Source organism: Paucibacter sp. B51 (genome assembly GCF_027863535.1).
Classification (GTDB): Bacteria; Pseudomonadota; Gammaproteobacteria; order Burkholderiales; family Burkholderiaceae_C; genus Paucibacter_A; species Paucibacter_A aquatilis.
Map to the genome: position 1 here is coordinate 1,532,672 of NZ_JAPIVN010000001.1, position 57,671 is coordinate 1,590,342.

The window sequence follows — 57,671 nt, forward strand, 5'->3', positions numbered from 1 at the left end:
GCGCCAGATCGACCTGCGCGCCGCCCTGCGGCGCGGGCCAAAGGAGGCGGTGCGCGTGTCCACCCTTGCGCGGGCGCCCGATGGCACGGTCTGGGTGGGCGTGGATTCGCAGCTGCTGCGCGTGGATGGCCAGGGCCGCGCGCTGCAAAGCCTGGGCGTGGGTCAGGGGCGCATGCGCCGCACCGTGTTCGGCCGTGAGGGCGAGCTGTGGATCGGCACTCAGGACGGGCTGTTTCAACTGACGCCGGGGCAGAACGCCGCGCGCCGCATCAGCCTGGCCGGGGGCGTGGCGCTCAAGGGAGAGGTCAACGCCATCGCCGAAGGGGCCGACGGCACGCTCTGGGTCGGCGGTGAAGCCGGCCTGTTCCTGCGCCCTGCGGGTTCGAGTGAGCTTCAGGCCGTGCCGATGGCTCCGGGCCAGGGCTTGCGCAACAGCATCATCACCGGCCTCTTGATCGACCGCCGCCAGCGCCTCTGGGTGGACACCGCCACCGGCCTGCACCAGATGAGCGGCTGGGACGGGCGCCAGGCCAGCTTCGATGCCATCAGCGATCGCAAGGGCATTGGCGGCCGCAGCTTCGGCGCCAATCTGCTGGACGACGAGCGCGGCCGCATCTGGAGCCAGAACTATGTCTACGACCCCAACCGCGACCATCTCTACGAGCTGACCCCGGCCGATGGCGCCGATGCCGGCACCAGCTGGTTCCGCTCTTACACCCGCTTGCGCGACGGCCGTTTTCTGTTCGGGGCCGGCCGCGGCCTGCTGGTGGTGGACCCGGAGAAGTTCGAGGGCTGGGCCTATCAGCCGCCCGTGGTGGCCACCGAGCTGCGCATCGACGGTCAGCGCATGCCCGCCGGTGCGCTCGGCTCCGGCCTGCGGCTCAATCCGCAGCAGCGCAGCTTCAGCCTGGAGTTCTCGGCCCTGGATTTCAGCGACCCCGGGCGCCTGCGCTATGCCTACCAGTTGGAAGGGTATGACCGTGGCTGGGTCAACACCAGCTCGGCCCAGCGCATTGCCAGCTACAGCAACCTCAGCCCGGGCCGCTATCTGCTCAAGGTCAAGGCCAGCAACCGCAGCGGCTTGTGGAGCCCGCAGGAGTTGACGATCCCGATCTGGGTGCAGCCGGCCTGGTGGCAAACCTGGTGGCTGCGCCTGGCTCTGGCCCTGCTGGCCAGCGGCTTGCTCTACGCCCTGGTGCGCTGGCGCACCGGCTATCTGGAGCGCCGCCAGTTTGTGCTGGAAGAGCGGGTGCGTGAGCGCACGGCCGAGCTCGAGGCCTTGTCCGCCGCGCTGCAGGAGAAGTCGCGCGCGCTGGAAGAAAAATCGCTGGCGCTGGAGGACCTGAGCCTGTCCGACCCCCTGACCGGCCTGCGCAACCGCCGCTTCCTGGCCCAGCATATCGAGGCCGATGTCGCCATGACCTTGCGCCGCCACGAGGCCCAGGCCCGGCAAGGCGGTGTCCTGCCCGAGGACGCCGATCTGGTCTTTTTCCTGATCGACATCGACCATTTCAAGGACATCAACGACCGCTTCGGCCATGCCGCCGGCGACCGCCTGCTGCGCCAGATGCGCGACCGCCTGCGCCAGGTCTTCCGCGACACCGACTATCTGGTGCGCTGGGGCGGCGAGGAGTTTCTGATCGTCGCCCGCGGCAGCCCGCGCAGCCATGGGCCCGAGCTGGCCGAGCGCATGCGCGCCCTGGTGGCCGAGAAGCCTTTTGTGCTCGATGCCGATGGCCTGGTGCTGCATAAGACCTGCTCGATCGGTTTTGCCTGCTTCCCGCTGTCGCCACAGCATCCGCGTGCGCTGGATTGGAACCGCACGGTCGATGTGGCCGATGCCATGCTCTACGCTGTCAAGCGCGGCGGCCGCGATGGCTGGATGGGCGTGCTGCAGGCCAGCAGTGGTTCGGCCCAGCAACTGCGCGAGCGAGCCGCCGCCGATTGGTTGCAGGCCGAGGGCGTGATGCGGCTCAGCTCGCCCGGCCTGGGCGCGGCGCTCAAATCGGGTTGAACAAGCCTGCGGCCACGGCGCGATCGCGCCCCTGGGCCTTGGCCTGGTAGAGCGCCAGATCGGCCTGAGCCAGCCACTGCGAGGCCGTGCCGCCACGCAGCGGCACCGCACTGATGACGCCGAGGCTGAGCGTCAGCAGCGGCCCCTGCGGCGAGACCGCATGCTCTATGGCGGCCTGGCGGATGCTGGCCCGGCAGCGCTCGGCCACCGCCATGGCACCGGTGGCATCGGTCTGGGCCAGCAGCAGCACGAATTCCTCGCCGCCATAACGCGCCACCACATCGGTGGGTCGGCCTACGCTGGCGCGCAAGGCCTCAGCCACTCGCACCAGGCAGCTGTCGCCAGCCTGATGGCCGTAGTGGTCGTTGTAGAGCTTGAAATGGTCCACATCGACCAGCAGCAGGCTCAGCGGTGTGCCCAGGCGCAGGCCGCGGCGCCATTCCTCCTCGAGCTTTTGCATCAGCAGGCGGCGGTTGGCCAGCTCGGTCAGCGCGTCGGTGGTGGACAGGCGCAGCAGCTGCTCGTTGGCGTGCTGCAGCTCGATCTCGAACTGCTTGCGCTCGGTCAGGTCGGTGATCACGCCCACATACTGCTTGCCCTGCGGGCCGCGGATCTCGGACACCGAGACCTGCACGGTCAGCGACCGGCCGCTCTTGTGCAGGGCATTGAACTCTCGCGTGCGGCCCAGCAGGGGCAGCTCGCGCTCGCCATCGCTGCCCTCGCGGCGGCGCAGGTAATGGTCGTGGGCGCCGCGGTCGGGTTCGTCCATCAGCAGGGACACGTTCTGGCCCAGCATCTCCCCGGCCCGGTGGCCGAACAGACGTTCCACGGCCGGGTTGCAGCTGAGCATGTGCCCTGCAGCGTCGATGGTGACGATGGCCACGCCTGCCGTCATGATGATGGCCTGCAGCTGTGCCTGGCTCGCTTGCAGCTCGCGCTCCTTGAGCACGAGATCGCTGATGTCCTGACGCACAGCGACCAGGAAGCCTTCGGGCGTGCGTGTCTCGGAAACGCGCAGCCACAGTCCGCTGCTGAGCTGCTGGAGATGGGCTTGTTCGCTGCGGCCGCGGCGTGCCAGGCGCTCTGCCATCCAGGCCTCCTCCATGCCATGTGCTTCCACCGGCAGGGCGCCGGCGGCGCGGGTCTGCTCCAGCATGAAGGCGAAGGTCTTGCCCAGCATCTGCGCATAGTCCAGGTGGGGCATCCAGCTGACCACGCGGCGGTTGGCCAGCAGCAGGCGATCTTGCTCGTCGTAGATCTCGATGCCGGCCGGCATGGCGTCCACCGCGCGCTCCAGCAGCTGACGCTCGGCCTGCGCGGCCGCCTGCGCCCGGGCCAGGGCGTGTTGGGTCTCCACCAGCTCGGTGACATCGAGGCGGATGCAGACCAGCTGGCCCGAGGCCGTGCGTTGCTCGTAGAGATGCAGCCAGCGATCACCGAACTGCTGCAGGCGGGGGCGCAGGCGCTGGCCGCGCTCGGCCAAGCGCTCGGCCAGCCAGTCGGCCTCGCGTCCGCGAGCCTCGGTCACCAGGCCGGCGGCCAGGGATTGGCGCAGCACATCCTTGAAGCGCAGGCCAGGCACCAGGTATTCGGTCACCTGCGGGTAGTCCTCGCGGATGCGCTGGTTGCACAGCAGCAAGCGGTCCTCGGCGTCCCAGAGCTCGAAGCCGGCGGGCAGGGCCTCGATTGCATCAAGCAACTGGCGTTCGCGCTCATCGGCTGCGCTGGCGGCGCTGGCCTTGGCCTGCTCCGTGCGGGCAAGCGATCGAAGCAAGGGCAGCAGGGCCAGCAATGCGGCCCCCAAGGGCAGCGCTGCCAGTTCGCGCGGAGACGGGGTGAAGAGCAGCAGCAGGGCCAGCAGCAGGCTGGCGGCACTGATGCGCAGCAGCATCAGCGTGCGGCGGCGGGCGTCCGGCGCCGGAGGCAGGGGGGTGGTCATTCTTGGTGTCCCGGCCGTGGTGTTCGCCCGATTCTGAATCAGGCCCGGTGCACGGGCATGCGGGCTAATCCGCATGTGCCCGCAAGCAGGGGGGCGTGGTCAGCCGGCGGCGGCTGCGTTCAGCTGGGCCAGGCGCTCGGGGGTGCCGACATCGGTCCAGGGGCCGCGGTACTCGCTGGCGGCCAGGGCGCGGCGGCCGATGGCGTCTTCCAGGCTGTGGCGCAGGCGCACCGCCTGGCCGAGCGGCAGGTCCTGGAACAGCCGGGCCTTGAACAGGCCCAGGCAGGCCCAGGTCAGGCGCGGCAGATCGGCGGGTGCGCCGTGGCGCTCGCTCAGGGCCAGGCCGTCGGGGCTGATGGCGAAATCGCCGCCTGGGTGGTGGGGGCTGTTGGCCACCATCCAGAGCCGGCCGTCGAGGGCGTCGTCGGCCGCGAAGCGCTCGGCGGCATCGGCCTCGAAGCGGAAGCCCGGCACAAAGACATCGGCGGAAGCGACCCAGAAGCTGCGCTCGCCGCCGGCCGTCAGCAAGGGCAGGGCCTTGCGGATGCCCCCGGCGGTTTCCAGCGCGCCGACCGGCTCGCGAGATTCGTCGCTGTAGTGCAGTCGCAGCCCCCAGCGGCTGCCGTCACCCAGGACCGCCGGGAACTGCTCGGCCAGCCAGGCGATGTTGATGACGATGTCGCGCACGCCGGCCGCGGCCAGGGCTTCGATATGCCAGACGATCAGGGGCTTGCCCTGGACGGAAAGCAGGGGTTTGGGGCAGGTGTCGGTCAGCGGCCGCATGCGCTCGCCGCGCCCGGCCGCGAGGATGATGGCTCGCATGGGGCGAATCTTAGGCCCTCGCTCGGGCTCGCCCTTGCCTCGTGCCCAGCGGCTGTTCAGGCCGTTGTTGTGTCGGTGCCTGGCCCTTGCACGGGAATCCAGACCTTGAAGCAGCTGCCCACGCCGGGCTCGGATTCAACCTCGATGCGGCCGCCATGCTTTTTGACGATGGAGAAGGACAGCGACAGGCCCAGGCCCGTGCCCTGGCCCACCGGCTTGGTGGTGAAGAAGGGGTCGAAGATGCGGCGCATCACCTCGGGCGGCATGCCCTGGCCGTTGTCCCGCACGCTGATGCAGACCCAGTCGCCCTGCGCCTCGGTGCGCAGCTGCAGCAGGCCCTGGCCCGGCATGGCGTGGGCGGCATTGACGATCAGGTTCATGAAGACCTGGTTCAGCTGGGCCGCTAGGCAGCGCACCGGCGGCAACGGGCCGTAGTCGCGCCGCACCTCGACCTTGTACTTGATCTCGTGCCGCACCACATTGAGGGTGGATTCCAGGCCCTGGTTGAGATCGGCATCCTGCCAATCGGCCTGGTCGACGCGCGAGAAGTCCTTGAGGTCCTGGACGATCTTCTTGACCCGGCCGAGGCCGTCATCGCTTTCGCGCAGCAGCTGGGGCAGGTCTTCCTGGATGAACTCGAAATCCGCTTCCTGTCGCAGGCACTCGATCTGCTTGCGAAGTTCGTCGGGCAAGGTGGCGTGATTGATGGTTTCGTACAAACCATTGAGCTGCAGCATGGATTCGATGTAGCGACGCAGGGTGCCCAGATTGGAGGCGACAAAGCCGACCGGGTTGTTGATCTCATGCGCCACGCCGGCCGCCAGCTGGCCGATGGAGGCCATTTTTTCCGACTGCAGCAACTGGTTCTGCGCGTCCTCCAGCCGGGCATTGGCTTGTTGGATCTGGCGATAGTTGTTGACCAGTTCGCGTTGTGCGCGCATCACTTCGCTGCGGTCCTGCAGCAGCCACCAGACGGCGGTATCGGGGTCGCCGGGGTTGGCCGGATAGGCGATCAGCTGTACCCAAATCAGCTGATTGCTCGCAGTTCGCAGTTCCATCTCGTGCATCACGGATTGGCCCGCTTGCAGCGTCGGTCGGGCCATATTGCGCATGGCCTTGTAGGCCGCTGCATCAGGGAAGTAGTTGAAGGCCGCCATCTCGGCATTGCTGAGGCCCTCCATTTCGAACATCTGTGCAAACTTCTTGTTGCTGCGCAGGATCTGGCGCTTGCTGGTGCAGAGGATGCCGACCGACGCGTTCTCAAGAAACGCGTCGAGGTCCTGGTGGCTGCGCAGCAGCTCGGCGCTGCGTTCGGCGACCAGGGTTTCAAGCTCTTGCTGGTGGCGCTTGAGCTCTTCTTCGGCCGCATGGCGGCGGCTCACGTCCATCAGGGTTTCGATGGCGCCGATCAGGCGCCCCTGTGTGTCGTAGAGCGGCGCGGCGGTGCAGAACACCCAGCGACCGTTCTGGCCGAACTGAGGAAAGTAGTCTTCGGTTTCGTAGGCGCCGGGCAGGCTGGGCGAAGCGCGCAAATTGGCGCCCGCCAGCCTTTGCAGCTCGCTCTCATCGATCACCTTGCCATCCACGATCAGATCCACCATCAAGGGGCGGGGCTCGCTGAAGAACGGTCGCCAGGTCTGATCGCTGCCCACCATCTCGCTGGCCGACAGGCCGGTCAGTTGCACGCAGGCTGCGTTCCAGTGGGTGATGCGGTGCTCGGTGTCGATCACAAAGGTGGCGACCGGGTTGTTTTCGAGGATCTGGTACATCACCCGGCCGACATTGAGCAGGCTGTCCTGCACATGGCGCATGTCACTGAGGTCGGTGCAGGTGAGCAGGGCCAGGGGGCCCTGCGGTCCGGCGATGCGGCTGGCGCTGATTTCCAAGTGGCGCACCGAGCCGTTGGCCGTGAGCGCCTCGCACTCCAGGGTGGGCAGGTCGTCCTGCGTTTGCAGGCAGCGCTCACCATAGGCCTTGACCGGCTCGATGCTGGCTTCGCTGGCCCAGGCGTAGTGCGGCACCAGGCAGAGCTCGGCCAGGCTGTAGCCGAGCAGGCGTTGCAGGGCCGCGTTGGCGAACACGATGCGCTCGCCGTCATGAACCATCAAGGGCGCGCTGACGGCGCTGAGTGCATGCACGCAGACCGGGTCGAGCACTTCGGGGGCCGGCGGCAGCACGGAGGCGCCGCCGGTGGCGGCCCAGAGTGCCTTGGCCAGGCCGCTGGCCTCGCGCGGTGCCGTATCGAACTCAAGCATGTTGCACCTGACGTGGTGACTTGCGTGCGTCCTGTGGCTTCTTGATGAAGAAGCTCACGGTCAAGCGTTCGCGCTGGTCCATCAGCTGCACCTGGCGGATCAGGGCGCTGCTGAAGACATGGCCGGCCGGCAGCAGCAAGCTGCCATGCGGGCTCAGCAGGTCGCGCGCCAGCACCATGCCCGGGCGCAGTTCCGCGACCGTGATCTCCTGATCGGCTGCGTTCTCGAGGGCCAGGGCGGCTTGCACGGCGTCAAAGGCGGCCAAGACCTCGGGGTCGTAGTGCTGCCCACCGTTCTCGTGGATGGCTTTGCAAGCATCCTCGGTGGAGTAGACCTTCTCGGCCAGTCGGCCGGCGATCAGGGATTCGAAGGTGCTGGCGATGTTGATGATTTGCGAGCCCAGAGGCACTTCGATGCCGGTCAGGCCGTCCGGGAAGCCCTTGCCATCGACCCGCTCATGTTGCGAGCGGATGAGCAGGGCGCTTTGGTGCAGTCGTGCCAGCGGCATGAGCGCGGCCTGGGCTTGCAGCGGGTGGCGTTTGTAGAGTTCGAACTCCTGGCCGCTCATCAGGGACACGGTTTTGCGCAGCAGCTCGTCCGGCAGGCCGATCTTGCCCACCTCGTGCAGCAGGCCGGCGTTGTGGATGTCCAGCACTTCGGCCGGGCCCAGCTTCAGCTCCTCGGCAATGCGGCCGGCCAGGGTGGCGACGCGCCGACCATGGCCGCTGACGCTGCCGTCGCGCAGCTCCAGCAGACCGGCGAACACGCTGATGGACAGGGCGAAGTTCTCCTCCAGCTGGATGTGGGCTTGCTGCAACTGTTCATGGGCTTGGGCCATGGCGGCGTGCGAGCGACTCAGTTCCTCATTCGCCTGTTGCAGCTCCTGGGTGCGTTCTTGCACGCGTCGTTCCAGCTCGTCGTTGACACTGGCCAGCTGCTGATTGCTGCTGTCGAGTTGCTCGTTGCTGGTTTTGAGCTCGGCATTGACGGCAGCCAGTTGACCGTTGGCGTCTTGCAATTGCGTGTTGACGCTTTGCAGCTGGGTGTTGCTGTCTTGCAGTTGCAGATTCATGTCCTGCAACTGTTCGTTCTGCACGGCGGTCAGCTGTGCCAGTCGTTTGTTCTCTTGTTCGAGCTGATGGCGTGTCAGGCCGTCACCGATGGACAGAACGATGTCCTGGTCGTCCCATGGCTTGGAGATGTAGCGATGGATGGCGCCCCGGTTGATGGCGGCGATGGTGGAGCTGATGTCGGCATAGCCGGTCAGCAGGATGCGCACGGTGCTGGGCCAGCGCTCGCGCACCTGTTCGAGGAACTGCACGCCATCCATCTCCGGCATGCGCATGTCGGAGACGACCAGATCGACGGCTTCCATCTCCATCAGCGCCAGGCCGGCCGCACCGCCTTCGGCCATCAGGACCTTGTGGCCCTGGGGCCGTAGCAGGCGCCGCAGGGCGCTCAGGATGGAAGGTTCGTCATCGACCAGCAGGATGGTCGCCGGGCTGCGTGCGTCCTCAATCATGGTGGCACCTTTTTCGCCAAGCCCCGATCCAACAATATGTCGGCATGCGGGCCTAGAGCTCTCGGGTCTTCAGCTTGCGCTTGAAGGCCGCTGCGCGCACATTTCAAATTGATAAAAATGTGAAATACGAGCGAATTGCCGCTGCTGCCGTGGCCACGCTTGCAGCTGACCACGGCAGCGTCTGCTTCAGGGCTTGCAAGCAGAGCCGCAGCGAGCCCGCGCTTGCTCAGCGCTTCACGACCTTGACGCTGGAATTGGCCTTGCCGGCCTCCACATAGCCAATGGCGCCTGGTGTCGAGGCCACGAACTTCAGCACTTCGTCGTCGCCACCCAGTTCCTTCGGTGGTTTGGCGCCGCCGGTGAAGATCTGGCGCGCCCACAAGGCCTTGAGCTGGGACTGGTTCTTCTTGAGCACCTTGTTGCCGAAGTCTTCGCGGGCGGCTCCGTCCTTCTGGTCCACCGGGATGGCCTCGCCGCCGCCGGCAAAGGTCTTGGTCTGGCCGAGGAAGATCTTGCTGATCTGCTCGTCATCCAATGCCGTCGCATTGCTGGGGTGGACGATGACCACGGTGTCGGCCTGCGCGGCCGAGGCCAGCAGGCTGAGGCAGAGGCTGGCTGCGGCGAGTGCGGCCGTGTGGCGGCGCGTGCTGTGCGTTTGGTGTTGCGTCATGATGGCTGCCCCTCGCTCAGAAGACAAAGTCATAGGACAGGGTCACGAGCTTGCGGCGCACATCGTTGCCGTCCAGCAAGTCCCAGCGGCTGCGGTCGTACTGCGCCTTGATCGAGCTGGTGTCACTGAGGTCGTAGCGCAGACTGAAGCTGGTCATCGCGTCTTTCTCGACCAGGGTCGTGAAGGCCGCGTTGTAGGCCTTCAGCTGACTGACGGTGACCATGGGCGTGAACTTGTCGAAGCGGTAGCCGGCGCCGATCATGCGACCGCGGTAGCTCCCGCGGGCCGGTGAGCGGTTGATGTAGGAGATCTCGCTGCGCAACAGCCAGTTGTCCTTGTCGATGACGAAGGACAGGGCGGCGAAGGTTTGCGGCGAGTGCGTGCCGGTGGCCGGATCGGGCGAGGTTTGCACGCCCTCACGGAATTGCTGCTGCTTGGACTTGTTCAGCGCCAGGCGGGCGGTGAACCAGTCGCGGTTGATTTCGAGGTCGATGCCCCACATCTGATCCCAGTTGATGTCCGAGGGCGCGGCGGTCTCGAGCTTGGCGATCGGGTTTTTCTTGGTGTGTTCGCTGCCGACGTAGGCATTCGATTTCACCGCCCAGCCAGCCACATCGCCGCGGTAGGTCAGGTTGGCGCCGTTGTAGTTGACGACGGCCCAGCCGTAGACATCAGGCGGCACGCGCACCCAGCTGTAGGCGTAGCTGACGTCCTGGTAGTCGGAGTAGAAGAACAGCGGCAAGCGCTTGCGGCCCAGCTGTACGGTCAGCTGCGGGGTCAGGTTGTAGGACAGGTAGGCCCATTCCAGATCGGCCTTGGCCTTCTGCGCCGCATGGCGTGCCACACCCTGTGCGGTGAAGGACAGATCGGGGGTGAAGGTCCAGTTGCCCTGCAGACCGATGCGCGACTCGGGTTTGAGCGACCACTTCTGCTCGTAGACCGAGCCGTGCGAGAAGTCCGCTATCAGGCAAGGGCAGTTCCACTGCGTGCCGTCGGGATAGCCGATGTCGATGCCTCCAGCGCTGACCACCTTGCCGAGGGTGACGTTGCCGAAGCCGGAGTAGCTGAAGTCCACAGCCTGGCTGAGGCCGCTGGCGCCGAGCAGGCCGATCGCCAGACTCAAGGGCTTGAGCAGCGAGCGCGTGCGTGGAGAGGCGGGGGGCGTGAGAAGAGGGAGCTTTCGCATCTTGGGTCCTTCCAATGGATCAACAGCACCATCGCAGCGAGATGCCTGTCTCCGTTTATCGCCCGATGCCCGCTCAGGTCTGAGTCAGAACAGGGTGTTGTTTATCGCCCATTTGTGCGTTGTTCGCGCGAGACGATCGACCTACAAGGCCGGCCCGAAACCCAGCGGCGCTGGCAAGGCGCGCAGCACCGTCTGCACCAGAGCCTGGTAGGGCGCATCCACCGCGTGGCCGGCCAGCGGGTCTCGGTTGCCGGCAAAGGCCTCGTCGAGCTCGGCCCAGTCTTGCGCACTCAGATGCTGCAAGGCCAGGGGCAGGACCTGTGTTTCCTCCACCTGCATGTGCTGAAGATAGCCGTGGACATAGCGCTCGCAGAGCTGCTCGAAGGCCTCACGCCGGCTCTCGCCCATGATCTCGAAGGCCAGCAGCGCATGCTCCAGATCGCGGATGGCACGTTCGCCGCGCAGATGGTCTTCGTCCAGCCGATCCAGCACGCTGCGGATCTCGGGCGCCCGGGCGCGCAGCTTGGGGAAGAGCAGGCTGCTTTCCTTGGGGTGGTGCAAGCGCTCGGGAAACTCGTCCAGATAGAACAGCATGGCGCGCAGGGCGGCGAAGTCAGGCTGCGCCTGGCGCCGGCGCAACTCGGCCAACAGCAAGGGCAGGGATCTCAGCATGGCAGCCAGGGCGCGATGTTCGTCGCAGATCACCTGCAGGGCCAGCGGGCGGGTCGTGGGCATGGAACCTCCGGGGCGGCGCGGCGAGAGAAGGAGGGAAGGCGCACGCAGCTGCAAGACTGGCAGATTCCGGCGGCACGAATTTGCGCTGCATCAAGGGTCGGCGGCCCATTTCGGCAAGGCTGGCGCGCGGGTCGGGCGCCAGGCCCACGCCGGCCAAGTAAAATCCGGGATTACCCCGCAACTCTCCCTTCCGCACGCACATGGCAACTACCGCTGCTCGCAACCCCACCCTGATGGCCAACGCCATTCGCGCACTGGCCATGGACGCCGTGCAGCAAGCCAACTCGGGCCACCCGGGCGCGCCCATGGGCATGGCCGACATCGCCGTGGCCCTGTGGAGCCGCCATCTGCGTCACAACCCGGCCAACCCGCAATGGGCCAACCGTGACCGCTTCGTGCTGTCCAACGGCCACGGTTCGATGCTGATTTACGCCCTGCTGCATCTGTCGGGCTATGAGCTGCCGATCGAAGAGCTCAAGGCCTTCCGCCAGCTGCACAGCAAGACCCCGGGCCACCCGGAAGTGGGCATCACCCCGGGCGTGGAAACGACCACCGGCCCGCTGGGTCAGGGCATCACCAATGCCGTGGGTCTGGCCTTGGCCGAGAAAATGCTGGCCAAGGAATTCAACATCGACGAGCACCAGGTCGTCGACCACCACACCTATGTGTTCCTGGGTGACGGCTGCCTGATGGAAGGTATCAGCCACGAAGCCGCCTCGCTGGCCGGCGCCTGGAAGCTGAACAAGCTGATCGCCATTTACGACGACAACGGCATCTCCATCGACGGCCAGGTCGCCCCCTGGTTCGCCGACAACACCGCCCAGCGTTTCGAAGCCTATGGCTGGAACGTGGTCGGCCCGGTGGACGGCCATGATGTCGACGCCGTCGACGCCGCCATTGCCGAAGCCAAGAAGAGCAGCGTCAAGCCGACCCTGGTGATCGCCAAGACCCATATCGGCAAGGGCTCGCCGAACCGCGCCAACACTGCCAAGGCCCACGGCGAGCCGCTGGGTAACGAGGAAATCAAGCTGACTCGCGAGCAGCTGGGCTGGGCGCACGAGCCCTTCGTGATCCCGCAAGAGGTGTATGCCGACTGGGATGCCAAGGCCGCGGGTGCTGCTCTGGAGTCCGCCTGGGACGAGCGTTTCGACGCCTACGCCACCGCTCACCCCGAGCTGGCCGCCGAGTTCGCCCGCCGCATGGCCGGCGTGCTGCCTGCCAACTTCGCCCAGACCGCCGTCGACGCCGTCGTCGCGGCCCACGGCAAGGCCGAGACCGTGGCCAGCCGCAAGGCCAGCCAGATCGCCCTGGAAGCCTTCACCGCCGCCGTGCCTGAACTGCTGGGCGGCTCGGCCGACCTGACCGGCTCCAACTTGACCAACACCAAGTCGACCCCGGCCTTCCGCGTCGAGGCCGATGGCAGCAGCAACGGCGGCCGCCACATCAACTACGGCGTGCGCGAGTTCGGCATGGCCGCCATCATGAACGGCGTGGCCCTGCACGGCGGCTACATCCCCTACGGCGGCACCTTCCTGACCTTCAGCGACTACAGCCGCAATGCCATCCGCATGGCCGCGCTGATGAAGCAGCGCGTCATCCATGTGTTCACCCACGATTCCATCGGCCTGGGCGAAGACGGCCCGACCCACCAGTCGATCGAGCATGTCGCCTCGCTGCGCCTGATCCCGGGCCTGGATGTCTGGCGCCCGGCCGACACCACCGAAACCGTGGTCGCCTGGACCATGGCCATCGGCAACGCCCAGCGCCCCAGCGTGCTGGCCCTGTCGCGCCAGAACCTGCCCTACGCACCCAAGACCGCCGTCGATGACATCGCCAAGGGCGCTTACGTGCTGAGCGAGCCCAGCGATGCCGGCCTGAAGAAGAAGGCCCGTGGCGTCATCATCGCCACCGGCTCCGAAGTGCAGCTGGCTCTGGCGGCGCAAGCCACCCTGGCCCAGCAAGGCATCCCGGTGCGCGTGGTCTCCATGCCCTCGACCACCGTGTTCGACCGCCAGGACCTGACCTACAAGAAGGCCGTGCTGCCGGAAGGCCTGCCGCGCGTCGCAGTGGAAATGGGCGTCAGCGATGGCTGGTGGAAGTACGGCGTCGCCGCCGTCGTCGGCATCGACAGCTACGGCGAATCCGCCCCCGCCCCGGTGCTGTTCAAGCACTTCGGCTTCACCGCCGAGAACGTGGTCGACACGGTCAAGGTGGCCCTGGGTGTGGCCAAGTTGAAGGGCGGCAAGAAGCGCTGAGATTCAGCTAAGCTCGCGACCTTTCACCCTGGCCGATAAAGACAAGGAGGAGCGCTTGAACCACCTATCGAAGAACACGGGGTTTGAGCGCATGCTGGTGGTGCTGGGTCTGCTGAGCGGATTCGGTGTTGCTGCGCATGCACAAACCGCATCGGATGTGACGCCGCCTTCACTGGCACAGTCGCTCAGCTGCTTGGTTCGCAAGGAGAAGCCGCCGGTGTATCCGAACGAGCTCGAGAGAAGCCGTGCGGGCGGCTTCATGCGCGTCCAGCTGCACTTCCATCAAGCCGATGCGGCGCCCCTTGTTGACGTGCTGACGAACACGGCAGCGCCCGAGATGCAGGAGCAGGTGTTTCGCTTCCTCGAGGGCTATCGCTTGCCCTGCCTCACAAGCACGGAGGGGCCGGTCAAGGCGGTGCAGGAGTTCAACTTCACGAACACGCAGCGAGAGCCTTTGCCGCTGGCGCGACAGAACAAGGACGAGTTCTGTGTCGTCATGCCTCGAGAGCCGATCGAGGCGCCGACGCCATGGCCGGGTGATCGTGACGTGGAGCATGTCGTTGTCGTGCTGGGATTCCACGGCGATGGGAAGCAGCCGCCGGATGTGAAGCTCATTCATTCCACGGCCTCGAAGCGCTTTGAGGACGTGGTTCGTGAGCGTGTGGCGAAGTACCGCATGCCTTGCCGTACGGGGGCTGAACAGCCCCGGTTCGTTGAGCAGCGATTCAGCTACAACCCACCGGGCGTGCGTCGTTATGCCTTGAAGCGGGACGTTTTGGGATTGGGTGAGTTCCTCGGAATGACCGCAGGAATCCGAGGCGTGAATGCCGACTTTGACTTCAGCACCATGAATTGCCCTTTCAAGGTGGATTACTCCATTCTTGGGCCACACCTGCCGAACGAAGTCAGGGCTGGCAAGCCAGACCCCAACCGCGCCGCCTTTCTCAAGTGGCTGTCTGAGCGGCAACTGGCCTTTGCCAGCGACAAGCAGGCCAACGAATTGTTCGGCGAAGTGCTCCAGATCCAAGTGCCCTGCGGCACCCTGAAGCTCGAAGCCGAGGCGCAAAGCTGATGCAATGCGACGCCGCCCGCACCCGACTCATCCGTTCAGGCGCCCCGGTGCTTGCCGGGTTTGAACCGAGTTCCCTTTTCTCAATTCATTCAATCTCCAACCTGAACAGGAGTCTTTCCTCATGACGATCAAGATCGGTATCAACGGCTTCGGCCGCATCGGCCGCATGGTGTTCCGCGCTGCCATCGCCAACTTCAAGGAAATCGAAGTGGTCGGCATCAACGACCTGCTCGAGCCTGACTATCTGGCCTACATGCTCAAGTACGACAGCGTGCACGGCAAGTTCGACGGCGAAGTCTCGGTGGACGGCAACACCCTGGTTGTCAATGGCAAGGCCATCCGCCTGACCCAGGAGCGTGATCCCGCCAACCTGAAGTGGAACGAAGTCGGCGCCGACATCGTCGTCGAAGCCACCGGCCTGTTCCTGGACAAGGCTTCGGGCGAAAAGCACCTGGCCGCTGGCGCCAAGAAGGTTGTGTTCTCGGCACCGTCGAAGGACGACACCCCGATGTTCGTGTTCGGTGTGAACCACAACACCTACGCCGGCCAGGCCATCATCTCCAACGCCTCGTGCACCACCAACTGCCTGGCCCCCCTGGCCAAGGTGCTGAACGACAAGTGGGGCATCAAGCGCGGCCTGATGACCACTGTGCACGCCGCCACCGCCACGCAAAAGACCGTGGACGGCCCGAGCAACAAGGACTGGCGCGGCGGCCGCGGCATCCTGGAAAACATCATCCCCTCGAGCACCGGCGCAGCCAAGGCCGTGGGCGTGGTGATCCCCGAGCTGAACAAGAAGCTGACCGGCATGAGCTTCCGCGTGCCGACCTCCGACGTCTCGGTGGTGGACCTGACCGTCGAGCTGAACAATGAAGCCTCGTACAAGGACATCTGCGCCGAGTTCAAGGCCCAGTCTGAAGGCGCACTGAAGGGCGTGCTGGGGTACACCGAAGAGAAGGTCGTGGCGACCGACTTCCGCGGCGACGCCCGCACCTCCATCTTCGACGCCGACGCCGGCATCGCCCTGGACGGCACCTTCGTCAAGCTGGTGGCCTGGTACGACAACGAGTGGGGCTACTCGAACAAGGTGCTCGAGATGGTGCGCGTCATCGCCAAGTGATGCCGCAGCCCGCGCGCCACGCGGCGCGCTGAGCACACCGGGGCCTTGCCATGGCGGCAAGGCCCTTTTTTTGCGCCTGCGCGGTGCGCATGGCGAGCCTTTTCTCTGTGTCAACAAGCGGGGGCAAAGGAATCTTTTCTTTACGCCGAGGCATTTCAGGCCGCTCTAAACTGGCGCGACAGCGCTCGGGCAGCCCTGCTCGACGGCCTCGCCATTGCTCGCCTATATTCATTCCGGCCCAGGAGCTCGCCCCATGAAAACCACCCCCCTCGGCCTGAGCCTTTGCCTTTCACTGCTGGCCTTCGCCTGGGCCCCCACGGTGCCTGCGCAGACCGCGCCGCTGGTGGCTGCTGCGGCTGCCGAAGCGCAAGCCCGCGTCATCGTGCGCTTCAAGCCGGCGGCGGCCAGCGTGCGGGCCAAGGCCATGTCGGTGTCCATGAGCCGCAGCGCGGCCATGGATGTGGCGCAGACCCGCGCCACCGGCCTGGGCCTGCGCAGCGGCCTCAATGCCCGCACGCGCCAGGGCCTGCGCGCGCTGCGCAGCCTGGATGAGCGCACCCATGTCATCGTTGCCAGCGGCATCAGCTCAGCCGCCCTGGCCCAGCAGCTGGCGCTCGATTCGGAAGTGGAAATGGCCGTGGTCGATCAGCGCCGCCGTCACACTCGCGTGCCCAACGACCCCTTCTACAGCACCGCCCTGCCCAGCGGTCCCAGCGTCGGCCAGTGGTACTTGAAGCCCCCGAGCAACGTGCCGGGCGAGGCTGTGTCCAGCATCAATGCACCGGCCGCTTGGGACATCAACACCGGCCACAGCAGCATCGTCGTGGCCGTGCTGGACACCGGCATCCGCAAAGACCATCCGGAGCTGGCGGCCCAGATCGTGGGTGGCTACGACATGGTGGGCCTCAACTCCTCCAGCGCCCAGGCTACGGCCACCGCCAACGATGGCGATGGCGCCGATGCCGACGCCTCCGACCCCGGCGACTGGGTCAGCCAGGCCGACATCAATGCCGGCACCCTGGGCAGCAGTTGCGACGCCAGCGACATCGGCAACAGCTCCTGGCATGGCACGCGCGTGGCCGGACTGATCGCAGCCGCCTCCAACAACGGCGTCGGCATGGCCGGCGTGGCCTGGGGCGTGAAGATCCTGCCGGTGCGCGTGCTCGGCAAATGCGGCGGCTACGACTCCGACATCATTGCCGGCATGCAATGGGCGGCCGGCGTGGCCGTGCCCGGCCTGCCCAGCAACCCCAACCCCGCCAAGGTGCTGAACATGAGCCTGGGCGGCAGCGGTGCCTGCGGCACCACGGGCACCGGCCAGCTGTACCGCAATGCCATCAGCGCCGTCACCGCGCGCGGCGCCAGCATCGTCGTCGCCGCCGGCAACAGCGAGGGCCTGGCGGTCGGCCTGCCGGGCAACTGCCCCGGCGTGATCACCGTCACCGGCCTGCGCCATGTCGGCAGCAAGGTCGGCTTCTCCAGCATCGGCCCCGAGGTCAGCATCGCAGCCCCGGGCGGCAACTGCGTGAACCTCAGCGGTGCCTGCCTCTACCCCATGTTCAGCACCACCAACAGCGGCACGACCACGCCGGTGGTGGGGGATGCGGCCTACACCAACAACGGCGCTTCGGTGGGCACCAGCTTTTCCACCCCGGTGGTGGCCGGCACCGTGGCCCTGATGCTCTCGGTGCGCCCGAGCATGACGCCGGCCGAGGTGCTGAGCACCTTGCGCAGCACCGCACGCCCCTTTGTCACCAGCGGCGGCACGGCCGGCATCCCGCAATGCACGGCGCCGACCTCGGCCACCCAGGACGAGTGCTACTGCACCACCAGCACCTGCGGTTCCGGCATGCTGGACGCCGGCGCAGCTGTGGCCGCGGCGCGGGCCGCCAATGGCGCGGTGATCCAGATCGTCAGCACCCCGAGCACGCCCCTAGCCGGCAATCCGCTGAGCCTGAGCGCCAGCAGCAGCACCCTGGGCACCGGCCGGAGCATCGCCAGCGCCGCCTGGACGCTGAGCTCGGGCGGCGGCATCGTCAGTGGTTTCAGCGCCGGCGCCAACACGCAAACCGTCACGCTCACGCCCAGCGGCGGCGGCAGCTTCAGCGTCAGCTTGCAGCTGACGGATGACCTGGGCACGGTTCACAACAGCACCCGGACGATCACGGTCTCGGCCGTCGGCAGTACGGCTCAGACGATTGCCTTCACGGCGCCCAGCGGTCTGGTGTTCGGCCAGGCGCCCAGCAGCCTGGTGGCCACCGCCAGCTCGGGCTTGCCGGTCAGTTTCAGCAGCAGCACGTCTGCGGTCTGCACGGTCAGCGGCAGCAGCCTGACCCTGGTGGCGGGCGGCAGCTGCACCGTGGTGGCCAGCCAGGCCGGCAGCTCCGTGTTTGCCGCGGCCCCCTCGGTCAGCCGCAGCTTCACGGTCTCGCCCGCAAGCCAGAGCATCAGCTTCCCAGCCGTGGCCGATCAAGTCCTGGGCGCAGCGGCCCCGGCCCTGGCTGCCACGGCCAGCTCGGGCCTGAGTGTCAGCTTTGAAAGCAGCACGCCGGGCGTGTGTACGGTCAGCGGCACGTCTTTGAGTCTGCTCAGTTCCGGCGTTTGCACGGTGCTGGCCAAGCAGGCCGGCAACAGCAGCTACCAGGCGGCGGCGGACGTGGCGCGCAGCTTCAATGTGGCTGGCACGCCGCAGACCATCACCTTTTCAGCCATCGCCAACCAGACCCTGGGTACGGCCATGCCGGCCCTGACGGCCACGGCCAGCTCGGGCCTGGCGGTCAGCTACAGCTCCAGCACGACGGCGGTCTGCACGGTCAGCGGCACTGCGGTGTCGCTGCTGACGGCGGGCACTTGTACGCTGACGGCCAGCCAGGCCGGCAACAGCAGCTTCGCGGCGGCGGCGCCGGTCAGCCAGAGTTTTGCGGTGGCCGCGGCGCCGGTGGTGACGCCCACGCCCAGCCCCAGCACCAGTTCAGGGGGCGGTGGCGGCGGTGGCGCCTTCAGCGGCCTGTGGCTGGCCCTGCTGGCGCTGGCGGCCTGGGCCCTGCGCCCGGGTACCGCGGAGCGCGGTGAAATGAGCCGCCGCTCAGCGGCCGCCGCTGGTCGGGCTTGATGCGCTGGCTGCCAGGCTCGCCGCGGCGCCCGTGCAGCTCTTGAAGCCGGGCGCCAGAGCGGGGCTCTTGAGGCTCTTCAGCTGGGCGCGGCGGGCACCGTCGGCCTGCACGAACACCAAGGTGTGGCGGTTGATCGGTGCCTGCAGTTGCAGCACCTGCAGGCCTTTGACTGCGCGCTGGCCCAGGCGATCGATTTGCAGCTGGGCTGCCTTCTCGCTGGCATGGCGGCTCAGCAGCAGGGCTGGCATCTCGGCCGGCACGCCGCTCAGAGGCTCGTAGCTGATCTTGAGCTTCTTCAGCACCTCTTCCTTGCGGCCTTGCAGGTCTTTGTTGGGGAAGCGGGTGGTGGCCACGGCCCAGACGCCGGCTTGCTCGTTGCGCAGGGCCTGCCATTCGCTGGCGGGCACGCCGGCGTTGGCCAGCACGGTCTGTGCCGCCTGCAGGGCAGCGTCACCCTCCAGCGGCCCCAGCTCCACGCAGGCGCGCTGCTGCAGGGCCTTGGCGGCCGAGGGGCTCAGCAGCTCGATGCGCTCGGGGTTCTGCTGGCGAGCCAGTCGCTCGGGCTCGCGATCGCCGCTGGCCTTGATGCCGACGAGGCCATCCAGCCAGCCCTGGGTCCAGCTGAAAAACAGTCCGTTGAGAATCAGCAGCAGGGCGAGCAGGGCACGAAGCATGGTGGTCGTGGGGGCTGGGGCTTCAGCGGCCGGTGGCCGGGGCGGCGGGCGGCGTGCTCAGGCGCAGGCTGACTTCACCGGCGCTGACGCTTTGCAGGCCCTGGGCCGTGTCGATCTGCAGCGAGCCATCGGCGGCCACGCCGCGGGCGATGCCTTCCAGGGCGCCGGCGCTGACGGGCTGGCCCAGGGTCAGGTCACGCCGGGCATAGGCCTCGGTCCAGGCGGCAAAGCCGCCCTGCGGGAAGTCGCGCAGGCAGCGCGCCATGGCCGGGGCGATGCGGGCCAGCACGGTGGGGCCATCCAGCGTGGCATCGAACTCGCTCAGCGAGGCAAAGCCGGTGTTGAAGGTGGCGCCGGGCTGGGTGTCGGGCTCGCCGGCCAGGGCCTGGATGTTCAGGCCCACGCCGATGATGACCATGCGCTGCTCACCGGCGGGCACGGTCTCGATCAGGATGCCGCCCAGCTTGCGGCCATCCAGCCACAAATCATTGGGCCACTTCAGTTCCAGGCGCGGCCGCTGGCCGGCGGCCAGCTTGCTGCTGGGTTCCAGGGCCTCGGCAATCGCGCAGCCGATGGCCAGGGACAGGCCGCCCCAGTCGGCCAGATCCAGCGGCAGACCCAAGGAGAAGGTCAGCGAGGCGCCGGGGGTGGACAGCCAGGCGCGGCCCTGGCGGCCGCGGCCGTGGGTCTGGTGCTCGGCCACCAGCAGGCAGGGCTGCATGTCGTGGGCGCGGCGGCCGTAGCGGCTTTCCGTGCCTTGCTGGGCCTGGCTGCGCACCCGCTCCAGCAGGGCGGTGTTGGTGGAGGCGGTGCGGGCCAGCACTTCGATGCTGATGCCGGGCAGCAAGGGGGTCAGGTCTTGCCAGAGGGCTTCGGCTTTCCAGTCGAGATGGCTGCGTTCGGAGAGGCTCATGGGTGGCGGAACATCGCTCAGCGTTTGGGCGCCAGCATGGTGCCACGGCAGAAGGGGCTGCCGCAGTAGCAGGCGAACTCTTTCTTCAGCTTCGGGGTGTAGCGCTCGTCGATGGTGAGGCCGTAGTCATAAAACAACTCTTCACCGGGGGACAGGTCTTGCAGGGCCTTGATGAAGACGCGGCCCTTGATTTCGTCGGTCTCGCAGTTGGGTTCGCAGGAGTGGTTGATCCAGCGCGAGCTGTTGCCGCCGTAGAGAGCATCGATGACGCGGCCGTCCTCGATGTGGAAGTAGAAGGTGTGGTTGGGCTGCTTGGGATCGTGGGGGTGGCGCTCCATGGCCTCGTCCCAACTGATGAGCTCACCCGTGTATTCGATGATGACTTCGCCCGCCTTGATCGGCGCCAGCGCATAGACTCCGCGCCCATGTACACCGGAATTGCGGACCTGGATGCGCCGACCCCTGCCCGCTGCGGCCTTGGCAGGCTGGGCGGGCTTGGCAGCCGGGGCCGAGGCCGGGGCAGACTTTTTGCGAGCGGCTTGCGTCATCGGAAGTTGTGGTTACATTGAATTCATGGGTGTGCGCGCGTGCAGGTACGTATGTGCATGGGCGCGCGCGAGGCCGGATTGTAGGCAGGCCGGAGTCAGCGACTTCGGCCGGCAGCGAATAGACGAGTAGAAAACTTCATCATCATCATGAGCAAGACCCTGATCATTGCCGAGAAGCCGTCCGTGGCGCAGGACATCGTCCGCGCCTTGACCCCCAAGGCGGGGAAGTTCGACAAGCACGATGAATACTTCGAGAGCGAGGACTACGTCGTCAGCTCGGCCGTCGGCCACCTGGTGGAGATCAAGGCGCCCGAGGAGTTCGACGTCAAGCGCGGCAAGTGGAGCTTTGCCAACCTGCCGGTGATCCCGCCGCACTTCGACCTCAACCCCATCGACAAGAGCAAGGGCCGCCTCAATGCCCTGGTCAAGCTGATCCGCCGCAAGGACGTCACCCAGCTGATCAACGCCTGTGACGCGGGCCGCGAAGGGGAGCTGATCTTCCGCTTGATCGTGCAGTACGCTGGCACGGCCAAGGCCGCCATCAACAAGCCGGTGCAGCGCCTGTGGCTGCAGTCCATGACGCCGCAAGCCATACGCGACGGTTTCGACAAGCTCAAGAGCGATGCCCAGATGCTGCCTCTGGCCGATGCCGCGCGCTGCCGCTCCGAGGCCGACTGGCTGGTCGGCATCAATGGCACACGCGCCATGACCGCCTTCAACTCGCGCGACGGCGGCTTCTTCCTGACCACGGTCGGCCGGGTGCAGACGCCGACGCTGTCCATCGTCGTCGAGCGCGAAGAAAAGATCCGCAAGCATGTGGCGCGCGACTACTGGGAAGTGCGCGGCGTCTTCGACGCCCAGGCCGGCCAGTACGAAGGCAAGTGGTTCGACCCGAGCTGGAAGAAGGGCGAGGACGCCGAATCGCGCGCCGACCGCATCTGGAACCGCGCCGAGGCCGATGCCATCGCCGCCGCCGCCCTGGGCCAGCCGGCCAGCGTGCGCGAAGAAAGCAAGCCCACCACCAGCAGCTGTGGCGGCCTCTACGACCTGACCACCCTGCAGCGCGAGGCCAACTCGCGCTTCGGCTTCTCGGCCAAGACCACGCTGAGCCTGGCTCAGGCTTTGTATGAAAAGCACAAGGTGCTGACCTACCCCCGGACCGACTCGCGCTTCCTGCCCGAGGACTATCTGGCCGTGGCCAAGCAGACCGCCGAGATGATCGCCGGCGAGGACCTGCCCGGCCCTCTGCGCGAGCTGGCCGGCCACGCCCGCAAGGCGCTCAACGAGGGCTATATCAAGCCGACCAAAAAGGTCTTCGACAACAGCAAGGTCTCGGATCACTTTGCCATCATCCCGACCCTGCAGGCGCCCAAGAGCCTGACCGACATCGAGGCCAAGCTCTACGACCTGGTGGTCAAGCGCTTCCTGGCCGTGTTCTTCCCGCCGGCCGAGTTCCTGGTCACCACCCGCATCAGCACCGTCAAGGCCGCGGGCAAGGAGCTGAACTTCCAGACCAATGGCAAGGTGCTGGTCAAGCCGGGTTGGCTGGCCGTCTACGGCAAGGAAGTGCAGGAAGACGATGCCAATCTGGTGGCTGTGGCCCCGGGCGAGGTGGTGCGCACCGAGTCGGTCGATGTGAAGAGTCTGGCCACCAAGCCGCCCGCCCGCTACACCGAAGCGACCCTGCTCTCGGCCATGGAAGGCGCCGGCAAGCTGATCGACGATGAAGAGCTGCGCGCAGCCATGACCGAGAAGGGCCTGGGCACGCCAGCGACCCGCGCCGCCACCATCGAAGGCCTGCTGACCGAAAAATACATGCTGCGTGATGGCCGCGAGCTGATCCCCACGGCCAAGGCCTTCCAGCTGATGACCTTGCTGCGCGGCCTGGACATCAAGGACCTGACCAAGCCCGAGCTGACCGGCGACTGGGAGTTCCAGCTCTCCGAGATGGAAAAGGGTCGCCTGAACCGCGACGAGTTCATGGCCAAGATCGCCGCCATGACCGAGCGCGTGGTGCAAAAAGCCAAGGAATACGACCGCGACACCATCCCCGGCGACTACGCCACGCTGAAGACGCCCTGCCCGAAGTGCAGCGGCGTGGTCAAGGAGAACTACCGTCGCTTCACCTGCACCGGCAAGGATGGCGCTTCGGAGGGCTGCGGCTTCTCGATCGGCAAGATCCCCGGCGGCCGCAGCTTTGAGTTGCACGAGGTGGAGCAGTTCCTGGCCGACAAGAAGATCGGCCCGCTGGAAGGCTTCCGCTCCAAGGCCGGCTGGCCCTTCACGGCCGAGCTGGCCCTGGTCTTCGACGAAGAGATCCAGAACTGGAAGCTCGAGTTCGACTTCGGCGACGACGGCAAGAACGGCGAGGGCGATGGTGAGGCGGTGGACTTCAGCGCCCAGACCTCGCTGGGCGCCTGCCCCAAGTGCCAGGGCCGGGTCTTCGAGCACGGCAGCAACTACGTCTGCGAGCATGCCGTGGGCGCCGCCATCACCTGCGATTTCAAGAGCGGCAAGATCATCTTGCAGCAGCCCATCGAGATCAGCCAGATGCAAAAGCTGCTCAGCGAGGGCAAGACCGCGCTGCTGGAGAACTTCGTCTCCAACAAGACCCGGCGCAAGTTCAAGGCCTTCCTGGCTTACGACAAGAAGGCCGGCAAGGTGAACTTCGAGTTCGAGCCGCGCGCGGCCAAGCCGGGCGTGCCGCTGCGCGGTGCCGCGGCCAAGACGGCGGCTGCCGATGTGGTGAGCGAGGCGCCGGCGGCCAAGAAGGTTGCGGCCAAGAAGGTGGCCGCAAAGAAGGCGCCAGCCAAGAAGGCGGCGGCCAAGAAGGCCGCCTGAAGCCCGGGCGCTGCATGACGCCCACCCCCACTTGCGAGGGGAACTGGGGCTGCTCCTCATCGGCATGGCGCACAAAGGCGCTATGCTGATGCGCAGAGCAGTTGCGTTAGACCCGGGCCGCCCGCGAGCCGCCTCGGTCTGGTCTTGGTCCGGCCCAGGTCAGGAGTGAGTGCATGGCCCCAGTGCGAGTGAGCTTCGGCATCCAGTCCCGCTTGATTCTGGGCATGGCGCTGGCGGCCGGTTTGCTGGCTTTGGCACTGGGTTGGTCCTGGACCTCGCGCGAGGAGCAGGAGCTCAACCTCGCCCTCGACCACCGCCAGACCCGCATGGCCAGCCTGGTCGCCCTGGGCTTTGCCGGGCCGATCTGGAACCTCGACAACATCGCCATCAAGAACCTGCTGGACGCCGTGATGGCGGACCCCGAGGTTCACTCTATCGAGCTGCGCCCGGTCGGCGTCAATGCCGAGCCCCTGCGCCGCCAGCGCAGCGAGCCGGCCGTGGAGCCGCTGAGCCGCCAGTTCGACATCAGCTACCAGGCCGCCCCGGACCTGGCCCCCACGGTGGTGGCCCAGGCCACCCTGGTGCTCAGCCGCGAGGGCGTGTACCGCCAGGTGGCGCAGATGCGCCGCTTTGTGGCCAGCTTGCTGGGCGCCATGCTGGCGGCCGTGGTGGCGGCCAGCCTGCTGCTGGTCAATCGCCTGGTGCAGCGCCCGGTGCAGCGCCTGGGCCAGATGGCGCGCCAGGTCTCCGAGGGCCGCTTGGGCGCCACCACCGAGGTCGAGCGCGACGACGAGATCGGTGCCCTGACCGAGCAGTTCAATCTGATGAGCGCCCGTCTGCTGGCCTCATCCGAGGGCCTGCAGCTCAGCGAGGAGCGCTTTCGCAGCCTGTTCGAGAACGCCACCGAGGGCATCTTCCAGTGCGATGCGCGCGGCCGCCTGCTCAGTCTCAACCGCGCCCTGGCCCTGATGCTGGGCTTCCACAGCCCGGCCCAGGCCATGGCTTCGGGCCGGCGACTGCGCAGCCTGGTGCAGATCGAGGCGCAGGAGTTCAAGCGCATCGCCCTGGCCCTGCAGCGCCACCGCCTGCTGCAGCAGGTGCCGCTCTTGATCGCCACCAACGAGGGGCGCCAGCTCTGGGTGGAGTTGAGCGTCCATGTCGTGCCGGGCGGCGGCGGCCAGGGCCTGCGCATCGAAGGCATGGTCAGCGACATCAGCCTGCGTCGCCAGGCCGAGCAGGAGCTCACGCATTACCGCGACCATCTCGAAGAGGTGGTCACCGAACGCACCCGCGAGCTCAGCGAGGCCAAGGCCCGGGCCGAAAGCGCCAGCCAGAGCAAGAGCCGTTTCCTGGCCACCATGAGCCATGAGTTCCGCACGCCGCTGAACGCCATCCTCGGCTTCGGCCAGCTGCTGCAGATGGATGCCAGCCTGAGCCCGGCCCAGCAGGCCAAGGTGGGCCAGATCCGCGATGCCGGCGAGCATCTGCTGAGCCTGATCTCCGATGTGCTGGACATGGCCAGCATCGAGGCCGGCAAGGTGCGCCTGCAGCCCAGCTCGGTGGACCTGCGCGCCCTGCTCGATATGGTGGCCGACAGTGTGCGCCTGCGTGCCGAGCAGAAGAACCTGGATTTCCAGGTCGAGATCGACCCGCAGCTGCCGACCCGCGTGCTGGTCGATGGCCAGCGCCTGCGCCAGGTGCTGATGAATCTGCTGTCCAACGCGGTCAAGTTCACCGACCAGGGCCGCTTCGGTCTGCAGGTCAGCCTGGTCGCGCAGCAGGACAGCCGCGCCCGCATTGCCTTTGTTGTGCACGACACCGGCATCGGCATCGCCCGGCGCATGATGGATCGCCTGTTCAAGCCCTTCGAGCAGGTGGCCGAGGACGCACGCTGCCTGGGCGGCACCGGCCTGGGCCTGTCGATCAGCCAGCAGCTGCTGCGCGAGATGGGCGGCGAGATCCGCGTGCGCAGCGAGCTGGGCGAGGGCAGCGTGTTCGAGTTCGAGCTGAGCTTGCCGACCACGCACTGAGCCGGGCGGCTCTCCCGCCGGTTCTCCAGGCCGCTGGCCCGGGCGCGGCATACTGGGCCGCATGAGCTGGATTGTTTTTCACAAGCTGTTGGCCATTCTGATTGCGGTGGCCATCGGCTGGTTTGTCGGCCGCATGCGCTGGCTGGGTGGGGCGGATGCCGGCGGCAGCGGCGGTGACCCGGCGCGGGTGCTGTCGAATGTGGCCTTCTACATCTTCGTGCCCGCCCTGCTGTTTCGCACCACGGCCCGGGTCGAGTTCGCCAGCCTGCCCTGGCTGACGCTGACGGCATTTTTCGCCCCCGTGCTGGGCCTGCTGGTGGCCTTGTATGCCTTGCAGCGCTGGCGCGGTGCGGCGGCCGCCGGTGCGGCCGTGCCCAGCGTGCAGGCCATTACTGCCACCTTTGGCAACACCTTGCAGGTCGGCGTGCCGCTGGCGGCCGGTGTGTTTGGCGAGGCGGGCCTGGCCATCCACATCACCGTGGTCAGCCTGCATGCGCTGAGCATCCTGACCGTGCTGACGGCCCTGGTGGAGCTGGACCTGGCACGTGAGCGCAGCCAGGGCCAGCCCACCGGCCTGGGCAGCCTGCTGGCCAACACCGTGCGCAACACGGTGATCCACCCGGTGGTGCTGCCAGTGGTGGCGGGCCTGTGCTGGAACGCCCTGGGCCTGGGCCTGCCGGCGGTACTCGACGAGGTGCTGCAGATGCTGGGCACGGCCGTGGTGCCGCTGTGCCTGACCCTGATCGGCATGTCCCTGGCCTACCTGGGCTGGCCGCAGCGCTGGACCTCGGTGTTGGGCCTGGTGGCGGCCAAGCTGCTCGTGCTGCCGGCCCTGGTGCTGGGCCTGGGCTATGCGCTCGGTTTGCGCGGCATGCCGCTGGGGGTGGTGCTGATGATGGCGGCCTTGCCCACCGGCTCCAACGCCCTGATCTTTGCCCAGCGCTACCGCTGTCAGGAGGGCGAGACCACCGCCGCCGTGGTGGTGTCCACCCTGGGCTTTGTGCTGACGGCGCCGCTGTGGCTGGCGCTGCTGCAGCGCATTCCGGCTTGAGGCGCTGCCAGCCTTAGGGCAGCGAAGGGGCGGCCGGCGGGCGCGGCGGGCTGGGCGGCTTGAGGCGCGAGATGGCAGCAGCCGGTGCGGCGGAGGCCGCGGGCGCGGCCTGGGCGGGTGTGGCCGGCGCCGCCGGCGCTGCCATGGCCAGGCGATCCATCACCGGGTCCAGTGCGGCCTCCACCTTGCCGCGCTCATGTTCGCTCAGGCCGCGGGCTGCCTGGCGATAACGGGCCAGCAGCTCGGCATCGGCCGGCAGGTGGGCCGCCAGGGCGCTGAGCAACTCGGCCCGCTCGAAATCGGAGTCGATGCTGCGTGCGGCATCGAGCACACCCAGCAGCGCGGCCTTCTGGTGCACGCCTGCGTCGAGCAGGGCGCTCAGGGCCATACGACGCTCAAAGTCGCTGTCGATGCGGCGGGCCGATTCGCTGTAGGCCCGCAGGGCCGCCTCGGCCTGCGTATCGAGTGCCGCCTGGCGCGGCAGCTTTTGGGCCACGGCCTCCAGGGCGCTGCGGTGCTCGAAATCGGAGCTCAGGCCCAGGCTGGCCTGCAGGGCGGCGGCCAAGGTGGGCAGGCCGCTTGTGGGCGACTGCCGATCGACGATGTCGACGATGGCGCTGCGCTTTTCAAAGTCGGAGTCCATGCCGTCCACCGCCTGCAGCCAGGCTTGCAGCGTGGCCGGCTCGCTGCTGAGCGTGGCGGACAGGGCCTCCAGCACCTGGCGGCGTTCGAAGTCCGAGCTCATGTGCTGCAGGCTTTGCAGCAGCTGGGCCTGCAGGGCCGGGCTGAGGGTCTGCTTTTCGATCATGCTCTGCAGCAGCTGGCGGCGTTCGAAATCCGAGTCCATGCCCTCGTGGACACGGATCAGGGCTTGCAAGGTGCTCTCGCTTTGCGGGCCTTGCTGGAGCAGGGCCTGGGCGCGGCCGCGGCGGCGGTGATCCTCGATGTTAGGCGCCTGGATGTCGGCCAGCACGCGCGCCACCCCGCCTTGGGCCAGCAGGCTGCGCACGCGTTTCTCGCTGCCCTCGATCGTCTCGCCGGCCAGGGCCACGCGATCGCACAGCCAGGCCTGGCCCTCGGCGTCCGGGGTCTGCTCCTTGCCGTCGAGGCTGTAAACCAGGCGCGGTGCCTGGCCGGCTTCGCCCGGAAGGAACTCGGCACGCCGGTGCCAGCCCTCGCGCCGCTCATCGATCAGCAGGCGGCCCTGGCTGAGGCTTTCGAGCGCGGTCTGGTCCTCGTTGAAGCGCATCTGGCCGCTGAGGCGGATGTCCAGGTTGTGCGAGGGGCTGTTTTTGACGATGCGGGTGCCCATGGCCGAGCCCACACCGAAGCGCGCCTCGAAGCTGTGGCCCAGGTCGCGCAGGCGGCTCAGGTCCAGCGGCTGGCTGTGGCCCACGCCCAGCAAGGGCAGGGCCAGGGCGCACAGGGTCAGGCCGCCGACCAGCACGCGCTTGCGCCAGAGCTCGCGTGCAGGCAGGGCGGTGTAGGGTTCGGGCTTGGGGTTCATGGTCGGGTCTCCGTGCGGGTTGGGGGCAGGGTTCATCAGTGCGTCGATGCGGGCCAGCAGGGGCGAGCGGCCGCTGGCGGCCATGCGGCTCAGCAGCTGCAGGCGCCGCACCGGGTGGGCTGCCTGCTGCAGCTCTTGGGCGCAGCGGTACAGGCTCTCCGCCAGGGCGCGGCGGGCCTGCTCGCGGGCGGCATCGCTGGGTCGGGCGGTGGCCCAGGCGTCGCAGGCCTGTTCGGCCAGGGCGTCGAGCCGGCGCAGAGCCAGGCGGTTCAGGGGTTGCAGCCAGGCCAGCTGGTTCAGCAGCTGGGCGGCCAGGCGCCAGGCCGGATCGCGCCGGCGCAGATGCGCCAGCTCATGGGCCAGCACCGCCTCGCGCTGCGCGGGCGGCAGCTGCAGGGCCCAGGCGGGCAGGCAGATGGCGCCGCCCGGGGCGATCAGGGGGCTGGGCCACTCGGCGCGGCCGAGGCGCAGGGGCGGGGTCGGCAGGCCGGCGGATCGGGCCAGGGTTTGCAGGCAGCCGTGCAGATCGGCATCGTCGTCCAAGCGGGGCAGGCGGCGCGCCTGCACGCGCAGGCGCCACCAGGCCAGGCCGGTGGCCAGCAGGCCCAGACCGGCCAACAGCGCCCAGGCCGCCGCCAGCGCGGCCACGGCGGCACTGGCTTCGGGGGGCAGTTGCAGCCAGGCGCGTGGTGCGGCCGGCGCTTGGCGAGTGGGGCGCTCTGCGCCAGTCATCGGCGCGGGTTCGCGCATCGGTGGGGTCGCTGTGGCGGTCGGCGCGTCGCTTGGCTCCGGGAGGGCGGGGCGCTCGATCGCTGTGCTGGTGGCGGTGGGCGATGCGAGCGGCCCGGCCGTCGGTGCCGGGCTCCAGCTCAGCAGCGTAGCCAGGCCGGCCGTCAGCACCGGGCCGAAAAAGGCCAGGCGCCACAGGGCCTCGCGATGCGAGGCCTGGCGCGGCCGCAGGCGGGCGCTGCGCTCGATCAGCCAGGCGCCACCGAGCAGCAGGCTGCTGTGCAGCAGGTAGTTGAGCAGGCCGCTGCTCAGGCCAGCCAGCAGCAGGGGCGCGTTGATGCTGAGGGGCTCAGTCATGGCTGCCGTCCTTGGGGTTCTTGCTCGTGCCGCCCTTGGCCAGCAGGCGGCGCATCTGCGCCATGTCCTCGTCGGCGATGTCGCCGGCTTTCAGCAGGTGGCTGAGCAGGGCGCTGGCCTTGCCGGCGAACAGGCTGGCCAGCAGGCCGCTGACCATGGACTTCTGCACCTCGGGCTCGGACACGCAGGGGCGGTAGACCAAGGCGCGGGCCTCGCGATCGCAGGCCAGCAGGCCGCGCTTTTCCAGGCGCTGCAGCAAGGTCGCCACGGTGGTGTGAGCCAGGGGTCGGCCTTCGGCGCGCAAGGCCTCGGCCACCTCGGCCGTGCTGGCCTGGCCGCGCTGCCAGAGCACGCGCATCAGGCTCAGCTGCAGCTCGCTCAGGCTCAGTTCGCTTTTGTCTTCGGACATGGACTTGCCCTCTACTACAGGTGTCGTACTACAAATGTAGTTGAGCGCCGTGCGCAGCGCAAGCGGGAAGGTGCGCAGTGCGCGTCGGCGGACCGATGGCCTGGCACAGAATGACGCCCACAGCCCGCATGCCGCGGCGCTTGATGCCGGGGAGGGTGCATGGATCTGGGATTGAAAGGCCTGAGGGCAGTGGTGACTGGCGGCTCGGCCGGCATCGGTGCGGCCATCGTGCAGGCGCTGGCGGCCGAAGGCTGCGAGGTGGCGTTCTGCGCGCGTGGGCCCGAGCGCATCGCCGCCCGCCTGGCCGAGTTGCAGGCGCTGCAGCTGCCGGGGCGGGTGCAGGCGCGCGCGCTCGATGTGGCCGAGCCGGGCGCCTTCGAGGCCTGGTTGCAGGAGCTCGGGCCGCAGGACATTTTTGTGGCCAATGTCAGCGCGCTCTCGGCCGATTGGTCGCAGGCCTTGGCGCTCGATGTTGCTGCCACCGTGCGCTGCTGTGAGGCCATGCTGCCCTGGCTGCAAGACTCGCCCCAGGCCGCCATCACCTGCATTGGTTCGCGCGCCAGCTCTCAAGCCTGCCCGAATTCCGAAGCCTACGGCGCGGCCAAAGCGGCCGTGGCGCATTACGCGAAGTCGTTGTCGGCCCGTGTGCTGCCGCGGGTGCGGGTCAATCTGGTGTCGCCCGGCGACACCTGGGTCGAGGGCGGATTCTGGGGCCGTATCGCCGAACAGCAGCCCGAGGCCTACCAGCGCGCGCTGCAACGCAACCCGCTGAAGCGTCTGGCTCGCGTGGAGGAGATCGCTCGCGTGGTGGCCTTCATTTCCAGCCCGGCCGCCAGCTTTGTGGCCGGTGCCAACTGGTATGTCGACGGCGGCTCCACCAGACATGTGCAGCTGTGAGCGCGCCGCCGGTGGAAGCGCTGTTGCTCAGCGATTGGGCAGGAGGTTCAGGTGGAAGGCCAGGGTCTTTTCCTGATCGCTCTTGCAGCCGGCTTGGCGCAGCGCTGACTGCAAACGTGCCCGCACTTCGATGGGCGTGTTTTCCTGGCGAACCTGGCTGATGCTGTCGCCCTTGACGGTGAACTCGACGCGCGCCAGCGATGCCTCCATCAGCTTGCGGGTGTCACGTTCCAGGGCCTGCTGCAGCTTCTGATCGATCTGCGGGCAGGCTTGGCGAACGGGGCCTAGTTCGTCCTGGCCGGGTACGGCCGCTTGAGCGCCGAAGGCTGCGAGAGCGAGTGCGGACAGAGCGATGCGTGCGGTGGCGGTGACAGTCTTCATGGTGTGGCCTCTTTGCGTTAGGTGCCGACGCCGGCACGGGGTGGTGAGTCGATGGCTTCAATGTAGGAAAGCAAGCGACCGGGCGACAGCGGCCTGCGATGAAGTCCAATATTTGGGCGACGATCTGCAAGCCAGCCCGCATGAACTGCTGCCGGTACAAGATGAAATTTGGTGGTCGTTGCAATTCGGGTAGACCCGGGTGCGAGAGGCGCGCGCGCCGGCTGTGAGGAATGGCATGGGTGTCGATGGAACCTACCTGAAACTGCCGCGTCCGGCACATCGCGGAGAATGGCGCCATGAGCTCGACCCTGCCTTCTCCCGATCTGGCCGCCCAGGATTTGCCCCGCTACATGAGGGCGGTGGGCCAGGCTGCCCGCCAGGCTTCGCGCCGCATGGCTGCCGCCTCCACCGCCGCCAAGAACCAGGCCTTGCTGAGCCTGGCCCGCCGCCTGCGCGAAGCCGGCCCGGCCCTGGCTGCTGCCAACGCCCGCGACCTGAAAGCCGCTGCCGCCGCCGGCCTGGACGGGCCCATGCTGGACCGCCTGAAGCTGAGCCCCGAGGTGATCGAGACCGTGGCCCAGGGCTGCGAGCAGATCGCCGCCATGCCCGACCCGGTCGGTGAGATCAGCGGCCTCAAGCGCCGCCCCAGCGGCATCAGCGTGGGCCAGATGCGCGTGCCCCTGGGCGTGTTCGGCATGATTTACGAGAGCCGCCCCAACGTCACCATCGAGGCGGCCTCCCTGGCCATCAAGAGCGGCAATGCCTGCATCCTGCGCGGCGGCTCCGAGGCGATCCATTCCAACCTCGCCCTGGCCGAGCTGGTGGCGGCCGCCCTGCGCGAGGCCGGCCTGCCGCCCGAGGGCGTGCAGCTGATCGCCAGCACCGACCGCACCGCCGTGGGCCTGCTGATTACGGCGCCCGAGCATGTGGATGTGATCATCCCGCGTGGCGGCAAGGGCTTGATCGAGCGCATCAGCGCCGAGTCCAAGGTGCCGGTCATCAAGCATCTCGATGGCAACTGCCACTGCTATGTCGACGCCGAGGTCGATTTCGACCTGGCCCTGACCGTGGTCATGAACGCCAAGACGCAGAAGTACAGCCCCTGCAATGCCACCGAGTCTCTGCTGGTCCATGCCGAGAGCGCTTCGGATTTCCTGCCCCATATCGGCGCCCTGCTGGCCGAGAAGGGGGTGGAGATGCGCGGCTGCTCGCGCAGCCTGGCCTTGCTGGGCCCCATCCCGGGCGCCGTGATCAAGCCGGCGACCGAAGCCGACTGGAGCGAGGAGTACCTGGCGCCCATCCTCAGCATCAAGGTGGTGGACAGCCTCGATGAGGCCATCGAACACATCAACCGCTACGGCTCGCACCACACCGACGCCATCCTCACCAGCAACCATGGCCATGCCATGCGTTTCCTGCGCGAGGTCGATTCAGCCAGCGTCATGGTCAATGCCAGCACGCGCTTTGCCGATGGCTTTGAATACGGCCTGGGCGCCGAGATCGGCATCTCCACCGACAAGCTCCATGCCCGTGGCCCGGTGGGACTGGAAGGCCTGAGCTCGCTCAAATGGGTGGTGCTGGGCCAGGGCGAAGTGCGCCGCTGAGCATGGGCGACAGCGCCCGCCACACCGAACTGAACCAGCTGCTGCGCCAGGCGCAAGGCCTGGCCGAGGCTGAGCGCGGCCCCTGGTTGGCGGCGCTGGCCGCGCGCGATGCCGCCCTGGCCGCCGAGCTCGCGCAGCGCTTGATCCAGCAGGCCGAGACCCAGTTTCCTGCAGCCGCTGGGCCCGTGCCCCTCAGCGCCATGCCGGTGCTGGACGAGAGGCAGCAAGCGCCTTCACTGAGTGGCCAGCGTATGGGGGCTTGGCAGCTGCTGCGCAAGATCGGCGAGGGCGGCATGGGCCAGGTCTGGCTGGCGCGGCGGGCCGATGGCTTGTACGAGCAGGAGGCCGTGGTCAAGCTGTTGCGCAGCGATCTGCAGCAGGCGCCGCTGTCCCAGCGTTTCGCGCGCGAGCGGGCCGTGCTGGCCCGGCTCAAGCATCCCGGCATTGCGCGCCTGCTCGATGCTGGCATGGCGGACGGTGTGCCCTATCTGGTGCTGGAGTACGTGGCCGGCCGCACGCTCAGCGAGCATGTGCGGGCCGAATGCCCCACGGTCGCCTCACGGGTGGCCTTGCTGATCCGCGTGGCCCAGGCGGTCGAGCATGCCCATGCCCAGTTGGTGGTGCACCGCGACCTCAAGCCTTCGAACGTGATGGTCGGCGCCGAGGGCGACAGCCGGGGCGAGGTCAAGGTGCTGGACTTCGGCATTGCGGGTCTGCTGGATGAAGAGGATCCAGGCCACCTGACCCGCGTAAGCGGCCGTGGCCTGACCTTGTCGTATGCCGCACCCGAGCAGCTCAGCGGCACGCCGGTCGGCGTGGCGGCCGATGTCTACTCGCTCGGCGTGCTGTTGTTCGAGATGCTGTCCGGCCGCCTGCCCTTTTACAACGCCGGCAGCAGCCGCACGGCCATCGAGCATGCTTTGCTGCACCAGGACGCGCCGCGGCTCGGGCCCTTGCTGGCCCAGGCTTTGGCCGAAGATGCGCCGGAGGGCGCCCGCCCGCTCGACGCCGAGCGCGCCCGCGGCGACCTGGAGGCCATCGTCGCCAAGGCCTTGCGCAAGCTGCCCGAGGAGCGCTACCCGGCCGTGAGCGCCTTGGTCGAAGACCTGACGCGCTGGCTCCAGCATCGCCCGGTCAGCGCCCGCCGCGAGGACTGGCGCCATCGCCTGCGGCTCTGGATGCGCCGCAATGCCCTGGCTGCCTCGCTGTCGGGCGGTCTGGCCGTGGCCGTGCTGCTGGGCCTGGGCGTCAGCCTGGATCAATGGCGCCGCGCGCAGGCGGCGGCCCATGAATCCGATCAGGTGACGCTGTACCTGACGGATCTGCTGGGCAGTGCCAGCCCCGATGTCCATGGCGGGCAGGCGCCCACGGTCATGGATCTGCTGGAGAAAAGCCGCAGCGAGATCGCAGGCAAATTCCAGGACCAGCCCCGCATCAAGGCGCGCCTGCTGGCCACACTGGCCGAAACCTACGGCGCCCTGGACCGCTACGACCTGGCCGCACCGCTGGCGCGTGAGTGGGTGGCGCTGATGGTTCAGCTCTACGGGGAAGACGACGAGCGCACCGTGGCGGCCCATATCAAGCTGGCCCAAATTTATGTGCCGACGGGCCCGCACGATTTGGTGGTGGCCGAGCTGGAGCCTCTGCGCGAGCGCGTGGCGCGCTTGCATGGCCCCAAATCCGATCCCATGCGCGAGCTCTACTACGCGCTGGCCAATGGCTATATGAAGACCGGCCGCCTGGCCGAGGCCAAGCTGGCCTTGGATCAAGCCGGCGAGTTGGTGCGGCTGCTCTACCCGGAGGGCCACTTCTATCGAACCTTCCACCACATGGTGGAGGCGGTTCGCCTGTCCGGCGTGGGGCGCATCAGCGAGGCCCTCGCCCAGCTGCGCCTGACCGAGCCGGCCTTGCAGAACCCGCCCAAGGAGAACCTGCGCCATGTGCTGGCCATCCGGCGCAACATCCTGACCATGGAGATCCGTGCGGGCCTGTACGACGGTGTGGAGGCGCGTGCGCAGGCCTTGGGCGAGGAGATGGACCAGCTGCATGGTCGGGGCAATTCCATGCGCGCCTTCATGTACCCGGAGATTGCGCGTTACCACCACGACCGCGCTGAGTACGCGCAGGCCCTGGCCGCCCGTCTGGCCTTCAACACCCAAGGCAATGGCGCCCCCTTCAATGCCCGGACGGCGGCCAAGGCCTCGCTGTTGCTGGCGCGCGCCCAGGCGGGGGAGTCGCCCGCGACCACCTTGCGCCAGGACGCCCGCGCCCTGCTGGAGGAAGTGGACCGGGTGCGTGAGCAGATGGGTGTGAGCCGGGCCGAGGCCTGGCTGGCCCTGGCGCGCAGCGGCCTGGTGCTGGGTGACCTGGATTTGGCGGCGGATGCTGTCGCCCGCCTGCGCGGCGATGCCGACCTGCATCTGGAGCGCGATCTGTGGCTGGAGAGCCGGGTCGCCCAGGTCGAGGGCGCGCTGCTGCGCGCCCGCGGCGATCTGGCCGGCAGCCGCCGCCTGCTGGAGCGCCGTGTGGCCTTGCTGGAGACCAGCCCCGACCGCCAGCTGCCGCCGCTCTGGCAGGCTCGCCTCGACCTGGCGCTGACCCTGGTGATGATGGGCGCCCCCGATGCGGCCGCCGCGCTGGCCGCAGCGCGCGAGGCCCGCCCGCCGCAAATGCCGGCCGGTCATCCTTTCGATGCCTTGCTGTCGCTGATGCAAGCGCAGCTGGATGCACCGGCCAGCGACAGCCCCGCCGCCCGCCAGGCGCGGAGCGCTTTGAAAGCGGGCCTGCAAAAAAACGCCGCCCATCCGCCCGAGATTCGGGCGGACCTGGGCGGCTGGTTCTGAGCCCGTGGTCTGGGGCCGAGCTCAGGCCGTGGCGCGGCGGCGGCGGGCCAGGCCCAGCACACCGGCCAGCCCCAGGCCCATCAAGGCGTAGCTGCTGGGTTCGGGCACGGCAGTGACGGTGCGGGTGAAGCCGCAAGTGGCCCAGTCACCACTCTCGCAGCTCGATGCGATGACGGGCTGGTTGGCGGAATACAGCGTTCGGCCCAGGGCATCCACGCCGGTGTACTGCAGCGTCATCGAGGTCTGGTAGAGATTGACGGTGCCTTCCGGTGCGCCACCTGCCTTCGGCGTGAAGCGGCCAAACAGGTAGTCGTAGCTTTGGCCGGGGGCCAGATTGAAGTGATTCTGGTAGGTGGGCCCCGGCAGTTGCGGGTTGTAAATCGTGGCGAATTGGAAGTCGTAGCCCATGAACTCGCTGCCCGACACCGTCATCGAGGCGCTGATGAAGACACTGTCAATCCGCGCAAAAGTGGCCGGGGTGTTGGTGCCTGTGATCGGGTCGTGGTAGACGCCTTCGGGCGACAAATCTCCGGGCGAAATGCCCGTGAGTGGATAGCTGGAGAAGGTGAACGCCGGGGAGTCTGCGTCCAGCGTAAGCCGAACCCAGATGTCAATGGCCTCGGTCGTGCTGACCGTGCCCTTGGGCTGCAAGAACGTCAGGCTGCCTCGGGGCAGCTCGGCCCAGGCCGCGTGGCTCGCCATGAGGCAGGCAGCGGCAATCAACTTGAAGGTGTGCGTTTTCATGGGTTCCTCCCCCCGAACTTTGATACGAGCGAGTGTCTCCGGAGCGAATTGCCGCTGTCACTCGCAGTTACCCTAGCCGCCCCGCGTATGAGGGATTCTTCACTTTTGCCTCGGGTCTGGCCTCGTGATTCAGCGCAATCCGCTCACCCGCGCGTCCTTGGGTGTGCTGATCAGATACTCGGCCGTGAAGCGCTGGCTCTGGCCAGGCGCCAATTGCAGCTGCCACGCGACCACGCCGGGCAGCTGTTTCCAGCGCTGCTGGCTCGGCTGCGGGTTGAACTGGGTTTGCACCTTGATGTCCTCATGCTGGGCCACGGGCGAGGGCTCGATCAGCTGTAGCTGGATGGGCTGGCGGTGCAGGTTCTCGACCAGGTAGGCGCGGCGGATCTTCTGCTCGTTGCGGCTGCCGATGAAGCCGCGCTCGGCTCCGTCTTTCTGCGGCGGCTCCACCGCCACGCGCAGCAGCTCGTCGCGGCCGAAGAAGAGCTCCAGCTTTTCCTCGCTGCCCAGCTGCAGCTGGCTGTTGCCGATGAAGGCCCCGTCGCGGAAGAGCTGCAGCGCGCCGGCCGGCCAGCTGCCGCTGGGGCGGTTCAGCTCGGCCAGCAGATAGGCCTGGCGGTCTTGCTGGGGCTGCACGCGAGCGAACACCTGGGCTGTCATCTTTTCGCTGCCGAGTGCGAAGCTGACGCGCTGGCCGTCGCTGCTGATGGAGACGCGCCCCGGAACCTCGAACTCCGCGGCGTACTCGCCCTGCTGAGTGCTGATGTCGAAGCTGGGAAGGGCTGGGGCTTCATCCGCGCTCCGATTCGATTTGAAGGCCGGCGCGGGCGCTGCCATGAGCGGCGCGGCCATGCGAGAGCCAGTTACTTGAAGCTCCTGAGCGGCGATCGGCGGCAGGATGTCCAGGGTCCAGGGGTAGGGCGGGGGCAGGCCGCTCTGGCTGCGCGGCGTGCTGGTGCTCAGGCGCAATTGCACAACACTCCAATCCTCGCCGCTGGTCTGCGCCACCTGGGCCAGACGCTCCAGGCGCAGCTGCTGCCCCTGGGTGTCGAGATGAGCGCGGTAGATGGGGGTCCAGCCCGCTTGATTGAGACGGTAGCTCAGGCGCAGTTCGCCGGCGCGAGCGGCGGCCAGGTTGATGCGCACGCTGCGCAGCTGCGGGTTCGCTTGAATCAGACGGTCGCGCTCTGCTTGCAGAGGGCTCAGCTTTTCGTCGAGGTCCTGTAGTCGTCGCGCGAGCTGATGTTTGCGCAGCCAAGTTTCCTGGCCGCCACGCTTGAGGGCCTCCAAGGTACTGGTGATCGGTGCTGGTGCAGACTTGCCGTCACCCGCCCCACCGTAGCTTTTGAGAAAGCCAAGGGCCAAGTCCTGCGCTTCGCTTTCGGCGTTGATGCTGGCGCGCTGGTCCTCCAGCTCTCGAATGCGGGTGTCCAGCGGGCTGCTGTGGCACTCGGGAACGCGAACACGATCCAATGTCTGGATGCTGATCTCGCCAATTTGGATGCCGGCATCGGCTTGCACTTGCAAGGAGTCCGCCTCGAAGCGGGCGGGTAGGCAGTGAATCACGAGCTCGCGCGCGCCGGCGGCCACGTTGGCCGTGCGCTGCACCGTGGCGCCGCCCGGGTAGACCAGAACCTGGCTGATGGGCGCCGATGCGGGTGCCGCCTGCGCCGCAATGGCATAGGGCAGCAGAACGCCAAGCAGGCGTGAGGCAATGGAGGTTTTCATGAGCGCTTGTCCAGGAGTGCGTGTAGCTGCGAGCTTAGCGCGGGGGGGGCGATGTCGGGCCGTTTCCTGGCGCGGGGCGACCCTGGCACACTGGTGGGCATTGTTTGCCGCCACCGTGCGGTGCTTTCCGAGTTGTCACGCATGAACCTCCCGACGCCGCCCCAAGCGCACACCGAACGCAAAGCCCTGGTCCTGTTCTCCGGCGGCCAGGATTCCACCGCCTGCCTGGCCTGGGCCCTGAATCGCTATGCCGCGGTCGAGACTTTGGGCTTTGACTATGGCCAGCGCCACCGGGTCGAGCTGGAATGCCGCCAGACCGTGCGCCGCGAGCTGGCGGCGCAGTTCCCGGCCTGGGCCGCCAAGCTGGGCGAAGACCATGTGCTGGACCTGAGCCTGTTGAGCCAGATCTCCAGCACCGCGCTGACCGAAGATCGCGCCATCGAGATGCAGGCCAATGGTCTGCCCAACACCTTTGTGCCGGGCCGCAACCTGCTCTTCCTGACCTTCGCCGCCACCCTGGCCTACCGCCGCGGTGCCTCGGTGCTGGTCGGCGGCATGTGCGAGACCGATTACTCGGGCTACCCCGACTGCCGCGACAACACGCTCAAGGCCTTGCAGGTGGCCCTGAGCCTGGGCCTGGACACGCCGATGACGCTGGAAACCCCGTTGATGTTCATCACCAAGGCCCAGACCTGGGCCCTGACCGAATCGCTGGGCGGCGCTGCACTGAACGAGCTGGTGGTCGAGCACACCCACACCTGCTACCTGGGCGAGCGCAGCCAGCGCCACGCCTGGGGCTATGGCTGCGGCAGCTGCCCGGCCTGCGAGCTGCGCGCGCGCGGGCATGATGAGTTTCTTGCCTTGAAGGCCGGAGCCTGAACATGGAGCCGACCGACACGGGCTGGAGTTGGGGTTGGGCCGGCTGGGGGCTGGCCGCCATGCTGTTGTTCTGGGCCATTGGCGCCTACAACCGGGTCATGAGCTTGCGCAACGCGATCGCGGTGGCCTTTGCTCAGCTGGACACCCATATGAGCGCGCGTGCCAGCGTCTGCGCCGAATTGCTCGCTGTGCTGCGCCCGCTACTGCCCAATGAGCAGGCCACCTTCGACGCCCTGGATGCTGCCCAGCAGGAGGTGCAAACCGCCTTGCAGGCCGTGCGCGCCCGGCCCTATGCCGGTGACCCGGTCGCCAGCCTGGGTGTAGCCAGTGCCGTGCATGCCGCAGCTTTGACGCGGCTGATGTCCATGCTGGAACACCACGCCGAGCTGCGCGAGCACCCCGAACTGTTCGCCCAGGTGGACGAACTCAAGATGATCGAGCGCCAACGTTCCTTCACCCGACAGGTTTTCAACCAGGCGGTGGGCGCCTACAACGAAGCCATCATCCAGTTCCCGACGCGGGTGCTGGCCAGCTTTTACGGCTTTCGGGAGGCGCGCTCGCTCTGAACGTGAATTTGGGGCTGGTTGGATACAGCATATTGCGAACCCTTGTGGTGCCGATCGCTCCCGCTGCGGTGGCTCGGCCCGCCGCCGGGCTCATGGTTCGCGGGTCGGCTCTTTGAGCCGACTCCCCTCGGTGCTCACTGCGCGGCTCAGCGGCGCCAAACTCCCTCCGTTCGCTGCGCTCACTGTGGTCAAACAGTGGCGCCGAGTCAGAGCTTGAAGCGCGTGAGTACACGCGCCTGAGCCGCTCCGCTGTGCCCTCGGCCGCGCACAAATCGCCCGTCGGCAGGCCGAGCCACCTCCGGGGGGGCGTGTTCCACCGTTGATGAGGCACATCGACCGCGATGCAAGCGCCCTGCAGCCCGTGCCGCTGCCGGGCGATTTGTGAAGGGCCGAGCAGCACAGCGCCTCGGGGCGCGCGCGTACTCGCGCGCTTCAAGTTCTGACTTGGCGCTTCTGTCTGAACGAAGCGAACGCAGGGAGCGAAGTGAGTTATGCGCCAGCCCCGAGGTGCGAGCAGCGCAGGGAAGTCGGCCCGACAGGGCTGACCCCGGAACCATGAGCCCGGTGGCGGCGCGGGCTGCAGGGCCTCACGAGAAAACCGAGAGACTGCACTGTGCCGAACGCCGCCTCAGCTGCAGACGATGGCGCCCGAGCTGACCAGCTCGTGGAACAGGGCCATCAAGGCGCGGCCGCTCATGCGGTAGGGGTCGAGCTTGGCGGTTTCGGAGTACTTGAGCACCAGGCCGGGGTTGAGGCGCTGCAGATTCACCTGGCCCATGGACCAGCCGGCGAATTCCCGCTCGCCCACCTCTTCATAGCTGAGCAGGATCACATCGTGGTGGCGGTTGTCGCTGACGATGCGCTTGTAGCGGGCGTTGATGGCATCGCGGCCGCCTTCCAGCACCTGCATGAAGATGCCGTCGGTGTAGCAGAGCAGGCCGGTGATGCCTTCGGCGGGGTTGTGCTCGCGCGACTGTTTCAGGATGGTGCTGAGCTCGGCATCGCCCATGGGGCTGTGGGCGCGGCTGGCGTAGAGAAGACGAACTAGCATGGGGAGGGCTCCGGTGGGGCTGACGCCGGCGCTGTGCTCGACGTCTTCGACGGTTTCGACTTACTTCTTGCTCAGCAAGGACAGGAATTCGCGGCGCAGATTCGGGTCTTTGAGGAAGGCACCGCGCATCACGCTGTTGGTCATCTTGGTTTCCGTGTCCTTGACCCCGCGCCAGTGCATGCAGAAGTGATCGGCTTCCATGACGATGGCCAGGCCGTCCGGCTGCACGCGTTCCTGCAACTCGTTGGCCAGCATGGTGACGGCCTCTTCCTGGATCTGCGGGCGGCTCATGATCCAGTCGCAGATGCGGGTGTACTTGGACAGGCCGATCAGGTTGGAGTGTTCGTTGGGCAGCAGGCCGATCCAGACCCGGCCCATGATGGGGCAGAGGTGGTGCGAGCAGGCGCTGCGGACGGTGATGGGGCCCACGATCATCAGCTCGTTGAGCCGGGTGAAATTGGGGAACTCGGTGACCGGCGGCATGGGCACGTAGCGGCCCTTGAAGACCTCGCGCACAAACATCTTGGCCACGCGCTTGGCAGTGTCCTGGGTGTTGTGGTCGCTGTCGGTGTCGATCACCAGGGCGCGCAGCACCTCCTGCAGCTTGGCCTGGACCTCGGCCTGGATCTCGTCCAACTCGCCGTCCTTGATGAAGTCGGCGATGTTGTCATTGGCGTGGTGGCGGCAGCCAGCGCCGACCAGGCGGTAGCGCACGCGCTCCGAGGCGGGCAGCTCGGCCAGCTCGCGCTCGTCGCGGGGAGTGGGGTTTGCAGGCAGGACGCCGGTCATGGGGTGTTCTCGCTGTTCGGTGCAATGGGGCATTGTGTCCGGATTGCAAAGTCCTTGCAGTGCCAGGTCTTGCCTGCCGGCTTGGAGGGCCTGCTCCCCTACACTGAAGCGGTGAGCCCGACTGCGAAAACATCCTCTGTTGCTTCCTCTTCCCCCGCCCCGGCCAAGCTGGCGCCACCGCTGCACAAATTGCTGCTCCAGGTGGCGGACGCCGTGCAAGCCGTGCGAGCGGGGCGTTCGCTGACCGAGCTGCTGGCGCAATGCCCGGCCGAGCTGCGTCCAGGCACCCAATCCTTGAGCTTTCATGTGTTGCGCCATCTCGGCGCGGCCGAGGCGTTGCGCGCCGTGCTGGCGCCGAAGAGCCCGCCGCCCAAGGTCGAGGGCCTGCTGCTGACGGCCCTGGCCTTGCTGTGGGATCAGGGCGGTGGCCCTGGTTCCGCACCGTATGCCGATCACACCGTCGTGGACCAGGCTGTCAGCGCGGTGCGCAAGCGCATGCCGGCCAGCGCCGGCTTCGTCAACGCGGTCTTGCGCCGTTTTTTGCGCGAACGTGCCGACCTGCAAGCCCAGGTGACCGCGGCCGAAGCCGGCCCGGCCGGCGAGGTGGCCCGCTACAACCACCCGCGCTGGTGGATCGAAAAGCTGAAGGCCGATTGGCCCGAGGTCTGGGACCAGCTGCTCCTGGCCAACAACAGCCACCCACCCATGACCTTGCGCGTCAATGCGCGCCAGGGCAGCGCGGCGGAGTATTTGCAGCGCTTGCAAGAGGCCGGCATCGCCGCCCGGGCCCTGGGCCCGCTGGCGCCGCAGGCCCTGGTGCTGGAGCGCGCTGTGCCGGTCAGCAGCCTGCCGGGTTTTGCCGAGGGCGCGGTGTCGGTGCAGGATGCGGCCGCTCAACTGGCCGGCCCGCTGACTGTGCTCGCACAGGACGGCCTGCCGGCCCTGGCCGCCGGCGCGCGTGTGTTGGACGCCTGCTCGGCTCCGGGCGGCAAGACGGCGCATTTGCTGGAGCTGGCCGATCTGGATCTGCTGGCCCTGGACAGTGACGCCCAGCGACTGAGCCGGGTTCAGGACAATTTGCAGCGACTGGGCCAGCAGGCTCAGCTCAAGGCCGTGGACGCACGCGACACGGCCTCCTGGTGGGATGGACGGCTTTTCGATGCCATCCTGCTCGATGCGCCCTGCAGCGCCTCCGGAATCGTCCGCCGCCATCCCGATGTGCGCTGGCTGCGCCGGCCGAGTGACATCGCCCAGCTGGCTGCCATCCAGGCGCAGTTGCTGGACGCGCTCTGGCCCCTGCTCAAACCGGGCGGGCGTCTCGTCTACGCGACCTGTTCCCTGTTCAAGGCCGAGGGGGAGCAGCAGGTCGATGCATTTTTGCAACGCCAATCCGACGCCTTGCGCCCCGCGCTGCAGGCAGTCACCGGACACCTGCTGCCGCTCGCACACAATGGGGCGCCGCCGGACGGGGCCTCGCCCGACGCATCTGCGTCAGCTTCACCAGGCACCGAGGCTTTGTTCGACGGGTTCTTCTACGCTGTGCTGAGCAAGCGGGCCGCCTGAGCCCGGCGTGCCCGGCACTCCCGCCCTGGATTCCTTGGTTCTTATCGCGCCTTCGCCCTCTTGCTCTTGAGTTCGCCCGCCCCCGTTCACCGCTGCAGCCTCCAGCCCAAGCCCGCCTCGGCGGCTTGGCAACTGCTGTGCCACTTCGGCGCGGCGCTGCTCATGGCCGTCTGCCTGGCGCTGGTCGCCCCGGCGGCGCGGGCCGAGGGGGTGGATCTGACTGGCATCTCCACCAGCCGAACGGAAGAGGGCTTGGACTTGAGTTTCAGCACCCGTTTCGAGCTGCCGCGTGCGGCCGAGGATGCGCTGATGAAGGGCGTGTCGCTCTATTTCGTGGCCGAGGTCTCCTTGCAGCGCAAGCGCTGGTACTGGCGCGACGCTCGGGTGTCCAAGGTGTCACGTGGCTGGCGTCTGTACTGGTATGCGCTGACGCGCCAGTACCGGGTCAGCTCCGGTGGTCTGACGCAGAGCTTCAACAACCTGCCCGACGCCCTGGCCTCGCTGCGCGGGGTCTCGGGCTGGCGCATTGCCGAGGCGCGCGAGCTGGAAGAAGACGGCAACCACTATCTTGAGTTTGCCTACCGGCTCGACACCTCACAGCTGCCCAAACCGATGCAGATCGGGCTCAGCGCTGGCCAGGGCTGGAACCTGGGGGTTGAACGAGTCTTCGGCCTGAATCCGGATTTCAGCCCTCGTACCTCTGCTCCCGCACCATGAGCAAGAAGGCGCGTTGGGCCTGGATCATCGCCCTGGTGATCATCACCGGCATTTGTGGTGTGCTGGCCTTTTTGCTGTCCATCGGCGCCACCAGCCAGCGCGGCTTTTTCGAGCGCCACTATGTCTGGCTGTTCTGGCTCAATGCCTGCGTGGCGGCCCTGCTGCTGCTGGTGATCGTGGGCGCGGCCGGTCGCTTGTTCCTGCGGGTGCGCAGCGGCAAGTTCGGCAGCCGGCTGCTGATGAAGCTGGCCGGCATCTTTGCCTTGGTGGGCATGGTGCCGGGTCTGTTGATCTACGGCGTGTCCTACCAGTTCGTCAATCGCAGCATCGACAGCTGGTTCGATGTGCGCCTGGCCTCGGCCCTGGAGGCAGGTCTGAACCTCGGCCGCGGCACGCTGGATGGCCTGGTCAACGACCTCGGCAACCGCACCCTGGATGCCGCCGAGCGCCTGGGCGAGGCGGGCAGCCTGCCCCAGCCTCTGGTGCTGGAGCGGCTGCGCGAGCAGCTCAGCGCTCGCACCGTGGCCTTGGTGGCCAGCAATGGCCAGATCCTGCTGTCGGTTGGCGGCGATACCAGCTCGCTGGTGACCGATCGGCCGGCCGAAGCCTTGTTGCGCCAGGCGCGCAACACGCGGGTGGTCAGCCATCTCGAAGGTTTGGAAGACGAGGCCCTGGCCCTGCAAGGCCAGGCCCGCATCCGCGCCATCGCCCAGCTGCCCAATGTCGATCTGCGCTTGGGCCTGGTCAGTTCGACCGAGCGCTTTCTGATGGTGGTGCAGCGGGTGCCCGCCCCGGTGCTGGCCAATGCCTTGGCGGTGCAGAACGCCAGCAGCGAGTACCAGCAGCGCGCGCTCGAGCGCGATGGCCTGCGCCGCATGTACCTTGGCACCCTGACCCTGGTGCTGGTGCTGGCGGTGTTCGCGGCGGTGCTGATCGCCGTGGCTTTCGGCAATCAGCTGGCGCGGCCTCTGCTGCTGTTGGCCGATGGCGTGCGACAGGTGGCCCAGGGTGACCTCAGCCGCAAACCCATGCTGAGCTCGCGCGATGAGCTGGGGGGGCTGACCCGCTCGTTCGCCGACATGACCGAGCAGCTCTCCGAGGCGCGCGCCATGGTCGAGCGCAGCGTGGCGCAGCTGGAAAGCGCCCGCACCCATTTGCAAACCATCCTCGACAACCTGACGGCCGGGGTGATCGTGTTCGATGCCGAGCGCCGCATCGACACCGTCAACCCCGGCGCCACCCGCATCTTGCGCCTGCCGCTGTCGGTCTACCAAGGCCGGCCGTTGGGCGAGGTGCCCCATCTCGAGGCGTTTGCCGAAGCGGTGTGGCAGCGCTTCGAACAGGTCAACCCCGAGAACGGCGAGCGTGACCATTGGCAGGATGCTTTTGAGCTGCAGCTCGATGCCAGCCACGATGTGCTGACCCTGCTGGTGCGTGGCGCGCCGCTGCCGCAAGGTGCGCGGCTGATGGTGTTCGACGACATCTCCGAGGTGGTCTCGGCCCAGCGCTCGGCCGCCTGGAGTGAGGTGGCGCGACGCCTGGCCCATGAGATCAAGAACCCCTTGACCCCCATCCAGCTCTCGGCGGAGCGCTTGCAGCACAAGCTGGAGGCCAAGCTCGAGGGCGCCGATCAAGCCATGCTGGTGCGCTCGGTCGCCACCATCGTCAACCAGGTGCAGTCCATGAAGCAGCTGGTCAATGAGTTCCGCGACTACGCCCGCCTGCCCTCGGCCCAGCTCAAGGCTCTGGATCTGAACGCCTTGGTGGCCGAGGTGCTCACGCTGTACGCAGAGGCGCAGGAGCAGGGGCGCTTGCGCGCCGAACTGGCGCCCGAGGCCAGCCGCATCCTCGGCGACCCAACCCAGCTGCGCCAGGTCATCCACAACTTGGTTCAGAATGCGCTCGACGCCGTGCAAGAGCAGCCCGACGGGCTGGTCCTGGTGCGTACGCAGCAGGCCTTCACCGAGGCCGGCGAGCCCCGCTCCCTGCGCTTGCAGATCACCGACAACGGCCCGGGCTTCGCGGAGAAAGTGCTCAAGCGCGCTTTCGAACCCTATGTGACCACCAAGTCCAAGGGCACCGGCCTGGGGCTGGCGGTGGTCAAGAAAATCGCCGACGAGCATGGCGCGCGCATCCGCGTCAGCAACCAGCATGAGCAGGGCGACGAGGCGCAAGCGGTGACCGGGGCGCAAGTTTCGTTATCATTTTCAAAACTCGCGACTGCAGCAGCCGATGCGGGCTCTGCTGAAAAGCCCCATTGAACTAGGACTCCATGGCAACAATTCTTGTAGTCGACGACGAGCTGGGCATACGCGCTCTGCTCTCTGAAATCCTCAGCGACGAGGGTCACACGATCGAATTGGCGGAAAACGCCGCGCAAGCGCGCGCCGTGCGCGAGCGCATGCGTCCGGACCTGGTGCTGCTGGACATCTGGATGCCTGACGTCGACGGCATCACCTTGCTCAAGGAATGGGGCGGCGCCGGCTTGCTGACCATGCCGGTCATCATGATGAGTGGCCATGGCACCATCGACACCGCGGTCGAGGCGACCAAGTTCGGCGCCATCGCCTTCCTGGAAAAACCGATCACGCTGCAGAAGCTGCTGCGCGCCGTCGAGCAGTCCCTGGTCAAGGCCGCGCCGCGCCCCGCACCGGCCGTGGGCCTGCCCAGCAGCTACAGCCGCAGCAATGAGCTGACGCCGCAGTACGTGGCGCCGAGCAGCCACAACGTCATGCCCCAAAGCAGCCTGCCGTCAGCAGGCCTGGCCTCGGAACAAAGCTTCGAGCTCGACCGCCCGCTGCGCGAGGCGCGCGATGCCTTCGAGAAGAGCTACTTTGAGTTCCACCTGGCCAAGGAGAACGGCTCCATGACCCGTGTGGCCGAGAAAACCGGCCTCGAGCGCACCCACCTCTACAGAAAATTGAAACAATTAGGGGTGGACCTCAGCAGAAATAAGCGCGGAGCTGGAATTTAGTGCTATAGTCGTGGTCTTCGCTGATTTGAAGAGCTTTTCGAAGCGCAGCAAGCCAGCGAAGACGCCGTCGTCAAGACAGCGGCCTGGTAGCTCAGTTGGTAGAGCAGCGGATTGAAAATCCGCGTGTCGGTGGTTCGATTCCGCCCCAGGCCACCAAATACCAGACACAAGCCCATCGCCTCGGTGGGCTTTTGTTTTTCCGGCCCGGCTTGGGCCGGACGCAGCTGGAGCCGATCCAACTGCCCATGTGGCTCAGTGGTAGAGCACTCCCTTGGTAAGGGAGAGGTCACGCGTTCGATCCGCGTCATGGGCACCATCAAGGCCACGCCCTTCAAAGCCCGTCCTGGTTTGTGACGGGCTTTTTGCGTTCTGGGCATGACATGGGGCATCGCCCTGTCCCGCCCCGTCCCAGCTTGACACGCCCGCCGCGCGGCGCCGCCTCTCTGCCCCCGGGCCTTTCCTGTCCAGGGCGTGCATGGCTTTTGGCTACCATGCCGCCAACAAGGACGCTGATGGCCGCTTGGGCCAGGGAGAAGGCGCATGCAACACACCATCCAATGCAGTGGCCGCCTCCGCCAGCTTGCCGCGGCCTTGGCGTTTGGCCTCTTGGCCCCGGCCGCCGCGCCCGTGCTGGCGCGTGGCTCGGCCCAGCCGATATCGGCGCCCGTGGAGGCTGACAGCGACTGGCACTACAGCATTCAGCCTGGCGACACCTTGATCGGCCTGACCGAGCGCTACCTCCAGCCCGGCCGCCATTGGCGCGATCTGCAGCGCCTCAACCGGGTGGCCGATCCTTTGCGCCTGTCGCCGGGTGGCGTCTTGCGCATGCCCCTGGCCTGGCTCAGCCGCGAGGCCAGCGTGGCCCAGACGGTGTTCGTGCAGGGTCAGGTCACGCTGCAGCGCAGTGGCCAGGCCGAGCAGCGCCTGGCGGCCGGGCAGGAATTGCGCAGCGGGGACCGGCTGCGCAGCGCGGCCCAGTCCTCGGCGACCTTGCGCTTTGTCGATGGTTCCCGCCTGCTCATCCCGTCGCTCAGCGATCTCAGCCTGGAGCAACTGCTGGTCTACGGCCGCAGCGCCATTCCCTCGGTGCAGCTGCGTCTGCACGAGGGCGGGGCCGACAGCCAGGTCACGCCCACGGGCGGCCGCGTGCCGCACTACGAGATCCGCACCCCGCATGTGAACCTGGGCGTGCGCGGCACCGAGTTTCGTGTGCATCTGCAGGCCGAATCGGCGCGCATGGAGGTGCTGGAGGGACGGGTCACGGCCGACAGCAGTGGCCATGCCTCGCTGGCGGTGCCCGCCGGCATGGGCATGGTGGCTGAGGGGCGGAGCAAACCGCAGGCCGCGCCCTTGCTGAGCGCGCCGGCCCTGCCGGCCGAGCTGCCCGTGGTGGAGCGCCTGCCACTGCGCCTGCGCTGGCCGGCGCACCCAGGCGCGCGTGCTTACCGGGCGCAGCTGTTTGCCGAGGGTGACTTCAGCCGCTTGCTGCTCGATCACCGCGGCAGCGAGCCCGAGCTGAGCTGGGAGGAGCTGCCCCCCGATGGGCGCTACCGCCTGCGCCTGCGCGCCATCGATGCGCTCGGCCTGGAGGGCCAGGCCAGTGAGCGCCTGCTGCAGATCCAGGCCCGGCCCGAGCCGCCGTTCAGCCAGGCGCCGATGGCCGATGCCCGGCTCTACGGTGAACAGCTCGAGTTCCGCTGGACGCGCAACAGCGCCGCCCAGGCCTACCGCCTGCAGGTCGCGCGAGATGTCGAGTTCCGCGAGCTGCAACTGGACCAGACCGGCATCGCCAACATCAGCCACAACGTTCGCCTGCCCCATGGTCGTTACCACTGGCGCCTGGCCTCGCTGCAGGGTGAGGCGCGCGGCCCCTTCGGCGACGGCCAGGCCTTCGAGCTGCGGCCGCTACCGCCCAGCCCGGAGCCGGCCGAAGCCGAGGTCGCTGGCGAGCAGCTGAACCTGCGCTGGCGTGCCTCCGCCGGTGTGACGCGTTATGAGCTGCAATGGGCGCAGGACGTGGCCTTCAGCCAGGGCCTGCAGAACTTCAGCAGCGAGACCCCGGGCCTGAGCCTGGCGCGCCCGAGCCCCGGTCGCTATTTCTTGCGTGTGCGCGGCCTGGACGAGCTTGGCCAGCCCGGCCCCAACGGGCAGGTGCAGGAGATCGAGGTGCCCTACCCGCGCTGGCTCTGGCTGCTGCCCTTGCTGCTGCTGGGGCTGTGATCGATGGCTGAAGCGCGAGCCCGCGCCTGGTGGCGTTGGGGACCTTCCTGCCTGGCCTTGCCGCTGGCTCTGTGTGTCGTCTTGTTCGCTCAGGGGCAGGGGCCTTTGCGGCCCCTGGATCTGGCGCTGGAAGACAGCCTGCTGCGCCTGACCGCCCAACCCTTGCGCGTGGACGAGCTGGCGCTGCTGGACATCGACGACGATGCCCTGCGCGAGATGCAGCCCGCGCTGGGCGACTGGCCCTATCCGCGCTCCGTCTACGCCTTGCTGCTGGACTATCTGCAGCAGGCCGGAGCCCGCCGGGTGGTCATCGACCTGGTGCTGTCGGGAGAGCGCGAGGGCGATGCCGAGCTGGCACGCGCGCTGCAACAAGGCCTGCCCTCGGTGCTGGCGGCGGCTGGCTTGCAACTGGACGCCCCGCCTTCGGCCCTGCCGCGCGAGGAGCTGATCCTGCTCAAAGGCCTGGCCTGGTCCGCCGCGCCGCCCGGGACTCCCAGCCTGAGCTGGAATGCCTTGATGCTGCCGGCCACGCCGCTGCTGCTGCGCGAGGCAACGGCGGCGCTGGGCCGGGTGGGCCTGGTGTCCTCGCCGCTGGACAGTGACGGCTTGCTGCGACGCCAGCCGCTGTGGCACCGCTACCAGGGGCAGGTCTTGCCGGCGCTGCCGCTGGCGGTCTTGCTGCAAGAGCAGCCCGAGCGTCTGCAGGCGCTGCAGACCTGGCCGATTGATGCCCAGGGCCGCGTGCAGCTCAAGCTGCCCAGCCGGCTGGAGGGCTTGCCCGAGCTGAGCTGGGGGCGGCTGATGCGCGCCGCACTGGGCCAGCGAGAGGACCCGGGCCTGCGCGAGAGCCTGCGCGGTCGTACCGTCTTCGTCGGCAGCAGCGCCTACTTTGCCGATGCCGTGAGCACGCCCCAGGGGCGCTTGTCCGGCTCGGCCTTTGTGGCCACGGCCGCGGCCCTGCTGGCGCGCGGCCAGGTGCTCGCGCCGGTGGGCTGGGCCTGGGCGGCGGTCCTGCTGCTGCTCGCGGCCGTGCCGGGCGTGCTGCATGCGCGCTCGCGGGCCATGCAGGCGCAGCAACGCTGGGGCCTGCTGCTGGGCAGCACGGCGCTCAGCCTGACCCTGCTGCTGGGCCTGGCGGTCTGGTTGGTGCAAAGCCAGCTCTTGCTGCCCTCGCTGCTGGGCCCGCTCGCGACCTTGGCCTTGGCGCTAATGCTGGCCGGCCTGGCCGAGCAGCGCTGGCAAAGCCTGCGCCACCGCGAGCTGCGCCATGCGCGCGAGGTGGCTGAGGCGGCCAACCAAGCCAAGACCCAGTTCCTCGCCCATGTCAGCCACGAGATCCGCACCCCCATGAATGCGGTGCTGGGCATGGCCGAGATCCTGGCCCGCACCGAGCTGAACGCTGAGCAGCGCCGTTATGTGCAGGTCTTCCAGGGCGCCGGCCAGCAGCTCTTCGCCTTGATCAACGATCTGCTGGACAACGCCAAGATCGAAGCCGGCAAGCTCAGCCTGGCGCCGCATGCGTTTCATCTCGGCGATCTGCTGCGCCAGCAGATCGAGCTTCAGCAGGCGCGTGTCCAGGAGCGCGGTCTTAGCCTGGCGCTCAGCTGCACCGACGAGGTCGAAGCCTGGGTCTGGGGCGATGCCCAGCGCCTGGCCCAGGTGCTGGCCAATTTGCTCAGCAATGCCATCAAGTTCACGCGCCAGGGGGGTGTGCGCCTCGAGGTGCGGCGGCTGGAGCCCGGACGTTGGAGCCTGGCCGTGCAGGACAGTGGCATCGGCATCCCCCCGGCCATGCAGGAGCGCATCTTCCAGCCCTACACCCAGGCCGATGCCAGCATCTCGCGTGAATATGGTGGCACGGGCCTGGGCCTGGCCATCTCGCGCAGCCTGGTGCAGATGATGGGCGGCCGGCTCAGCTTGAGCAGCGCGCCGGGGCAGGGCAGCCGTTTCGAGTTGAACCTGCCGCTGCCCGCCCAGCCGGCGCCGGCACCGGGTGAGCTGCCGCCGGCGCCTGCGGCCTCGGCCCCGCTGGCGCCGCGCCGCTTGCGGCCCTTGCGCTTGCTGCTGTGCGAGGACAACGAGGTCAATGTGCTGGTGATCGAGGCCATGCTGGCGCCGCTGGGCCACGCGATCGAGGTGGCGGGCGATGGTGAGCAGGCCCTGGCCTGCCTGCAGCGTGGCACCTACGACCTGGTGCTGATGGATGTGCAGATGCCGGTGCTCGATGGCCTGGAGGTGACCCGGCGCTGGCGCGCCATCGAGGCCGAGACGGCGCGCCCGCGCCTGGCCATCCTGGCCCTGACGGCCAACGCCTTTGCCCGCGATGTCGAGCAGTGCCTGGCCGCCGGCTGCGATGCTCACCTGAGCAAGCCGATCGCCTTGCAAGCGCTGGAGCAGGCGCTGGAGCGTTGGGCCTTGCCGCTTGAGGACGGGTCCCCGCGTCCCATTCAGACCTGACGTTCGCGCTCGACGAAGCGCCGGCCGCCGTCGGTGTAGCGGCTGTGCAGATCGTCGATCACGCCGCGCAGTTGCTGCACCGCGTGTTCGGACAGATGCTGGCCATGGTGGCTGAGCGTGGCATGGGCGAGATTGATGATGCGCGCGTTCAGGCTGCGCTGTGCCAGGGCCAGCAAGGCCTGCAGTGTTTGCTCATGCTGCTTGCTGACCAGATGGGACATGGCCTCGCGCGCGGCCTCGTTAATGCCGGCCGCGGAATTGCGCACGATGGCTTCGATCGGCGGCATGGCGGCCGCGGCCATCTCCAGCATGCGGGTGCGTGGGCGTGAGACGGCAAAGCGCTGGGTCGTGCGCTCGGTCCAGGCGCGCGCCTCGGGCATGGCCTGGCGGCCGGCGCTGCGCACCATCAGCATGATCAGATTGCAGGCCATCTCGTAGCTGAACTCGGGATGGTCCAGCTGTTCCGCGAGTTGGCGCATCAAGGCTTGTGCCAGGTCGGCGCGGCGCTCGGACAGGGCCAGCACCGCATCGGCGCAGAGCGAGAGGTGGCGCACGCGGAAGCTGTCCGGGAATCTCTGCAAGGCCTCTTGCAGAAAGCGTGCAGCGCGCTCGCAGCCTTCGCGCTCTTCCTCGTCCAGGCTGGCCAGGCCCAGGGCGACCAGGCCCTGGTAATCGAGCGAGCGCGATTGCGATCCGATATTGAGCGCCGCGGTCAGGTGCTTGAGCGCGTTCTCGCTGAAGCCCAGAAAGAGCTGCAACGAACCCAGCTTCTGCAGCCGCGCAACATTGCCCGGTGTGATCTGCACCGCCTTGCTGAACATTTCGACGGCACCGGCGAAATCCATGCTCTCCAGCAGGGCGCGGCCGTAGACATCGTAGGCATCGACATAGCTGGGGTTGTCGGCCAGCAGGGTCTCCAGGCTGCGGCAGGCGGTGGCGGTGTCGGCATTGCCGAGGTCGATCTTGGCCAGGCCCAGGCGCGCCCAGGGCACGGCCTTGTACTCCAGCAGGGCCTCGAACATGCGCCGCGCGGCATCGAGCTGGCCCAGGCGCAGATAGAGCTCGGAGCCGATGCGGGCGGCATAGACCTTGTAGCTCTGGCTGCTGTGAAACATGGCCTCGCACAGCTCGGCGGCGCCGGCGTAGTCATTGGCCTCGATGGCGGCAAAGACCTCGCGCAGGGCATGCTTGCGGTCGAGGATGATCTGCAGCCGCTCCTCGAACTGGCGGGCGGTGAAGGGCTTGAGCAGGTAGTCATCGAGCGCGCCTTCGACCGCATCGGCCACATGCTGGTAGCGCGCTTCATCCGTCACCATGATGAAGATGGTCTGCATGGGCAGGCCGCGCGCCTGGCGCAGCTCGTCCAGCAGGTCCTGGCCGCTCATGTCGTGGTTGCTTTGGCGGCGGAAGTGGAACTCGGTGATGATGATGTCGTAGGCGTGGCCGGCTTCCTTGATCTGCCGGCGCGCCTGCTCGGGGCGGCGCACCGCATGCACCTGCTGCACGCCCATATCGCGCAGCATGGTGGTGATCACCGAGCGCGACAGCTCCCCCTCATCGATGATCAGCGCCTTCAGCGTGCCCCCCGGGGCGCCGCTGGCCAGCGCGATATTGAACTGGGGCGCAGACCCAAACTGGTGATTCGACACAGACCCCCCATTGCTCTCAGGCGTGCAGCGTAGCGCGTCCCGGCGCCGCTTGGCTAGCGTCGACTCTGACAGCTGTGCGCTTGTGCCGCAGGGCTTGTTTGCCTGCACCGCGGCTCAGGCGCTGCGGTCCACGCGCAAGGCCAGCACCACCGAGCTGGTGGTCTTGATGACGCCGTCAATCTCGCCGATTTCGTCGAGCAAGGCGTCCAGGCGCATGGTCGATTCGGCGCGCAGCAAGGCCATGTAATCGAACTCGCCGCTGACCGAGGCCAGCTGGCGCAGCTCGGGCAGGCCCGAGAGTCGCTTCACCACCTCGCGCCCGGCCTTGGGCTGCACGGTGATGCCGACAAATGCCTGCACGCCGCGATCGGCCGCGTCCGAGCCGAGCTTGGCGGTGTAGCCGACCAGCACGCCATCGGCCTCCAGCCGGGCCAGGCGCGCCACCACGGTGGTGCGCGCCACGCCCAGCTTGCGGGCCAGATTGGCGGTGCTCTCGCGGGCATTGGCCTGCAAGAGGGCGATCAGCTCGCGGTCGGTCTGATCGCGGGCCTGGGCGGCGCTGCGGGGCGGCTGCGGGGGAGGGATGGCTGGACTCATGAAAAACCCTGGTTTGAATCGAATTGACGATCGGGGCTGACGAATCGTCATTTTCTGCGCTGATTCCGACGAAATCGTGCTTTTTTTCGTCAGCGCTCCTGCCTAGACTGCCAGCCATCAACGCATATTGAGGAGCATCAAATGAAGATCGCATTGCTGGGCGCAGGCCATATCGGTGAAACCATTGCCCGCCTGCTGCATGGCTCGGGCCATTACGACGTGACCGTCTTTGACAAGAACGCTGCCGCCTTGTCCGTGCTGGCCGGCGAGGGCATCAAGACCCAGGTGATCGCCGAAATCGGCGCCGGTGCGGCCGCCACCGTCAAGGGCTTCAATGCCATCGTCAATGCCTTGCCCTATCAGCTGGCCATTCCCGCCGCCCACATGGCCCTGGAAGCCGGCTGCCACTATTTCGACCTGACCGAAGACGTGGCCGCCACCAAGGAGATCATGCGCATCGCCAACGGTGCCAAGACTGCCTTCATGCCGCAGTGCGGCCTGGCCCCGGGTTTCATCGGCATCGTCGCCGCCCATCTGGCCAAGAGCTTCGACAGCCTCAATGATGTGAAGATGCGCGTCGGCGCGCTGCCCGCTTTCCCGACCAATGCGCTGAAGTACAACCTGACCTGGTCGGTGGACGGCCTGATCAACGAGTACTGCCACCCCTGCGAATGCATCCACGACGGCGAGAAGATCGACGCCCTGCCGCTGGAAGGCCTGGAGCATTTCTCGCTGGATGGCACCGAGTACGAGGCCTTCAACACTTCGGGCGGCCTGGGCACCTTGTGCGAAACCCTGGCCGGCAAGGTCAAGAACCTCGACTACAAGACCGTGCGCTACCCCGGCCACCGCGACCTGATGCAGTTCCTGCTCGGCGATCTGGCCTTGAAGAACGACCAGGAGCTGCTCAAGGACATCATGCGCAAGAGCATGCCGGCCACCATGCAGGACGTGGTGCTGGTCTTCGTGACCGTGTCGGGCATGAAGAACGGCCGCCTGGTGCAGGAAGTCTTCGCCCGCAAGATCTTCGCCGAGCGCGACGGCGCCCGCCCGCTCTCGGCCATCCAGATCACCACCGCCGCCGGCATGTGCGCCGCCGTCGATCTGTTCCGTCAGGGCAAGCTGCCGCAGTCGGGCTTTGTCTCGCAAGAGGAAGTCTCCCTGCCCGAGTTCCTGGCCAATGAATTCGGCAAGGCCTACCAGCAGTCGCGCCAGGTGGAAAGCATCGGTTGAGCGGAGAATCTCGCAATGACTACGCACATCACTGAACTCCTGAGCGCCCTCGGCGTTTCTTCCTCGGCTTTCACCGGCGGCACGCTGAAGGTGCGCTCGCCCATCGACGGCGCCGCGCTCGGCGCCGTCCATGAGGCCAGCGCTGAGGACATGCGCGCCGCCGTGGCGCGCGCCCATGCCGCCTTCCTGGACTGGCGCAATGTGCCGGCGCCCAAGCGCGGCGAGCTGGTGCGCCTGTTCGGCGAAGAGCTGCGCGCGCACAAGGCTGACCTGGCCCGCCTGGTCTCGTTGGAGGCCGGCAAGGTCAGCAGCGAAGGCGAGGGCGAGGTGCAGGAGATGATCGACATCTGCGACTTCGCCGTCGGCCTGAGCCGTCAGCTGCATGGCCTGACCATCGCCAGCGAGCGCCCCGGCCACCGCATGATGGAGCAGTACCTGCCCCTGGGCGTGGTCGGCATCATCTCGGCCTTCAACTTTCCCGTGGCCGTCTGGGCCTGGAACTCGGCCCTGGCCCTGGTCTGCGGCGACAGCTGCATCTGGAAACCGAGCGAGAAGACCCCGCTGACCGCCATCGCCACGCAAGCCCTGTTCGAGCGCGCCCTGGCCCGCTACAACGCGGCCGGCGGCACGGCGCCGGCGCATTTGTCCCAGCTGCTGAACGGCGGCGCGGCGGTGGGCGAAGCCATGGTGGACCACCCCCAGGTCGCCCTGGTCTCGGCCACCGGCTCCACCCGCATGGGGCGCGCGGTCGGCCCGCGCGTGGCGGCGCGCTTCGGCCGTTGCCTGCTCGAGCTGGGCGGCAACAACGCCATCATCGTCACGCCCAGCGCCGACCTGGAGCTGGCCGTGCGCGGCATCCTGTTCGGCGCCTACGGCACGGCCGGCCAGCGCTGCACCACCACGCGCCGCGTCATCATTCACGAGAGCATCCACGACGAGCTGGTCGCTCGCCTGGACCGCGCCCGTGCCCAGCTCAAGATCGGCAGCCCGGTCGAGGCCGGCACCCTGATCGGCCCGCTGATCGACAAGGCCTCGTTTGACGCCATGCAGGTCGCTCTTGCCGCCGCACGCGAGCAGGGCGGTGAGGTCAGCGGCGGCGAGCGCGCCCTGGCCAGCCAGTACCCGAACGCCTGGTACGCCACGCCCGCCCTGGTGCGCATGCCGGCGCAGACGGACATCGTCAAGCACGAGACCTTCGCACCCATCCTGTACACGCTGAAGTACAAGTCCCTGGACGAAGCGATTGCGCTGCAGAACGAGGTGCCGCAAGGCCTGTCCTCGGCCATCTTCACCAACGACATCCGCGAAGCCGAAACCTTTGTCTCGGCCAGCGGCTCAGACTGCGGCATTGCCAACGTCAACATCGGCACCTCGGGCGCCGAGATCGGCGGCGCCTTCGGTGGCGAGAAGGAAACCGGCGGCGGCCGTGAATCGGGCTCCGACGCCTGGAAGGCCTATATGCGCCGCACGACCAACACGGTCAATTACTCGCGCTCGCTGCCGCTGGCACAAGGCGTGAAGTTCGACATCTGATCGGCCCAGGCCTGACCGGGCTTGAACCGCGCGCCTGCAGCGCCATCCCTGGGAGGGGGGCGTTGCGGCGGGCGGTGCCTGGCCCGTCTTTTTGTTTTGAATCTGTCCCCGAAGTTTTCCCGCCTCACCATGCTTGATACCGGCTTGTTCCGCCTGCTGTCCGCCACCTTGGGCGAGGCCGCGGCCCTTGAAACCTTTGCGCAGCTGAAGGTCGCTCCGGCCCTGCTGAAACCGGTGGGGGCCACCGTGCACCGGGCCGAGCTGGCCCAGGCCTTGAACATGGCTCTGTTCCGCGATGTGGTGGCGCGCGTGCCTTCGGCTGCGGCCTATGTGGCCGATCAGCAGCGCGCCGGCCAGCCCATCGTCTTTGACCATGGTGCCCTGCGCACCGTGGCCTGGCCCAGCGGCGCCCTGCCGGCGGGCGAGGCGGCCATCACCCGCGTGTTGCGCCCGCTGGGCTTTGCCTTTGCCGAGCCCTATCCGCTGCCGCGCCTGAAGATGACCGGCCGCGCCTGGCGCCACCAGGACCATGCCGAGGACATCGCCCAGTTCTTTGTGTCCGAGCTGCACCCGGAGCAGTTCTCGCCCGCCTTCCAATCGGCCGTGAGCCGCGTGATCGGCGTCAGCCGCGACCCCCTGGGCCCGGCCGAGGTGGCCGCGCTGGAGCAGCTGGCGCGCGATCGAGTCCTGCCTTGGTCCACCGCGCTGGCCCTCTTGCCGCGCCTGCTGAGCTGCTTCGAGCGCCAGCATCCGGTGTTCGATTGGGCGGACTATCAGACCCTGCTGGCCGAGTCGGCCGAAATGGCCTGGATCTCGACCGAGGGCAATGCCTTCAACCACGCCACCGACCGTGTGGCCGATATCGAGCAGCTGGCCGACACCCAGCGTGCCCTGGGTCGCCCGATCAAGCCGGCCATCGAGACCTCGGCCTCGGGCCGGGTGCGCCAGACGGCCTTCCGTGCCGCTGAGGTGCAACGTCAGTTCCTCGACGGCGGCCGCCTGATCAGCGCCGTGGTGCCGGGCTCGTTCTACGAGTTCATCCAGCGTGAGCGCGTGGCCGACGATCTCGACCTGAAGTTCGATGCCGGCAATGCCACCGGCATCTTCAAGATGACCGCCGCGGCCTGAGCCCGGCGCGCATTTCTCGCAGCCTCCGCTCAGTACAAGCCCAGCGCCGCCAGGCGTTGCACGCCGGCCAGTGCCTGCGCCTCCGGCAGGGTGAAGGCCAGTCGCACCCGGTCTTGGCCCCGCTCGGCTGACACGCTCATGGCCGTGCCGGGCGTGAGGCGCAGCTGCGCCTGTCGTGCGGTCTCGCACAGGGCGTCGGCACGCGGCCCGTGCGCCGGCAGTTGCGCCCAGAGGAAGAGCCCGCCATCGGGCGCCTTGACGGTCCAGCTGGGCAGATGGCTGTGCAGCGCCGCCTGCAAGTGCTGGGCCTGGTGTTGCAGGCTGGCGCGGCGCGGCTGCAGCAGCCGATCCATGCG

At 67.7% G+C, this 57,671-nt stretch carries 42 protein-coding genes and 2 tRNA genes (2 of these 44 running past the window's edge); 24 read left to right on the forward strand and 20 right to left on the reverse strand.

Annotation, left to right across the window (positions count from 1 at the left end):
- Window positions 1–2,014 carry the 3' portion of a ligand-binding sensor domain-containing diguanylate cyclase gene (locus OOB33_RS06515; RefSeq protein ID WP_271008095.1) on the forward strand. It extends 1,172 nt beyond the left edge of the window, so 2,014 of the gene's 3,186 nt are visible here — the last part of the coding sequence; its start codon lies beyond the left edge, outside the window; its stop codon occupies window positions 2,012–2,014.
- Here the strand turns inward: OOB33_RS06515 and OOB33_RS06520 are convergent.
- From OOB33_RS06520 to OOB33_RS06550, 7 genes are all read right to left on the reverse strand, one after another.
- A complete protein-coding gene (locus tag OOB33_RS06520) occupies window positions 2,001–3,953 on the reverse strand; it encodes a sensor domain-containing diguanylate cyclase (protein WP_271008096.1) in 1,953 nt (650 codons plus the stop codon). The genes OOB33_RS06515 and OOB33_RS06520 overlap by 14 nt on opposite strands.
- Before the next feature lie 99 nt (window positions 3,954–4,052).
- On the reverse strand, window positions 4,053–4,775 hold the full coding sequence (locus tag OOB33_RS06525) for a nucleotidyltransferase family protein (protein WP_102768362.1): 723 nt from the start codon (window positions 4,773–4,775) through the stop codon (window positions 4,053–4,055).
- Between the two features lie 56 nt (window positions 4,776–4,831).
- Entirely contained in the window at window positions 4,832–7,030 is a 2,199-nt protein-coding gene (locus OOB33_RS06530) for an ATP-binding protein (RefSeq protein WP_271008097.1), read from the reverse strand.
- On the reverse strand, window positions 7,023–8,552 hold the full coding sequence (locus tag OOB33_RS06535) for an HD domain-containing phosphohydrolase (protein WP_165794602.1): 1,530 nt from the start codon (window positions 8,550–8,552) through the stop codon (window positions 7,023–7,025). The genes OOB33_RS06530 and OOB33_RS06535 overlap by 8 nt, the downstream gene beginning before the upstream one ends.
- A gap of 226 nt (window positions 8,553–8,778) precedes the next feature.
- Window positions 8,779–9,222: a hypothetical protein gene (locus OOB33_RS06540; protein WP_207795951.1), complete on the reverse strand. Its 444-nt coding sequence runs from the start codon at window positions 9,220–9,222 to the stop codon at window positions 8,779–8,781.
- Window positions 9,223–9,238: 16 nt separating this feature from the next.
- Complete coding sequence (locus tag OOB33_RS06545; RefSeq protein WP_133155210.1) at window positions 9,239–10,408, reverse strand: hypothetical protein; 1,170 nt, start codon at window positions 10,406–10,408, stop codon at window positions 9,239–9,241.
- A 141-nt stretch (window positions 10,409–10,549) separates the two neighbouring features.
- The gene (locus OOB33_RS06550; RefSeq protein WP_102768359.1) at window positions 10,550–11,143 is read right to left on the reverse strand and encodes a hemerythrin domain-containing protein; all 594 of its coding nucleotides are present in this window, start codon (window positions 11,141–11,143) and stop codon (window positions 10,550–10,552) included.
- Window positions 11,144–11,343: 200 nt separating this feature from the next.
- On the opposite strand from OOB33_RS06550, the gene tkt reads away from it, so the two are divergent.
- The 4 genes from tkt to OOB33_RS06570 all read left to right on the forward strand — a co-directional run bounded on the left by tkt (window position 11,344) and on the right by OOB33_RS06570 (window position 18,702).
- Window positions 11,344–13,398: a transketolase gene (gene tkt, locus OOB33_RS06555; RefSeq protein WP_207795950.1), complete on the forward strand. Its 2,055-nt coding sequence runs from the start codon at window positions 11,344–11,346 to the stop codon at window positions 13,396–13,398.
- 55 nt (window positions 13,399–13,453) lie between these two features.
- Window positions 13,454–14,470, forward strand: a complete 1,017-nt coding sequence (locus OOB33_RS06560; RefSeq protein ID WP_133155209.1) for a hypothetical protein — start codon at window positions 13,454–13,456, stop codon at window positions 14,468–14,470.
- Window positions 14,471–14,591: 121 nt separating this feature from the next.
- Window positions 14,592–15,590 carry a type I glyceraldehyde-3-phosphate dehydrogenase gene (gap, locus tag OOB33_RS06565; protein WP_102768356.1) on the forward strand — a complete coding sequence of 333 codons (999 nt, stop codon included), beginning with the start codon at window positions 14,592–14,594 and terminating at the stop codon, window positions 15,588–15,590.
- Window positions 15,591–15,843: 253 nt separating this feature from the next.
- Window positions 15,844–18,702 carry a S8 family peptidase gene (locus OOB33_RS06570; RefSeq protein ID WP_271008098.1) on the forward strand — a complete coding sequence of 953 codons (2,859 nt, stop codon included), beginning with the start codon at window positions 15,844–15,846 and terminating at the stop codon, window positions 18,700–18,702.
- On the opposite strand, the gene OOB33_RS06575 is transcribed toward OOB33_RS06570, so the two are convergent.
- The 3 genes from OOB33_RS06575 to OOB33_RS06585 are packed head-to-tail and all read right to left on the reverse strand — an operon-like array spanning window position 18,676 to window position 20,838.
- Window positions 18,676–19,377 (reverse strand): hypothetical protein, encoded by a 702-nt coding sequence (locus OOB33_RS06575; protein WP_271008099.1) that lies wholly within the window; start codon window positions 19,375–19,377, stop codon window positions 18,676–18,678. The two genes, OOB33_RS06570 and OOB33_RS06575, sit on opposite strands and share 27 nt — an antisense overlap.
- A 22-nt stretch (window positions 19,378–19,399) precedes the next feature.
- Entirely contained in the window at window positions 19,400–20,290 is an 891-nt protein-coding gene (locus OOB33_RS06580) for a biotin--[acetyl-CoA-carboxylase] ligase (RefSeq protein WP_271008100.1), read from the reverse strand.
- A gap of 17 nt (window positions 20,291–20,307) precedes the next feature.
- Window positions 20,308–20,838 (reverse strand): SET domain-containing protein, encoded by a 531-nt coding sequence (locus tag OOB33_RS06585; RefSeq protein ID WP_171828153.1) that lies wholly within the window; start codon window positions 20,836–20,838, stop codon window positions 20,308–20,310.
- Window positions 20,839–20,985: 147 nt separating this feature from the next.
- On the opposite strand from OOB33_RS06585, the gene OOB33_RS06590 reads away from it, so the two are divergent.
- The 3 genes from OOB33_RS06590 (at window position 20,986) to OOB33_RS06600 (ending at window position 26,760) form a co-directional block, all read left to right on the forward strand.
- Complete coding sequence (locus OOB33_RS06590; RefSeq protein WP_271008101.1) at window positions 20,986–23,679, forward strand: DNA topoisomerase III; 2,694 nt, start codon at window positions 20,986–20,988, stop codon at window positions 23,677–23,679.
- Between the two features lie 173 nt (window positions 23,680–23,852).
- A complete protein-coding gene (locus OOB33_RS06595) occupies window positions 23,853–25,709 on the forward strand; it encodes an ATP-binding protein (RefSeq protein ID WP_102768352.1) in 1,857 nt (618 codons plus the stop codon).
- Window positions 25,710–25,770: 61 nt separating this feature from the next.
- Complete coding sequence (locus OOB33_RS06600; protein ID WP_271008102.1) at window positions 25,771–26,760, forward strand: AEC family transporter; 990 nt, start codon at window positions 25,771–25,773, stop codon at window positions 26,758–26,760.
- A 13-nt stretch (window positions 26,761–26,773) separates the two neighbouring features.
- Here the strand turns inward: OOB33_RS06600 and OOB33_RS06605 are convergent, their stop codons facing one another.
- Complete coding sequence (locus OOB33_RS06605) at window positions 26,774–29,353, reverse strand: M56 family metallopeptidase (protein ID WP_271008103.1); 2,580 nt, start codon at window positions 29,351–29,353, stop codon at window positions 26,774–26,776.
- Window positions 29,346–29,762, reverse strand: coding sequence for a BlaI/MecI/CopY family transcriptional regulator (locus OOB33_RS06610; RefSeq protein WP_102768349.1), 417 nt, complete (start codon window positions 29,760–29,762; stop codon window positions 29,346–29,348). The genes OOB33_RS06605 and OOB33_RS06610 overlap by 8 nt, the downstream gene beginning before the upstream one ends.
- Window positions 29,763–29,921: 159 nt before the next feature.
- Here OOB33_RS06610 and OOB33_RS06615 point away from each other — a divergent pair, with 159 nt between their 5' ends.
- A complete protein-coding gene (locus OOB33_RS06615) occupies window positions 29,922–30,659 on the forward strand; it encodes an SDR family NAD(P)-dependent oxidoreductase (protein ID WP_271008104.1) in 738 nt (245 codons plus the stop codon).
- Between the two features lie 27 nt (window positions 30,660–30,686).
- Here OOB33_RS06615 and OOB33_RS06620 read toward each other — a convergent pair whose 3' ends face one another.
- Complete coding sequence (locus OOB33_RS06620; RefSeq protein ID WP_102768347.1) at window positions 30,687–31,040, reverse strand: hypothetical protein; 354 nt, start codon at window positions 31,038–31,040, stop codon at window positions 30,687–30,689.
- 350 nt (window positions 31,041–31,390) lie between these two features.
- On the opposite strand from OOB33_RS06620, the gene OOB33_RS06625 reads away from it, so the two are divergent.
- Window positions 31,391–32,644 carry a glutamate-5-semialdehyde dehydrogenase gene (locus OOB33_RS06625; protein ID WP_271010021.1) on the forward strand — a complete coding sequence of 418 codons (1,254 nt, stop codon included), beginning with the start codon at window positions 31,391–31,393 and terminating at the stop codon, window positions 32,642–32,644.
- 2 nt (window positions 32,645–32,646) lie between these two features.
- Window positions 32,647–35,487, forward strand: a complete 2,841-nt coding sequence (locus OOB33_RS06630; RefSeq protein WP_271008105.1) for a serine/threonine-protein kinase — start codon at window positions 32,647–32,649, stop codon at window positions 35,485–35,487.
- A gap of 21 nt (window positions 35,488–35,508) precedes the next feature.
- Here OOB33_RS06630 and OOB33_RS06635 read toward each other — a convergent pair whose 3' ends face one another.
- A complete protein-coding gene (locus OOB33_RS06635) occupies window positions 35,509–36,231 on the reverse strand; it encodes a PEP-CTERM sorting domain-containing protein (RefSeq protein ID WP_243392792.1) in 723 nt (240 codons plus the stop codon).
- Window positions 36,232–36,360: 129 nt separating this feature from the next.
- Window positions 36,361–37,959: a DUF4139 domain-containing protein gene (locus OOB33_RS06640; RefSeq protein WP_271008106.1), complete on the reverse strand. Its 1,599-nt coding sequence runs from the start codon at window positions 37,957–37,959 to the stop codon at window positions 36,361–36,363.
- 141 nt (window positions 37,960–38,100) lie between these two features.
- Between OOB33_RS06640 and queC the strand changes: the two genes are divergently transcribed.
- Entirely contained in the window at window positions 38,101–38,838 is a 738-nt protein-coding gene (queC, locus tag OOB33_RS06645; RefSeq protein WP_102768344.1) for a 7-cyano-7-deazaguanine synthase QueC, read from the forward strand.
- 2 nt (window positions 38,839–38,840) lie between these two features.
- Window positions 38,841–39,404 (forward strand): LemA family protein, encoded by a 564-nt coding sequence (locus OOB33_RS06650; RefSeq protein ID WP_102768343.1) that lies wholly within the window; start codon window positions 38,841–38,843, stop codon window positions 39,402–39,404.
- 628 nt (window positions 39,405–40,032) lie between these two features.
- On the opposite strand, the gene OOB33_RS06655 is transcribed toward OOB33_RS06650, so the two are convergent.
- Together OOB33_RS06655 and folE are read right to left on the reverse strand one after the other, a co-directional pair.
- Window positions 40,033–40,455, reverse strand: a complete 423-nt coding sequence (locus OOB33_RS06655) for a BLUF domain-containing protein (RefSeq protein ID WP_102768332.1) — start codon at window positions 40,453–40,455, stop codon at window positions 40,033–40,035.
- 60 nt (window positions 40,456–40,515) lie between these two features.
- Window positions 40,516–41,244: a GTP cyclohydrolase I gene (folE, locus tag OOB33_RS06660; RefSeq protein WP_102768331.1), complete on the reverse strand. Its 729-nt coding sequence runs from the start codon at window positions 41,242–41,244 to the stop codon at window positions 40,516–40,518.
- A 111-nt stretch (window positions 41,245–41,355) separates the two neighbouring features.
- Here folE and rsmB point away from each other — a divergent pair, with 111 nt between their 5' ends.
- The 8 genes from rsmB to OOB33_RS06700 all read left to right on the forward strand — a co-directional run bounded on the left by rsmB (window position 41,356) and on the right by OOB33_RS06700 (window position 51,175).
- Window positions 41,356–42,807, forward strand: coding sequence for a 16S rRNA (cytosine(967)-C(5))-methyltransferase RsmB (rsmB, locus tag OOB33_RS06665; protein ID WP_271008107.1), 1,452 nt, complete (start codon window positions 41,356–41,358; stop codon window positions 42,805–42,807).
- A gap of 66 nt (window positions 42,808–42,873) precedes the next feature.
- The gene (locus OOB33_RS06670; RefSeq protein WP_171828163.1) at window positions 42,874–43,524 is read left to right on the forward strand and encodes a DUF4390 domain-containing protein; all 651 of its coding nucleotides are present in this window, start codon (window positions 42,874–42,876) and stop codon (window positions 43,522–43,524) included.
- Window positions 43,521–45,785, forward strand: coding sequence for a sensor histidine kinase (locus tag OOB33_RS06675; RefSeq protein ID WP_171828164.1), 2,265 nt, complete (start codon window positions 43,521–43,523; stop codon window positions 45,783–45,785). The genes OOB33_RS06670 and OOB33_RS06675 overlap by 4 nt, the downstream gene beginning before the upstream one ends.
- Before the next feature lie 11 nt (window positions 45,786–45,796).
- Entirely contained in the window at window positions 45,797–46,498 is a 702-nt protein-coding gene (locus OOB33_RS06680) for a response regulator (protein ID WP_102768328.1), read from the forward strand.
- A gap of 80 nt (window positions 46,499–46,578) precedes the next feature.
- Window positions 46,579–46,654, forward strand: a tRNA-Phe gene (locus tag OOB33_RS06685).
- 85 nt (window positions 46,655–46,739) lie between these two features.
- Window positions 46,740–46,814 (forward strand) — tRNA-Thr (locus OOB33_RS06690).
- A 224-nt stretch (window positions 46,815–47,038) separates the two neighbouring features.
- Window positions 47,039–48,718 (forward strand): FecR family protein, encoded by a 1,680-nt coding sequence (locus tag OOB33_RS06695; RefSeq protein WP_271008108.1) that lies wholly within the window; start codon window positions 47,039–47,041, stop codon window positions 48,716–48,718.
- A gap of 3 nt (window positions 48,719–48,721) precedes the next feature.
- On the forward strand, window positions 48,722–51,175 hold the full coding sequence (locus tag OOB33_RS06700; RefSeq protein WP_271008109.1) for a hybrid sensor histidine kinase/response regulator: 2,454 nt from the start codon (window positions 48,722–48,724) through the stop codon (window positions 51,173–51,175).
- Here the strand turns inward: OOB33_RS06700 and OOB33_RS06705 are convergent.
- Entirely contained in the window at window positions 51,166–52,824 is a 1,659-nt protein-coding gene (locus OOB33_RS06705) for a response regulator (protein WP_271008110.1), read from the reverse strand. The two genes, OOB33_RS06700 and OOB33_RS06705, sit on opposite strands and share 10 nt — an antisense overlap.
- Window positions 52,825–52,938: 114 nt before the next feature.
- On the reverse strand, window positions 52,939–53,421 hold the full coding sequence (locus OOB33_RS06710) for an Lrp/AsnC family transcriptional regulator (protein ID WP_102768324.1): 483 nt from the start codon (window positions 53,419–53,421) through the stop codon (window positions 52,939–52,941).
- A gap of 141 nt (window positions 53,422–53,562) precedes the next feature.
- Between OOB33_RS06710 and OOB33_RS06715 the strand changes: the two genes are divergently transcribed.
- The 3 genes from OOB33_RS06715 (at window position 53,563) to OOB33_RS06725 (ending at window position 57,315) form a co-directional block, all read left to right on the forward strand.
- Window positions 53,563–54,654, forward strand: a complete 1,092-nt coding sequence (locus tag OOB33_RS06715) for a saccharopine dehydrogenase family protein (RefSeq protein ID WP_271008111.1) — start codon at window positions 53,563–53,565, stop codon at window positions 54,652–54,654.
- A gap of 15 nt (window positions 54,655–54,669) precedes the next feature.
- Window positions 54,670–56,187 carry an L-piperidine-6-carboxylate dehydrogenase gene (gene amaB, locus OOB33_RS06720; RefSeq protein ID WP_271008112.1) on the forward strand — a complete coding sequence of 506 codons (1,518 nt, stop codon included), beginning with the start codon at window positions 54,670–54,672 and terminating at the stop codon, window positions 56,185–56,187.
- A gap of 129 nt (window positions 56,188–56,316) precedes the next feature.
- On the forward strand, window positions 56,317–57,315 hold the full coding sequence (locus tag OOB33_RS06725) for a DUF1338 domain-containing protein (protein ID WP_171828171.1): 999 nt from the start codon (window positions 56,317–56,319) through the stop codon (window positions 57,313–57,315).
- A gap of 29 nt (window positions 57,316–57,344) precedes the next feature.
- On the opposite strand, the gene yczR is transcribed toward OOB33_RS06725, so the two are convergent.
- A protein-coding gene (gene yczR, locus OOB33_RS06730; RefSeq protein WP_271008113.1) for an aminotransferase-like domain-containing protein crosses the window boundary here: on the reverse strand, window positions 57,345–57,671 show its end. Its footprint extends 1,092 nt past the window's final position; only the last 327 of its 1,419 coding nucleotides appear in the window; the start codon falls outside the window, past its right edge — the gene reads right to left on this strand; the stop codon is at window positions 57,345–57,347.

Coding starts and splice junctions, on each gene's coding strand:
- OOB33_RS06680 (WP_102768328.1), top strand. CDS start 45,797: ATGGCAACAATTCTTGTAGTCGACGACGAGCTGGGCATACGCGCTCTG.
- OOB33_RS06675 (WP_171828164.1), top strand. CDS start 43,521: ATGAGCAAGAAGGCGCGTTGGGCCTGGATCATCGCCCTGGTGATCATC.
- OOB33_RS06715 (WP_271008111.1), top strand. CDS start 53,563: ATGAAGATCGCATTGCTGGGCGCAGGCCATATCGGTGAAACCATTGCC.
- OOB33_RS06725 (WP_171828171.1), top strand. CDS start 56,317: ATGCTTGATACCGGCTTGTTCCGCCTGCTGTCCGCCACCTTGGGCGAG.
- OOB33_RS06640 (WP_271008106.1), bottom strand. CDS start 37,959: ATGAAAACCTCCATTGCCTCACGCCTGCTTGGCGTTCTGCTGCCCTAT.
- queC (WP_102768344.1), top strand. CDS start 38,101: ATGAACCTCCCGACGCCGCCCCAAGCGCACACCGAACGCAAAGCCCTG.
- OOB33_RS06610 (WP_102768349.1), bottom strand. CDS start 29,762: ATGTCCGAAGACAAAAGCGAACTGAGCCTGAGCGAGCTGCAGCTGAGC.
- OOB33_RS06620 (WP_102768347.1), bottom strand. CDS start 31,040: ATGAAGACTGTCACCGCCACCGCACGCATCGCTCTGTCCGCACTCGCT.
- OOB33_RS06530 (WP_271008097.1), bottom strand. CDS start 7,030: ATGCTTGAGTTCGATACGGCACCGCGCGAGGCCAGCGGCCTGGCCAAG.
- OOB33_RS06655 (WP_102768332.1), bottom strand. CDS start 40,455: ATGCTAGTTCGTCTTCTCTACGCCAGCCGCGCCCACAGCCCCATGGGC.
- OOB33_RS06650 (WP_102768343.1), top strand. CDS start 38,841: ATGGAGCCGACCGACACGGGCTGGAGTTGGGGTTGGGCCGGCTGGGGG.
- OOB33_RS06630 (WP_271008105.1), top strand. CDS start 32,647: ATGGGCGACAGCGCCCGCCACACCGAACTGAACCAGCTGCTGCGCCAG.
- OOB33_RS06590 (WP_271008101.1), top strand. CDS start 20,986: ATGAGCAAGACCCTGATCATTGCCGAGAAGCCGTCCGTGGCGCAGGAC.
- OOB33_RS06570 (WP_271008098.1), top strand. CDS start 15,844: ATGAAAACCACCCCCCTCGGCCTGAGCCTTTGCCTTTCACTGCTGGCC.
- OOB33_RS06545 (WP_133155210.1), bottom strand. CDS start 10,408: ATGCGAAAGCTCCCTCTTCTCACGCCCCCCGCCTCTCCACGCACGCGC.
- OOB33_RS06600 (WP_271008102.1), top strand. CDS start 25,771: ATGAGCTGGATTGTTTTTCACAAGCTGTTGGCCATTCTGATTGCGGTG.
- OOB33_RS06520 (WP_271008096.1), bottom strand. CDS start 3,953: ATGACCACCCCCCTGCCTCCGGCGCCGGACGCCCGCCGCCGCACGCTG.
- tkt (WP_207795950.1), top strand. CDS start 11,344: ATGGCAACTACCGCTGCTCGCAACCCCACCCTGATGGCCAACGCCATT.
- OOB33_RS06575 (WP_271008099.1), bottom strand. CDS start 19,377: ATGCTTCGTGCCCTGCTCGCCCTGCTGCTGATTCTCAACGGACTGTTT.
- OOB33_RS06595 (WP_102768352.1), top strand. CDS start 23,853: ATGGCCCCAGTGCGAGTGAGCTTCGGCATCCAGTCCCGCTTGATTCTG.
- folE (WP_102768331.1), bottom strand. CDS start 41,244: ATGACCGGCGTCCTGCCTGCAAACCCCACTCCCCGCGACGAGCGCGAG.
- OOB33_RS06525 (WP_102768362.1), bottom strand. CDS start 4,775: ATGCGAGCCATCATCCTCGCGGCCGGGCGCGGCGAGCGCATGCGGCCG.
- OOB33_RS06580 (WP_271008100.1), bottom strand. CDS start 20,290: ATGAGCCTCTCCGAACGCAGCCATCTCGACTGGAAAGCCGAAGCCCTC.
- OOB33_RS06635 (WP_243392792.1), bottom strand. CDS start 36,231: ATGAAAACGCACACCTTCAAGTTGATTGCCGCTGCCTGCCTCATGGCG.
- OOB33_RS06695 (WP_271008108.1), top strand. CDS start 47,039: ATGCAACACACCATCCAATGCAGTGGCCGCCTCCGCCAGCTTGCCGCG.
- OOB33_RS06625 (WP_271010021.1), top strand. CDS start 31,391: ATGAGGGCGGTGGGCCAGGCTGCCCGCCAGGCTTCGCGCCGCATGGCT.
- amaB (WP_271008112.1), top strand. CDS start 54,670: ATGACTACGCACATCACTGAACTCCTGAGCGCCCTCGGCGTTTCTTCC.
- OOB33_RS06605 (WP_271008103.1), bottom strand. CDS start 29,353: ATGACTGAGCCCCTCAGCATCAACGCGCCCCTGCTGCTGGCTGGCCTG.
- OOB33_RS06615 (WP_271008104.1), top strand. CDS start 29,922: ATGGATCTGGGATTGAAAGGCCTGAGGGCAGTGGTGACTGGCGGCTCG.
- OOB33_RS06585 (WP_171828153.1), bottom strand. CDS start 20,838: ATGACGCAAGCCGCTCGCAAAAAGTCTGCCCCGGCCTCGGCCCCGGCT.
- OOB33_RS06535 (WP_165794602.1), bottom strand. CDS start 8,552: ATGATTGAGGACGCACGCAGCCCGGCGACCATCCTGCTGGTCGATGAC.
- OOB33_RS06540 (WP_207795951.1), bottom strand. CDS start 9,222: ATGACGCAACACCAAACGCACAGCACGCGCCGCCACACGGCCGCACTC.
- OOB33_RS06700 (WP_271008109.1), top strand. CDS start 48,722: ATGGCTGAAGCGCGAGCCCGCGCCTGGTGGCGTTGGGGACCTTCCTGC.
- gap (WP_102768356.1), top strand. CDS start 14,592: ATGACGATCAAGATCGGTATCAACGGCTTCGGCCGCATCGGCCGCATG.
- OOB33_RS06550 (WP_102768359.1), bottom strand. CDS start 11,143: ATGCCCACGACCCGCCCGCTGGCCCTGCAGGTGATCTGCGACGAACAT.
- OOB33_RS06710 (WP_102768324.1), bottom strand. CDS start 53,421: ATGAGTCCAGCCATCCCTCCCCCGCAGCCGCCCCGCAGCGCCGCCCAG.